General features: G+C 72.0%; 34 protein-coding genes (1 of these 34 only partly in view). 23 read left to right on the top strand and 11 right to left on the bottom strand.

Going from position 1 to position 44,335, the window contains the following annotated elements; translation table 11 throughout:
* The first annotated feature begins 190 nt into the window (after positions 1–190).
* On the top strand, positions 191–832 hold the full coding sequence (locus ACFVQ0_RS27380) for a superoxide dismutase (RefSeq protein WP_073739012.1): 642 nt from the start codon (positions 191–193) through the stop codon (positions 830–832).
* A gap of 132 nt (positions 833–964) precedes the next feature.
* Here ACFVQ0_RS27380 and ACFVQ0_RS27375 read toward each other — a convergent pair whose 3' ends face one another.
* Positions 965–1,633: an O-methyltransferase gene (locus tag ACFVQ0_RS27375; RefSeq protein ID WP_390091849.1), complete on the bottom strand. Its 669-nt coding sequence runs from the start codon at positions 1,631–1,633 to the stop codon at positions 965–967.
* A gap of 103 nt (positions 1,634–1,736) precedes the next feature.
* Here ACFVQ0_RS27375 and ACFVQ0_RS27370 point away from each other — a divergent pair, with 103 nt between their 5' ends.
* Complete coding sequence (locus tag ACFVQ0_RS27370) at positions 1,737–2,576, top strand: MOSC domain-containing protein (protein ID WP_390091848.1); 840 nt, start codon at positions 1,737–1,739, stop codon at positions 2,574–2,576.
* Between the two features lie 58 nt (positions 2,577–2,634).
* On the top strand, positions 2,635–3,177 hold the full coding sequence (locus ACFVQ0_RS27365) for an NUDIX hydrolase (protein WP_390091847.1): 543 nt from the start codon (positions 2,635–2,637) through the stop codon (positions 3,175–3,177).
* On the opposite strand, the gene ACFVQ0_RS27360 is transcribed toward ACFVQ0_RS27365, so the two are convergent.
* Together ACFVQ0_RS27360 and ACFVQ0_RS27355 are read right to left on the bottom strand one after the other, a co-directional pair.
* Complete coding sequence (locus ACFVQ0_RS27360) at positions 3,164–3,622, bottom strand: GNAT family N-acetyltransferase (RefSeq protein ID WP_390091846.1); 459 nt, start codon at positions 3,620–3,622, stop codon at positions 3,164–3,166. The genes ACFVQ0_RS27365 and ACFVQ0_RS27360 overlap by 14 nt on opposite strands.
* A gap of 90 nt (positions 3,623–3,712) precedes the next feature.
* Positions 3,713–4,363 carry a DsbA family protein gene (locus ACFVQ0_RS27355; RefSeq protein WP_390091845.1) on the bottom strand — a complete coding sequence of 217 codons (651 nt, stop codon included), beginning with the start codon at positions 4,361–4,363 and terminating at the stop codon, positions 3,713–3,715.
* A gap of 134 nt (positions 4,364–4,497) precedes the next feature.
* Here ACFVQ0_RS27355 and pepN (ACFVQ0_RS27350) point away from each other — a divergent pair, with 134 nt between their 5' ends.
* The 4 genes from pepN (ACFVQ0_RS27350) (at position 4,498) to ACFVQ0_RS27335 (ending at position 13,240) form a co-directional block, all read left to right on the top strand.
* Positions 4,498–7,095, top strand: coding sequence for an aminopeptidase N (gene pepN / locus ACFVQ0_RS27350; protein ID WP_390091844.1), 2,598 nt, complete (start codon positions 4,498–4,500; stop codon positions 7,093–7,095).
* A 351-nt stretch (positions 7,096–7,446) separates the two neighbouring features.
* Positions 7,447–8,514, top strand: coding sequence for a hypothetical protein (locus ACFVQ0_RS27345; RefSeq protein ID WP_390091843.1), 1,068 nt, complete (start codon positions 7,447–7,449; stop codon positions 8,512–8,514).
* A gap of 220 nt (positions 8,515–8,734) precedes the next feature.
* Complete coding sequence (locus ACFVQ0_RS27340; protein WP_390091842.1) at positions 8,735–12,046, top strand: S8 family serine peptidase; 3,312 nt, start codon at positions 8,735–8,737, stop codon at positions 12,044–12,046.
* Between the two features lie 165 nt (positions 12,047–12,211).
* On the top strand, positions 12,212–13,240 hold the full coding sequence (locus tag ACFVQ0_RS27335; protein ID WP_390091841.1) for an aspartate-semialdehyde dehydrogenase: 1,029 nt from the start codon (positions 12,212–12,214) through the stop codon (positions 13,238–13,240).
* Positions 13,241–13,295: 55 nt separating this feature from the next.
* Here ACFVQ0_RS27335 and ACFVQ0_RS27330 read toward each other — a convergent pair whose 3' ends face one another.
* Positions 13,296–13,817 (bottom strand): DUF1203 domain-containing protein, encoded by a 522-nt coding sequence (locus ACFVQ0_RS27330; protein WP_390091840.1) that lies wholly within the window; start codon positions 13,815–13,817, stop codon positions 13,296–13,298.
* Positions 13,818–13,931: 114 nt separating this feature from the next.
* Between ACFVQ0_RS27330 and pepN (ACFVQ0_RS27325) the strand changes: the two genes are divergently transcribed.
* Complete coding sequence (pepN, locus tag ACFVQ0_RS27325; RefSeq protein WP_390091839.1) at positions 13,932–16,508, top strand: aminopeptidase N; 2,577 nt, start codon at positions 13,932–13,934, stop codon at positions 16,506–16,508.
* Between the two features lie 82 nt (positions 16,509–16,590).
* Here the strand turns inward: pepN (ACFVQ0_RS27325) and alc are convergent, their stop codons facing one another.
* The 6 genes from alc to ACFVQ0_RS27295 form a co-directional block, all read right to left on the bottom strand.
* Positions 16,591–17,736: an allantoicase gene (gene alc / locus ACFVQ0_RS27320; RefSeq protein ID WP_390091838.1), complete on the bottom strand. Its 1,146-nt coding sequence runs from the start codon at positions 17,734–17,736 to the stop codon at positions 16,591–16,593.
* 64 nt (positions 17,737–17,800) lie between these two features.
* Positions 17,801–18,721 carry a LysR substrate-binding domain-containing protein gene (locus tag ACFVQ0_RS27315; protein WP_390091837.1) on the bottom strand — a complete coding sequence of 307 codons (921 nt, stop codon included), beginning with the start codon at positions 18,719–18,721 and terminating at the stop codon, positions 17,801–17,803.
* Positions 18,718–19,668, bottom strand: coding sequence for a DMT family transporter (locus tag ACFVQ0_RS27310; RefSeq protein WP_390091836.1), 951 nt, complete (start codon positions 19,666–19,668; stop codon positions 18,718–18,720). The genes ACFVQ0_RS27315 and ACFVQ0_RS27310 overlap by 4 nt, the downstream gene beginning before the upstream one ends.
* Before the next feature lie 193 nt (positions 19,669–19,861).
* The gene (locus ACFVQ0_RS27305; protein WP_073738998.1) at positions 19,862–20,077 is read right to left on the bottom strand and encodes a hypothetical protein; all 216 of its coding nucleotides are present in this window, start codon (positions 20,075–20,077) and stop codon (positions 19,862–19,864) included.
* Positions 20,078–20,172: 95 nt separating this feature from the next.
* Positions 20,173–22,317, bottom strand: coding sequence for a 4-alpha-glucanotransferase (gene malQ / locus ACFVQ0_RS27300; protein WP_390091835.1), 2,145 nt, complete (start codon positions 22,315–22,317; stop codon positions 20,173–20,175).
* The gene (locus ACFVQ0_RS27295) at positions 22,318–22,590 is read right to left on the bottom strand and encodes a hypothetical protein (RefSeq protein ID WP_390091834.1); all 273 of its coding nucleotides are present in this window, start codon (positions 22,588–22,590) and stop codon (positions 22,318–22,320) included.
* Positions 22,591–22,901: 311 nt separating this feature from the next.
* Here ACFVQ0_RS27295 and ACFVQ0_RS27290 point away from each other — a divergent pair, with 311 nt between their 5' ends.
* The 4 genes from ACFVQ0_RS27290 to ACFVQ0_RS27275 all read left to right on the top strand — a co-directional run bounded on the left by ACFVQ0_RS27290 (position 22,902) and on the right by ACFVQ0_RS27275 (position 28,635).
* Positions 22,902–25,901 carry a beta-N-acetylglucosaminidase domain-containing protein gene (locus tag ACFVQ0_RS27290; protein WP_390091833.1) on the top strand — a complete coding sequence of 1,000 codons (3,000 nt, stop codon included), beginning with the start codon at positions 22,902–22,904 and terminating at the stop codon, positions 25,899–25,901.
* A 109-nt stretch (positions 25,902–26,010) separates the two neighbouring features.
* Entirely contained in the window at positions 26,011–26,568 is a 558-nt protein-coding gene (locus tag ACFVQ0_RS27285; protein ID WP_390091832.1) for a PadR family transcriptional regulator, read from the top strand.
* Positions 26,565–27,302: an ABC transporter ATP-binding protein gene (locus ACFVQ0_RS27280; protein WP_390091831.1), complete on the top strand. Its 738-nt coding sequence runs from the start codon at positions 26,565–26,567 to the stop codon at positions 27,300–27,302. Before ACFVQ0_RS27285 ends, ACFVQ0_RS27280 begins: the two co-directional genes overlap by 4 nt.
* Positions 27,292–28,635, top strand: a complete 1,344-nt coding sequence (locus ACFVQ0_RS27275) for an FtsX-like permease family protein (protein ID WP_390091830.1) — start codon at positions 27,292–27,294, stop codon at positions 28,633–28,635. Before ACFVQ0_RS27280 ends, ACFVQ0_RS27275 begins: the two co-directional genes overlap by 11 nt.
* A 19-nt stretch (positions 28,636–28,654) precedes the next feature.
* Here the strand turns inward: ACFVQ0_RS27275 and ACFVQ0_RS27270 are convergent, their stop codons facing one another.
* Complete coding sequence (locus ACFVQ0_RS27270) at positions 28,655–29,191, bottom strand: HNH endonuclease (protein ID WP_073738992.1); 537 nt, start codon at positions 29,189–29,191, stop codon at positions 28,655–28,657.
* A gap of 355 nt (positions 29,192–29,546) precedes the next feature.
* Here ACFVQ0_RS27270 and ACFVQ0_RS27265 point away from each other — a divergent pair, with 355 nt between their 5' ends.
* The 11 genes from ACFVQ0_RS27265 to ACFVQ0_RS27215 all read left to right on the top strand — a co-directional run.
* A complete protein-coding gene (locus ACFVQ0_RS27265; RefSeq protein ID WP_390091829.1) occupies positions 29,547–30,614 on the top strand; it encodes a mechanosensitive ion channel family protein in 1,068 nt (355 codons plus the stop codon).
* Positions 30,615–30,839: 225 nt separating this feature from the next.
* Positions 30,840–32,063 carry an ROK family protein gene (locus tag ACFVQ0_RS27260; protein WP_390091828.1) on the top strand — a complete coding sequence of 408 codons (1,224 nt, stop codon included), beginning with the start codon at positions 30,840–30,842 and terminating at the stop codon, positions 32,061–32,063.
* A gap of 97 nt (positions 32,064–32,160) precedes the next feature.
* Complete coding sequence (locus ACFVQ0_RS27255) at positions 32,161–33,498, top strand: ABC transporter substrate-binding protein (protein WP_390091827.1); 1,338 nt, start codon at positions 32,161–32,163, stop codon at positions 33,496–33,498.
* Positions 33,499–33,508: 10 nt separating this feature from the next.
* Positions 33,509–34,450, top strand: a complete 942-nt coding sequence (locus ACFVQ0_RS27250) for a carbohydrate ABC transporter permease (protein WP_024492270.1) — start codon at positions 33,509–33,511, stop codon at positions 34,448–34,450.
* 1 nt (position 34,451) lies between these two features.
* On the top strand, positions 34,452–35,354 hold the full coding sequence (locus ACFVQ0_RS27245) for a carbohydrate ABC transporter permease (protein ID WP_327336881.1): 903 nt from the start codon (positions 34,452–34,454) through the stop codon (positions 35,352–35,354).
* 3 nt (positions 35,355–35,357) lie between these two features.
* On the top strand, positions 35,358–36,623 hold the full coding sequence (locus ACFVQ0_RS27240; RefSeq protein ID WP_390091826.1) for a 6-phospho-beta-glucosidase: 1,266 nt from the start codon (positions 35,358–35,360) through the stop codon (positions 36,621–36,623).
* Complete coding sequence (locus ACFVQ0_RS27235; RefSeq protein ID WP_390091825.1) at positions 36,614–37,588, top strand: N-acetylglucosamine kinase; 975 nt, start codon at positions 36,614–36,616, stop codon at positions 37,586–37,588. Before ACFVQ0_RS27240 ends, ACFVQ0_RS27235 begins: the two co-directional genes overlap by 10 nt.
* A gap of 351 nt (positions 37,589–37,939) precedes the next feature.
* Complete coding sequence (locus ACFVQ0_RS27230; RefSeq protein ID WP_390091824.1) at positions 37,940–39,355, top strand: hypothetical protein; 1,416 nt, start codon at positions 37,940–37,942, stop codon at positions 39,353–39,355.
* Between the two features lie 11 nt (positions 39,356–39,366).
* Positions 39,367–40,419: a glutamate ABC transporter substrate-binding protein gene (locus tag ACFVQ0_RS27225; protein ID WP_390091823.1), complete on the top strand. Its 1,053-nt coding sequence runs from the start codon at positions 39,367–39,369 to the stop codon at positions 40,417–40,419.
* Positions 40,420–40,485: 66 nt separating this feature from the next.
* Positions 40,486–41,817 (top strand): hypothetical protein, encoded by a 1,332-nt coding sequence (locus tag ACFVQ0_RS27220; RefSeq protein WP_390091822.1) that lies wholly within the window; start codon positions 40,486–40,488, stop codon positions 41,815–41,817.
* A 286-nt stretch (positions 41,818–42,103) separates the two neighbouring features.
* On the top strand, positions 42,104–44,335 hold the 5' portion of the coding sequence (locus ACFVQ0_RS27215) for a tetratricopeptide repeat protein (protein WP_390091821.1). Its footprint extends 525 nt past the window's final position; the window shows 2,232 of its 2,757 coding nt (coding positions 1–2,232); the start codon lies at positions 42,104–42,106; its stop codon lies off the right edge, out of view.

Below are 44,335 nucleotides of genomic sequence, written 5' to 3'. Positions count from 1 at the left end.
GGCGCGCGACAAGGAGGCCTGGGGAGCGATCAACGGGCTCCAGAAGAACCTCGCGTTCCACCTCTCGGGCCACATCCTGCACTCGATCTACTGGCCGAAGGGCTGATCCCCCCTCAGTCACTCCTGCTGTTAGCCTGCTCTTGCATATAGGTTGCAATAACAACAGGACAGCAGCTGGAGGGTTCGCACCATGGCCACGTACACGCTCCCGGAACTCCCTTACGACTACGCGGCGCTCGAACCGGTCATCAATCCGCAGATCATCGAGCTCCACCACGACAAGCACCACGCCGCGTACGTGAAGGGCGCGAACGACACCCTGGAGCAGCTGGAGGAGGCGCGCGACAAGGAGGCCTGGGGAGCGATCAACGGGCTCCAGAAGAACCTCGCGTTCCACCTCTCGGGCCACATCCTGCACTCGATCTACTGGCACAACATGACCGGCGACGGCGGCGGCGAGCCCCTCGCGGCGGACGGTGTCGGCGGCCTCGCGGACGCGATCACCGAGTCCTTCGGCTCCTTCGCGGGCTTCAAGTCCCAGCTGACGAAGGCCGCGGCCACCACGCAGGGCTCCGGCTGGGGCGTCCTCGCGTACGAGCCGGTCAGCGGCAAGCTGATCGTCGAGCAGGTCTACGACCACCAGGGCAACGTGGGCCAGGGCTCGGTCCCGGTCCTCGTCTTCGACGCCTGGGAGCACGCGTTCTACCTTCAGTACAAGAACCAGAAGGTCGACTTCATCGAGGCGATGTGGCGCGTCGTCAACTGGCAGGACGTGGCGAAGCGGTACGCGGCCGCCAAGGAGCGCGCGGACGTCCTGCTGCTCGCCCCCTGACCCCGGCACCCCCCGACGTCCTGCCTCGTGATCGTCTTCTCAACCTTCACCCGGCAGGCGGATGAACGAAGGGCCCCCGCGAGGACATGACTCGCGGGGGCCCTTCCATGTCCGCGCGGGCGCGGCCGGCGGCTACTCGGTGACCAGGGCCATCAGCAGCCCGTCGTACCCCTTGGTGCCGACGGTCTGGAGCGCGGTCGCGGTCAGCGTCGGCTCGGCCGCGACGAGTTCGGTGAACCGGCGCACGCCCCGCACCTTCGGGTCCTCGCTCCCGGCGTCGGCCACCTCTCCGTCGCGCACGACGTTGTCGGCGACGATCAGGCTGCCGGGCCGGGTCAGCCTCAGCGACCAGGCCAGGTAGTCGGGGTTGCTCGGCTTGTCGGCGTCGATGAACACGACGTCGAACGGCCCGTACCCCTGCTCCGCGAGGAGCGGCAGCGTGTCGAGGGCCGGGCCCACCCGGACCTCCACGACATCCGCCAGACCGGCGCGCTCGATGTTCCGGCGCGCCACCTCCGCGCACGCCGGATCGGCTTCGAGCGTGACGACGCGGCCGCCCTCGGGGAGCGCGCGCGCCAGCCAGATGGTGCTGTACCCGCCCAGGGTGCCGATCTCCAGCACCGTGCGCGCCCCCTGGAGCCGGGCCAGCAGGTTCAGCAGCTTGCCCTGGTTGGCCGCGACCTGGATCGCCGGCAGCCCGGCCTCCTCGCTGGCCTCGACGGCGGCGTCCAGCGCCTCGTCCGGGCCCAGCAGCAGAGCGTTGAAGTAGTCGTCGACCTCTGCCCACCGCGCCTGCGTCATGACGTGTTCCTCTCTCGACACCACTTAAGTTCCCAAAAGGAACTTACATCATGGAAGGTGAATGGAATGATGGTGGCCTCAGCGTTTCCCTGGAGAGGACGTCATGACGATCACCGTGCGAGAGCTGGTGCACTACCCGGTCAAGGGCTGCGCGGGGACCGCCACCGACTCCGTGCGGGTCGTCGGGACGGGCCTCGAACACGACCGGACCTTCATGGTGGTGGACGCGGAGGAGGGCGCCTTCCGCAGCCAGCGCACGCACCCGGCGATGGCCGCCATCAAGGTCACCGTCCTGCGGTCGGGGGCGGCGCTCGCGCTCTCCGCCGCAGGCGTCGAACCCCTGCTGCTGGAGGTCGACGTGGACGGCCCGCGCCGCGACGTCAGCATGTTCGACCACCCCCTCGGCGCGGCCGTCGACCAGGGCGACACGGTCGCGGACTGGTTCTCCGAGGTACTGGGAGCCAAGTCGCGCCTGGTCCGGGCGGCCCCCGGCTTCGACCGGGACGGCTGGGGCGAAACGCCCGGCAAGCTCAACTTCGCGGATGCGCACGCGGTCCTGGTCACCTCGACCGCCTCGTTGGACGACCTGAACGCCCGGATCGCCGCACGGGGCGACGCGGACGCCGTGCCGATGGACCGGTTCCGCCCCAACATCGTCCTGACCGGCAAGGACGAACCGCACTTCGAGGACCGGGTGCGCCGGATGACCCTGGGCTCCGTCGAACTCGCCCACTCGGTACGGGCGACGCGGTGCAGCGTCCCGCTCGTCGACCAGACCACCGGCCTGCGCAAGGGCCCGGAACCGGTCCGGACCCTGGCGACGTACCGGCGCGAGGCCCAGTACGGGAACCGGGTCAGCTTCGGCGTGAAGAACGCGGTGGTCTGCGAGGGCGTGGTCGGCGTGGGCGACGTGGTCACCGTCCACAGCCTGGTCACCCCGTAGGACCGGCGACCGACGGCGTGGAGGACGACAGTTCGCCGCCTGGGTAGTGTCCCGGCCCATGGCGATACGCAAGCGGCGCACGTCCCGGCTCCTGCTGACCGACGAGCGCGACCGGCTGCTGTTGCTGTGCGGCCGCGATCCGCGCCGCGCGGGGGCGCGTTGGTGGTTCACGGTCGGCGGCGGGGTGGAGGCCGGTGAGGACTACGTGGCGGCGGCGCTGCGTGAGATCCACGAGGAGACCGCGCTGGAGCCGGCCGGCGCCCGGCTGGGCCCGGTCGTCTGGACCCGGCGGATCCTGTTCGGGGTGGACGGCCGGCACTACGACCAGTACGAGGAGTACCGCCCGGTCCGGGTCACGGCCGCCGAGGTGTCGGCGATGCGGGTGGCGACCGACGAGGGCTCGTACGGCCATCACTGGTGGACCGTGGACGAGCTCAGCACCACTTCGGAGACCGTCCATCCGACGGGGATGGGCGGGCTGCTCCCCCCGGTGCTGACCGGCGCCGCGCTCTCCCGGCCGCCCGTGCACCTGGGCGACTTCGACGTGGACGAGCAGCGCGGCGGCGGGCCGGACGGCGCCCCCGGGGTCAGGGTGACGTGAGGGTGAACTCCAGCAGCGGCAGCTCGCGGCCCGGGATCGATCCGGAGGGGGTCGCGCCGATGCGGACCGCGCCCATGGCCCGGTAGAACGGCTCGGCGTTCGGGTCCGCGTCGATCGTGAAGCGGGCGAAGCCGAGCCTGCGGGCCTCCGTGACGACGTGCCCGAAGAGCAGCCGGCCCACTCCGCGTCCGACCGCGTCCGGCTCGGCGAACATCATGCCGAGCACTCCGGCGGGCGGCGCCCCTTCCAGGGTGGTGAAGCCGAGGACCCGGCCGTCCTCCTCCGCGACCGCGGTCCGGCGGGGGCCGATGCCGTCGGGTTCCATGGTGAGTTCGGCCCGGCAGGCGGCGAGGAACTCCGCGTCGTAACCCCAGTACGCCTTGGAGCGCAGGGCGAGTTCGGTCAGCTCGGCGGCCTCGGAGGGGTGTGCGGGCCGTACCTTCATCCGGGTCTCCGTCTCACTCGGTGGCATCTCGCCGGACTCGCTGGATCAGGGTGCGGGCCCCGTGGCGCACGGGGCCCGCACCCTCGCGGGTCAGGAGAAGTCGGGCCCGGCGGTCCGGGTCCGCTTGATCTCGTAGAAGCCGGGGATCGACGCGACGAGCAGCGTGCCGTCCCACAGCTTCGCCGCGTCCTCGCCCTTGGGGGCGGGGGTGACGACCGGGCCGAAGAAGGCGATCTGCTCGCCGTCCGCGCCGGGCACGGCGATGACGGGGGTGCCGACGTCCTGGCCGACCTTGTCGATGCCCTCCTGGTGGGAGGCGCGCAGCTCGGTGTCGTACGCGTCGGAGTCGGCGTACTCGACGAGCTCGGCCGGCAGGCCGACGTCTTCGAGCGCTCCCACGATCGCCTCGCGGGTGGGGCCCTCGCCCTGGTTGTGGAAGCGGGTGCCGAGCGCGGTGTAGAGCGGGCCGACGATGTCGTCGCCGTGCTTCTGCTGGGCGGCGATCACCACCCGGACCGGGCCCCAGGCCTTGTTCTCCAGGAGGTCGCGGTACTCCTCGGGCAGCTCGTCCAGCCGGGGCTCGTTGAGTACGGCCAGGCTCATCACGTGCCAGCGGACCTCGACGTCGCGGACCTTCTCCACCTCAAGCATCCAGCGGGAGGTCATCCAGGCCCAGGGGCAGAGCGGGTCGAACCAGAAATCGGCGGGGATCTTGCGGGTTGCCGTGCTGTTCTCAGACATGTCTCTCCTCAGGCGGACCGATCTCCATCTGTGCGCGAGAACACCGAGGGACGCTCCGGCCATTCCCGCATGCCCGGCCGGGAACCGGCATGGGAGGATCAAAGTATTCGAACGTGACACAAAGGAGTGTGCCCGTGCCCGGTGAAAACCTGTCCCGCGACGAGGCCCGCGAGCGGGCCGAGCTGCTGACCGTCGACGGTTACGACGTCGAGCTCGACGTCCGGTCCGCCCTCGGTGAGCCCGACGGGGACGGCGGCCCGGAGTCCGGTCCGCGGACGTTCCGCTCGGTGACCACGATCCGGTTCCGCGCGGCGCGCGGCGGTGCGTCGACCTTCGCGGACCTGATCGCGCCGTCCGTGACCTCGGTGACGCTGGACGGCACCGCGCTGGACCCGGCGGCCGTCTTCGACGGGACGCGGGTGGCGCTGGCGGATCTGGCGGAGGGCGAGCACGTCCTGGTGGTGGACGCGCAGTGCGCGTACAGCCGCACCGGTGAGGGCATGCACCGCTTCGTCGATCCGGAGGACGGCGAGGTCTACCTCTACACGCAGTACGAGCCGGCGGACGCGCGCCGCGTCTTCACCAACTTCGAGCAGCCCGATCTGAAGGCCCCCTACCGCTTCCGGGTGACGGCCCCGGAGGCGTGGACGGTCTGGAGCAACGGCGCGGAGGAGTCCCGCGAGGGCGGGGTGTGGACCTTCGCGGAGACCGAGCCGATCTCGACGTACATCACGGCGGTCGTGGCCGGTCCGTACCACTACGTGACCGACTCCTACAGCCGGACCTTCGAGGACGGCACGGAGCTGGAGATCCCGCTCGGCGCGCTGTGCCGCAAGGGGCTCGCCAAGCACTTCGACGCCGACGACGTCTTCCTGATCACCAAGCAGGGCCTGGACTTCTTCCACGACAACTTCGACTACCCGTACCCGTTCGGGAAGTACGACCAGGCGTTCGTGCCCGAGTACAACCTCGGCGCGATGGAGAACCCGGGCTGTGTCACGTTCCGCGAGGAGTACATCTTCCGCGGGAAGGTGACGAAGGCGGCGTACGAGGGCCGGGCCAACGTCATCCTGCACGAGATGGCGCACATGTGGTTCGGCGACCTCGTCACCATGCAGTGGTGGGACGACCTGTGGCTCAAGGAGTCGTTCGCCGACTTCATGGGCGTCTTCGCGATGGTGGAGTCGACCCGGTTCGAGGACGGCTGGATCACCTTCGCCAACAACCGCAAGTCCTGGGCCTACCGCGCCGACCAGCTGCCGTCCACCCACCCGATCACGGCCGACATCCGTGACCTGGAGGACGCCAAGCTCAACTTCGACGGCATCACCTACGCCAAGGGCGCCTCGGTCCTCAAGCAGCTGGTGGCGTACGTGGGGCGGGACGCGTTCCTGGAGGGCGCCCGGCGCTACTTCAAGAAGCACGCCTACGGCAACACCCAGCTGGGCGACCTGCTGTCTGTGCTGGCCGAGACGTCGGGCCGGGACATGACCGGCTGGTCGCGCTCCTGGCTCCAGACGGCGGGCGTCAACTCGCTGACCCCGCTGGTGACGTACGACGCCTCGGACCGGATCACCGAACTCGCGGTCCTCCAGGAGGCGGCCGAATCGCACCCGGAGCTGCGCCCGCACCGGGTCGCGGTCGGCCTGTACCGGCGCGACACCGAGGGCGGCCTGGTGCGCTACGCACGGGCCGAGGCGGACGTGGCGGGGCCGCGCACGGTGATCGCGGAGCTGGCCGGGGCCGAGCGGCCCGAGCTGATCCTGGTCAACGACGACGACCTGACGTACTGCAAGGTCCGCTTCGACGAGGTGTCGCTGACCACGCTGCGCTCGCACCTCGGTGACATCACGGACCCGCTCGCACGGGCGCTGTGCTGGTCCGCGCTGTGGAACATGACCCGGGACGGCCTGATGCCGGCCCGCGACTTCCTCTCCCTGGTGCTGGACTTCTCCGGCCGGGAGACGGACATCGGTGTGCTGCAGATGCTGCACGCCTGGACCCGGACCGCGCTGGTGCACTACGCGGCGCCGGACTGGCGCGAGGAGGGCGGCCGGGCGCTGGCCGAGGGCGCGCTGCGCGAGCTGCGGCTCGCGGCGCCGGGCAGCGAGCACCAGCTGGCCTGGGCCCGGTTCTTCGCGGCGGTCGCCGCCTCCGGCCCGGACTTCCAGCTGCTGTCGGGGCTGCTCGACGGCACCGCCCGGATCGACGGGCTCGACGTCGACCAGGAGCTGCGGTGGGCGTTCCTGTCCCCGCTGGCCTCGCACGGGCTGGCCGACGAGTCGGTGATCGGCGCCGAGCTGGCCCGCGACGACACCGCGTCCGGCAAGCGCCACCAGGTGCGCTGCCTGGCCTCGCGCCCTTCGGCCGCCGTCAAGGCACAGGCCTGGGCGGGCGTCGTGGAGTCGGACGCGCTGTCCAACGCGCTGGTCGAGGCGACGATCCTGGGCTTCGCGCAGTCCTCGCAGCGGGAGTTGCTGGCGCCGTACGCGAGCAGGTACTTCGAGGTCATCGAACGGGTGTGGGCCGAGCGGTCGATCCAGATCGGGATGGCCGTGGTGAAGGGCCTGTTCCCGGCGCTCCAGGGCGACGCCTCCACGCTGGCGGCGGCGGACGCGTGGCTCTCCGCGCACGCGGACGCGGCGCCCGCGCTGCGGCGGCTGGTGCTGGAGGCCCGCGACGACCTCGACCGGGGGCTGCGCGCGCAGGCGTGTGACGGCGGAGCCGCCTGAGGGGTGCGATGTCCGGCCCGTCCGGCGTGACGGCCTCGCCCAGGTGCCCGGCACCTCGGCGAGGGTTCCGTCCTCAAATCCGGACGGGCCGGGTTCCGCCGGGTGCGGGCCAATTGAGAGCAGCGGACTCATAATCCGTCGGCCGCGGGTTCGCCGGGTGCGGGCTGGACGCGGCGTGCGCGCCGGGCGCTCGGCGGCGGTGGTGCGCTCCCCCTGGAGGGGCCGCAATCCCAGGCGGGACGGGCCTTTTCGGCTGTCGAACGTCCGTACTTTAGGACGGCGTTGTCCTGGAATGTCGACGGACCTGTAACAGGGGTTACGGCCCCGGCGGCGCGCGGGATACCCCGGAGCATGACCCAGAACACCCCGCCCTCCCCCTGCCACCTCCGCACCACCTCCGATGTCCGGCAACGCGTACTGTCCGCGGCCCAGTTGAAGGCCCGGGGCATCTCCGCCGCGCAGGCCGCCGGACTGTGCCGGACCGGTGGTCCGTGGCAGCAGCCGCTGCCCGGTGTCTATGTGCTGCACCCGGGGCCGCTCAGCGGCCGGGAGCGGCTGCGGTCCGCCCTGCTGCACGCCGGACGCCCGCCGGTATCCGGCCGGCGGTCCGCGCCGGCGCGGACCGGTGGCACCGACCCCGCGTACGGCGAGGCGGTGGTCACCGGGCTCGCCGCGCTGTCGCTGCACGGGTTCACGGCCGCGCCGCCGGCCGTCTCGCTGGACCGGATCGACGTGCTGGTGCCCCGGGCCCGCCGGCTGCGCTCCGTGCGGTACGCGCATCTCGTGCGGACCCCGGAACTGCCGGACCCCGAGGTGCTGGAGGGGCTGCCGGTGGCGCCGGTGGCCCGTGCGCTGGCCGACGCCGTCGCCGGGATCGGCGACGCCTTCGTGGTGCGCCGGCTGCTCACGGAGGCGGTCCGCGACGGTCACTGCGAACCGGCCGTCGTCGTCGGTGAGCTGAACCGGGCCAAGGTCCTCGGCCGGCCCCAGGTGGTGAACGCGGTGGACTCACTGCTCGCGGAGGGCCGGGCGCTGGCGGAGGACCGGCTGTACGGCCTGGTGCGCGGGTACGGGCTGCCGGAGCCCCTGTGGAACGTGGACCTGCGGCTGCCCGGCGGTCCGCATCTGGGCGGGGTCGACGCCTACTGGCCCGAGGAGGCGGTCGCCCTCGAACTGGACACCAGAGCCCCCCGCTACGGCCGACTGGACGACGCACGCCGGCAGGAGGAGCACGAGGCGGAGTGGTCCGCGTACGCCGCCCGGCGCGAGCACCTGGAGCGGCTGGGGGTCACCGTCGTCCACCTCTCGCCCCGGAAGCTGCGCGAGGCCCCGGAACAGCAGGCGGTCGTGGTGCGGACAGCACTGATGGCGGCGGTCGCGCGGGAACCGGCCGCCTATGTGGTGATCCTTCCCCGGTGATCCGCCCAGCAATCTCCCAACGGCCGCCCCACAGCCGTCAATCGGCCCCCCGGTGGCCACGTATCCACCTTTTCGTCCCACCTGACGCTTCGGCACCAGTGGCGGGATTCCGCCATGTACACAACTCGCCCACCCCAAGTCTCCACAAACCCCTGTCATTTACGAAAGGGTGAGCGGTCATCCGGTACCGATTTCCGGACTCTCTCTTTCACATACAGGGATGCTGATGACCTCCGAATCCCCCGGTTACATACCCGGAGCGAGACGCGTGGCCCGAGTCGCGGCCGCCGCCGGTCTGGTGGCCGCACTGGCCGCCACCGGCGTCGCCCCCGTCTTCGCCGCCGACGACCCGGCCACCACCCCCGTCAAGGCCGCCACCGGCGACGCCTCCGCGGACAAGCTCGGCACGGCCGACGCCGATGTGCTCGCCAAGGCGCGGGCCAAGGGCGAGAAGAACATCACGATGATGGTCGCCACCGCACCCGGTGCGACCGAGCAGGTCAGCAAACAGCTGGGCGCCGTCAAGGGCTCCGTGCTGGGGCGTGCCTACGACAAGCTCGGCTACGTACGGGCGACCGTGCCGACCGCGAGCGCCGAGGCCACCATCAAGGCGGCCTCCAAGCTGACCTCCGTCCACGGCATCGATCTCAAGCAGGAGATCATGCTGGACGACCCGACCCCCGCGGCCGACCGGGCGACCGGCAGCAAGGCCAAGGCGAAGTCGACGGGCAGCTACGCGGCGCCGAACAAGAAGACCCCGGCGAAGAACCCGTACAACCCCTCGTTCGAGACGGGTGCGGTCGACTTCGTCAAGCAGAACCCGAAGGCCGACGGCCGCGGCATCACCATCGGTGTGCTGGACGCGGGCGTCGACCTCGGTCACCCCGCGCTCCAGAAGACCAGCACCGGCGAGCGCAAGATCACCGACTGGGTGACGGCCACCGACCCGGTCAGTGACGGCGACGGCACCTGGCTGCGGATGACGGACGCCGTGTCCGGCCCGACCTTCACCTACAAGGGCCGCACCTACTCCGCGCCCAAGGGCAAGTACCGGATCAGCCTGTTCGCGGAGGCCGCCACCAAGGGCGGCGACATGGCGGGCGACCTGAACCGCGACGGCGACACCACCGACGTGTGGGCCGTCCTGTACGACCCGGTCACCGGCACCACCCGGGTGGACCTGAACAACAACGCGGACTTCCGCGACGACACCGTCATGAAGCCGTACAAGGAGAAGCACCAGGTCTCCTACTTCGGCAAGGACAACCCGCGCACCGATGTCGTCGAGCGCATCCCGTTCGTCGTGGAGAACCGCAAGGGCGTCGTCTACAACGCGGCCGGTGACACCTCCGACTACGTCTCCATCGGGGTCATCGAGTCGGAGCACGGCACGCACGTCGCGGGCATCACCGCCGCGAACGGCCTGTTCGGCGGCAAGATGAACGGTGCCGCGCCCGGCGCGAAGATCGTCTCCTCGCGCGCCTGCACCTGGTCCGGCGGCTGCACCAACATCGCGCTCACCGAGGGCATGATCGACCTCGTCGTGAACCGCGGTGTCGATGTCGTCAACATGTCGATCGGCGGCCTGCCGCCGCTGAACGACGGCAACAACGCCCGCGCCGAGCTGTACAAGCGGCTCGTCGACATCTACGGCGTCCAGCTGGTCATCTCGGCCGGCAACGACGGTCCGGGCGTCAACACCATCGGTGACCCCGGCCTGGCCGACCACGTCATCTCGGTCGGCGCGTCGATCTCCAAGGAGACCTGGGCCGCCAACTACGGCTCGGGCGTCACCAAGAAGTACGACATGCTGCCGTTCTCCTCGCGCGGCCCGCGTGAGGACGGCGGCTTCACGCCGACGCTGACGGCGCCCGGCGCTTCGATCAACTCGACGCAGACCTGGCTGCCCGGATCCCCGGTCGCCGAGGCGGGCTACTCCCTCCCGGCCGGTTACTCCATGCTCCAGGGCACCTCGATGGCGTCGCCGCAGGCCGCCGGCGCCACCGCGCTGCTGCTGTCCGCCGCGAAGCAGAAGCACATCGAGCTGCCCCCGGCCGATCTGCGCACCGCGCTGACCAGCACCGCCACCGAGATCAAGGGAGTGCCCGCGCACGCCCAGGGTGCCGGTCTGATCAACATCATCGACGCCTGGAAGCAGATCAAGAAGCAGGGCGCCCCGGCGCACGAGTACGCGGTCAGGGCCCCGGTCGACACCGCGATCGACTTCGCGCTGAAGGACCCGGGCTTCGGCACCGGCCTGTACGACCGCGAGGGCGGCCTCAAGGCCGGTCAGACGAAGTCGTACGACGTCACGGTCACCCGCACCACGGGCCCGGACAAGAAGGTCGAGCACAAGCTGTCCTGGAAGTACAACGACGGCACCTTCTCGCTGGTCGGCTCCAAGAAGGTCTCGCTGCCGCTCGGCAAGCCGGTGACGGTCAAGGTCCAGGCGAAGCCGGGCAGCGCGGGCGTGCACAGCGCGATCCTCCAGGTCGACGACGCGAAGACCTCCGGCGTCGACCAGCAGATCCTGGCCACCGTCGTCGTCTCCAAGAAGCTGACGAAGCCGGGCTACGCGTACAAGGCGTCCGGCTCGGTGCAGCGCAACGGCACCACGTCGTACTTCGTGACCGTGCCGGAGGGCGCCAAGACCCTTGAGGTCGCGATGAGCGCCCTGCGCTCGGGCAGCCAGACCCGCTTCATCTCCATCCACCCGTACGGGGTCGCGGTGGAGGACAGCGGGACGCCGTTCTGCTACCCGAACTACGAGAACCCGGCCAACACCTGCCGCCCCGACGTGCGCTCGTACCCGGACCCGCAGGCCGGCGTCTGGGAGATCGAGGTCGAGGCGCGTCGTACCTCGCCGCTGCTGGACAACCCGTACAAGCTGGACGTCTCGCTGCTCGGCGCCTCCTTCGACCCGGCGGTGCAGACCATCCCCGAGGCGAAGATCGGCACCCCGGCCAAGGTGGACTGGACGGTCACCAACAACGCGGGCGCCCTGGAGGGCAAGCTCAAGGGCGGCTCGCTGGGCTCGGCCAAGGTCGACCGCCCGTCGATCTCCACGGGCGACGAGCGGACCACCACGGTCGCCATCGGTGAAGGTGTCGAGAAGCTCGACATCGCCATCGGGAACACCGCGGACGCCAACGCCGACCTCGACCTGTACGTCTACCGGGGCTCGGCCCAGGTGGGCGCCTCCACCACGGCCGGCTCGGAGGAGTCGGTCAGCCTGGTGAAGCCGGCCGCCGGCACGTACACGGTCGTCGTCGACGGCTACGACGTCCCGGCCGGCACCACCGAGTACGACTACCGCGACGTGTACTACTCGCCGTCGCTCGGCACCCTGTCCGTCGACGAGTCGAAGGCCGTCAACCTGGCCGCCGGCGCGTCGGCGCAGGTCAGCGCCGAGGTCGCGGTCGCCGGAGCGGCCCCCGAGGGCCGGCAGTTCTTCGGTGAGGTCCAGCTGGTGAACGCCCGGGGCACCGCGGCGGGCACCGGCAGCGTCGTGATCGAGAAGGTCACGCCGTAACCACATGTGATCCGTACGACGGTGGGGCGGGCGCTCAACGGGCGCCCGCCCCACCGTGCTGTGCGCACCCTGTCCGCTCCCCGGACAATGGATTGGACAAGGAAGCCGTGGACATACGCATCATGGAGCGGCAACCCTGCCGTTCGTACGCTTGAAGGAGTTCCTGTGAAGGTCGGAATCGTCGGCGCCACCGGTCAGGTCGGCACAGTCATGCGCAGGATCCTGGCCGAGCGGAAGTTCCCGGCCGACGAGCTGCGGCTGTTCGCCTCCGCGCGCTCCGCGGGCTCCACGATCGAGTGGCAGGGCCGGAACATCACCGTCGAGGACGCCTCCACCGCCGACTACACCGGCCTGGACATCGTGCTGTTCTCCGCCGGCGGCGCGACCTCCAAGGCGCTCGCCGAGAAGGTGGCCGCCCAGGGTGCCGTCGTGATCGACAACTCCTCCGCCTGGCGCAAGGACCCCCAGGTCCCGCTGGTCGTCTCCGAGGTCAACCCGCACGCCGTCGCGGACCGCCCCAAGGGCATCATCGCCAACCCGAACTGCACCACGATGGCCGCCATGCCGGTGCTGCGCCCGCTGCACGACGAGGCCGGTCTCGAAGCGCTGACCGTCGCCACGTACCAGGCGGTGTCCGGCTCCGGTCTGGCCGGTGTGGCCGAGCTGCACGGCCAGGTCTCCAAGGTCGTCGCGGAGGCCGAGAAGCTCACCCACGACGGCGGCGCCGTCGACTTCCCGGAGCCGGCCATCTACAAGCGTCCGATCGCCTTCAACGTGCTGCCGCTGGCCGGCGCGATCGTCGACGACGGCTCCTTCGAGACGGACGAGGAGCAGAAGCTCCGCAACGAGTCCCGCAAGATCCTGGAGATCCCCGAGCTCAAGGTGTCCGGCACCTGTGTCCGGGTCCCGGTCTTCTCGGGCCACTCGCTCCAGGTCAACGCCCGGTTCGCGCGTCCGATCGGCGTGGAGCGCGCGTACGAGCTGCTCGCGGCCGCCCCGGGCGTCGAGGTCTCGGAGATCCCCACCCCCCTTCAGGCCGCCGGGCAGGACGCGTCCTTCGTCGGGCGCATCCGGACCGACGAGACCGTGGAGCACGGCCTCGCGCTCTTCGTCTCCAACGACAACCTGCGCAAGGGCGCGGCGCTGAACGCGGTCCAGATCGCGGAGCTGGTCGCGGCGGAGCTGGCGGGCTGACCGCGTCCGGCCCCGCCGCGGGGGTTCGGGGGCGCTGCCTCCGGACCCCCGCTCCTCAGTCGCCGAAGGGGCTCGAAGCCGGGCGCCTCACCTCGAAGTGCCAGCAGCCGTACTCCACGGCCCGCACGTGCACCAGCGCCACCTCCGGGTCCGCGAACGCCTCCGCGAAGGCCTCGTCGAAGCCCCGCTCCTCGTCCGCCGGGATCTGGAGCAGCCGGCCGCCCACGATGTGCCCGTCCCCGTCGTAGCGCCGCACCGTGCGCAGCGCGCCCGCCCGTGAGAACGGATAGCCGGTGCGGCCGGGCGCCGGGCCCTCGCACTCCTCGGCGTGGATGAAGACGGGGCCCTGCTCGTCGTACGCCCCCGGCTTCGCCCAGGCCGCGGCCGCCCAGCGGCGCAGCGGGGCGTAGGAGACGAGGGCGATGCGCTCCCCCACCTCGTTGCCGCGCAGACAGCAGCGCAGCGGGCTGCCCGCGTCCGTGGCGGTGTACGGGACGCGGGAGCGTCCCGCGTCGTCGGTCTCCCGGAGCTGCTTGAGCGCGGCCTCTTCGATCGCGCGTGCCTCGTAACTGGTCATACCGAGAGAGTGGCCCGTGCGGCCGGGTACGGTCCGGCGGAAAACGGACATCGCCTTGGGCGCGGGTCACGTGGAAGGATGACCGGAAACATCACACATCAAGGAGATGACCGCGTGCCTGGCACGAATCTGACCCGCGAAGAGGCACAGGAGCGGGCGCGCCTGCTGACCGTGGACGCGTACGAGATCGATCTCGACCTCTCCGGGGCGCAGGAGGGTGGGACCTACCGGTCCGTCACCACCGTGCGCTTCGACTCGGCGGAGGCGGGGGCGCAGACCTTCATCGACCTGGTCGCCCCGGCCGTCCACGAGGTCGAGCTGAACGGCAAGCCCCTGGACGTCGCGGCCGTGTTCCGCGATTCGCGCATCACCCTGGCGCATCTGGCGGCGGGCTCCAACGAGCTGAAGGTCGTCGCCGACTGCTCGTACACGAACACCGGCGAGGGGCTGCACCGGTTCGTCGACCCGGTCGACCAGCAGGCCTACCTCTACACCCAGTTCGAGGTGCCGGACGCGCGCCGCGTCTTCGCGAGCTTCGAGCAGCCCGACCTGAAGGCGACCTTCCGGTTCACCGTGAAGGCTCCGTCCGGCTGGACCGTGATCTCCAACTCGCCGACGCCGGAACCCACGGACGACGTCTGGTCCTTCGAGCCGACGCCGCGCATCTCCACGTACATCACCGCGCTGATCGCCGGCCCGTACCACTCGGTGCACAGCAGCTACGAGAAGGACGGGCAGAGCGTCCCGCTCGGCATCTACTGCCGCCCGTCGCTCGCCGAGTACCTCGACGCGGACGCGATCTTCGACGTGACCCGGCTGGGCTTCGACTGGTTCCAGGAGAAGTTCGACTACGCGTACCCCTTCGCCAAGTACGACCAGCTGTTCGTCCCGGAGTTCAACGCGGGCGCGATGGAGAACGCGGGCGCGGTCACCATCCGCGACCAGTACGTGTTCCGCTCCAAGGTGACGGACGCGGCGTACGAGACGCGGGCCGAGACGATCCTGCACGAGCTGGCCCACATGTGGTTCGGCGACCTCGTGACCATGGAGTGGTGGAACGACCTGTGGCTCAACGAGTCGTTCGCCACCTACACCTCGATCGCCTGCCTGTCGCACGCCGAGGGCTCGCAGTGGCCGCACTCCTGGACCACGTTCGCCAACTCGATGAAGACCTGGGCGTACCGGCAGGACCAGCTGCCCTCGACGCACCCGATCATGGCCGACATCCGTGACCTGGACGACGTCCTGGTCAACTTCGACGGCATCACGTACGCCAAGGGCGCCTCGGTCCTGAAGCAGCTGGTGGCGTACGTCGGCATGGACGAGTTCTTCAAGGGTGTGCAGGCCTACTTCAAGGCGCACGCCTTCGGGAACACCCGGCTCTCCGACCTGCTGGGCGCGCTGGAGAAGACCTCGGGCCGCGATCTGAAGACCTGGTCGAAGGCGTGGCTGGAGACGGCCGGCATCAACATCCTGCGCCCGGAGATCGAGACGGACGCCGACGGCAACGTCACCTCGTTCGCCGTGCTCCAGGAGGCGCCCGCGCTGCCCGCCGGGGCGAAGGGCGAGCCGACGCTGCGGCCGCACCGGATCGCCATCGGCTGCTACGACCTCGACGAGTCCGGGAAGCTGGTCCGCACCGACCGGATCGAGCTGGACGTCGACGGCGAGCGCACCGCCGTGCCGTTCCCGGCCGACACCAGGCGCCCGGCCGTGGTGCTGCTCAACGACGACGACCTCTCGTACGCGAAGGTCCGGCTCGACGAGGAGTCGCTGCGGTTCGTCACCGAGCACCTGGGCGACTTCACCGAGTCGCTGCCGCGCGCCCTGTGCTGGGCCTCCGCCTGGGACATGACCCGGGACGGCGAGCTGGCCACCCGGGACTACCTGTCGCTCGTGCTGTCCGGGGTCGGCAAGGAGTCGGACATCGGCGTCGTCCAGTCGCTGCACCGCCAGGTGAAGATGGCGCTGGACCTGTACTCGGCGCCCCAGTGGCGCGAGGCGGGGCTGACGCAGTGGACGGAGGCGACGCTCGCGCACCTGCGCGCGGCGGAGCCGGGCAGTGACCACCAGCTGGCCTGGGCGCGTGCCTTCGCGGCCACGGCCCGCAACCCGCAGCAGCTCGATCTGCTCCAGTCGCTGCTCGACGGCACGGAGGTGATCGAGGGCCTGGCCGTCGACACCGAGCTGCGCTGGGCGTTCGTGCAGCGGCTGGCCGCGACGGGGCTGCTGGACGAGGACGAGATCGCCGCCGAGTACGAGCGCGACCGGACGGCGGCGGGCGAGCGCCACGCGGCGTCCGCGCGTGCGGCGCGTCCCTCCGAGGAGGCGAAGGCGGAGGCGTGGGCCTCGGTCGTCGAGTCCGACAAGCTGCCGAACTCCCTCCAGGAGGCGGTCATCGGCGGGTTCGTCCAGACCGACCAGCACGAGCTGCTGGCGCCGTACGCGGAGCGGTTCTTCGCGGCGGTGAAGGACGTCTGGGACTCGCGCAGCCACGAGATGGCCCAGCAGGTCGCCATCGGTCTGTACCCGGCGCTCCAGGTCTCGCAGGAGACCCTGGACGCCACGGACGCCTGGCTGGCCGCCGCGGAGCCGGGCGCGGCCCTGCGCCGGCTGATGTCGGAGTCCCGTTCCGGTGTGGAGCGGGCGCTGAAGGCCCGTGCGGCGGACGCGGCGGCGGCGACCGCCTGACCCTCACGGCACATGGAAACCGCCCGGCGGGCAGGCGCTGAAGCGCAGCCGTCCGCCGGGCGGGAGTCTTTACGGGCAGTCCTCAGGCACCCGACTCCTCGTAGCGGGCGGCCAGGGCCGCCGCGCCGGACTCGGTCAGCGAGCCGTGCAGGCGCATCCGGGCCACGCCGCCGTCGGGGAAGGCGTCCAGGCGGACGTGGGTGACCACGGCCTGGGCGCGGAGCGGGAAGCGGTGCAGGGTGTCGGGCTGGAGGCGGGTGCGGGGGATGATCTCGAACCACTCGCCCGTCTCGCCGTTGCGGCCCTGGAGGGCGATCCAGCCGGCCGCGTTCCCCTTGAGGTAGGCGGTGTCGATCTCGACCGCGCGGACGGCGCCCTGGGCGGGCAGCCGGAAGCGCACCCAGTCGTTGGTGTCGCGGACCCGGCGGCGGCGGTTCTCCCAGCCGTCGTCCATCTTGCGGGAGGTGCCGGGCAGGATGATCTGGGTCGGCGAGGAGTAGAAGCGGTCGGAGGCGTCCTCGTAGCTTCCGCCGTTCAGGACCGAGATCAGGTCGAAGGTGCCGAGCGCCGCGAGCCAGGACGGGTCGGGGACGACCTCGCCGTGCACCCGCAGCCGGGCGATGCCGCCGTCGGGGTGCTGGCAGAGGCGGATGTGGGTGTAGCGGCGGTCGCCAGTGATCTCGAAGCCGTTGGCGGCGTGGCCGCGTACGGGGGTCGGCGGGACGATCTCGTCCCATTTGACGTCGTCCGCGAGGAGGGCTTCGGGGCTGGGCGAGCCCGGTACCGATGTCGCCTGGACCGAGACGCGCTGCGGGTAGTTGCCGCGGAAGTGGGCGGTGTCGACGACGAGCCCGCGGATGATGCCGGGGGCTCCCAGGCGGATCAGGGCCCAGTCGTGTTCGTCGGGGGCGGGGAAGGGGTGGGCGGCGTCCGCGCCCCGGCGGCGGCGGGTCTCCCAGCCGTCCATGATCTTGCCCTTGTGGCCGAAGTGCTCGGGGTCGAAGACCGCGCGCTCCCTGAGCAGGAGGTTCTCGCGCTGGGCGAAGAACTCGTCGTTGGCGGCGATCACGCCCGCGCCGAGGCGCCGGTCCGCGAGGTCGACCAGCTCGGTGAAGGGGAGGTCCGTGGTGCGGTAGTCGGCGTACGGGTCGCCTCCGCCGTACGGGGCCGCGTCATTGGCGTGGGGGTCGTTGTCCAGGGCGGGGGTCTCGCTCGCGTCGAAGGTCATGTGCCCACTGTCGTACAGACTCATCGATCAGGTCCATCGAAAGTTTTCGCACATTCCGTTCAGCTCAGCTGAACGATGCCTCGCGGGCGGCGCCGACCTCCTTGAGCGCGGCCAGCACCCGGGCCACCGCGGGGCCGGTCTCGGCGCCCTGCCGCACCGCCGCCACCACATGGCGCCGGGGCAGGTCGGCGCCGAGCACCCGCAGCGCCACGCCCTTGCGGCGTTCCGCGGACGCCATCCGGGGGATCAGCGCGACACCCATGCCCGCCTCCACCATGGCCAGGATCGCGGTCCACCCGGAGGCGCTGTGGGCCTGCTCGGGGACGAACCCGGCGGCCTCGCACGCGGCGGTGGTGATCTCCGACCACGGACCGGAGCCGCCGAAGATCCACGGCTCAGCGGCGAGGTCGGCCAGCCGGAGCCCCGGAGCTCCGGCCAGCCGGTGCCCGACGGGGAGGGCGACGTCGAGCGGGTCCGCGAGCAGCGGCAGCAGGGCGAAGCGGGTGTCGCGCGCCGTCGGGGCGTGCGCGGCGAGCGAGAGCGCGAGGTCGACGTCACCGGCCGCGAGGAGCTCGTACGCCTCCGCGGCCTCCGCCTCCCGCACCCGCACCCCCGGTCCGGGCCGGCCGTCGGCGCCCAGCAGCTGGACCGCGGGGACGACGAGAGCGGGCACCGCGGTGGAGAACGCGCCGACCCGCACCTCTCCCGCCTCGCCCCGCAGGTAGCCGGTCAGCTCGGCCTCCGCGCGCTCCAGCTGGGCGAACACCACTTCGGCGTGGCGGAGTACGAGATGGGCGGCGTCGGTGAGCCTGACCCGCCTGCCCTGTGCCTCCAGCAGCTGCACGCCGAGCTGCTTGCCGAGGTTCGAGAGCTGCTGGGACACCGCGGAGGGGGTCATCATCAGCGCCTCCGCCGTCGCCGTGACGGTCCCGCGCTCGCTCAGCACCCGCAGGATCCGGAGCTTCTTGATGTCCCACTCGGTCATGTCCGCACATTAGCCGCCGGCCGGTCGCGGACCCGGCCCGCCCCCAGCGCCACTCCGCCGAGGATCAGGGCCAGGCAGAGGAGCCGGCCCGGCCCGGTGGGCTCGCCCAGCAGGACGAAGGAGAGCCCGGCCACGCAGACGGGCTGGAGGTAGTAGACGATCCCGGTACGCGTCGCGCCGATCAGCGCGACGGCCCGGTTCCAGGCGAAGAACGCGAGGGCCGAGGAGAACACCCCGACGTACAGCAGTGGTCCCACGGTGCCGACCGTCGGCTCGAACCCGCCCTGGACGGCGACGCTGACCGCGAAGGCGGGCGCCAGCATCAGCGCGCCCAGCACGAAGGTGGCGAGGAGGAAGGCCGGTTGGCCGATCTCCGGGGGGCGGCGGCGCAGCAGCGCGCTGTAGGAGGCGAAGCTGAGCATGGCGGCGAACATCCACAGGTCACCGGGGGCGAAGTGCGGGGAGAGGGAGCCGTTGCCGGTCAGCAGCAGAACTCCCGCGCAGGCGATGGCCATTCCGGCGATGCGGCGCCGGCCGAGCCGCCGGCCGCCGAGGCGTTCGTACACCGCCATGACCACCGGTGAGGCGGCCATGATCATGCCCATCTGGCCGGCCGAGGTGGACAGGCCCGCCTGGTTGACCAGGGTGTTGTAGACGGTGATCCCGAGCAGTGCGGCGAGGGTGACGAAGCCCAGGTGGCGGCGGATCAGGGTGCGTTGCCGCCAGGCCTCCCGCGCCGCGAGGGGCGCGACCGCCACGACGGCGACGATCCAGCGCCAGAAGGCGGCCTGGACGGGCGGGACGGTGTCGTGCAGGGCGCGCGCGGCGACGAAGCTGCCGGACCAGACGACCGTCGCGACGAGGGCGAGCAGGAGGCCCGTCCCCGAGGTCCGCCGGGCCGCCGCCGCTCGTACCGCTTTCGGGGGAACCTCTTTGACGTCGGTCACGGAGCCACCGTCACATCGGCCGAGCGTTCAGGTCCATCGAATACTTCCGATGATTTGCTGAAGCTGAGCTTAACGATGAGGGAGTGGGCGGCTCACTGACGCACGACAGGGCGTCCCGGCGCGCTCGCGCGCGTCGGGACGCCCTGGGACGTTATGGGTGCCGCGCGGGCCCTGCGTGCCGCGCGGCCGGGTGTCAGGCCTGCTGCTTCTTGGACTTGTCGAGGACCATGACCAGCCCGGCGATGACCCCGAACAGCACCAGGGGAGCCACGACGAACAGGCCGATCGTGTCGATCACGCTCAGGCCGGGACCCGGGTCGTCGCCGTCGTCGCGGGTGAGCGCGAGCGCGGGGGACGTCATGAGCAGCATCATCAGCGTCGTCCCGGCGGCAACCGCGCCGGCGCGCATAGCGTTCTTCTTGTCCACGGTGCAAACGTAGCGAACGGCTACGAGGGCCGCGCGCCCGGGGGTGCCGTAAGGGGCCTTCCGGGCTCCTGCGGGGGTCAGGCTCTGAAGACCTCCATCAGCGTGTGCAGCCTGGGCGAGGCGGCCAGCTCCTCCAGGGTGACCGGGCGGCCCTCGGCATCGGCGATGGGCAGCCGCCAGTTGGGGTACTCGTCCCAGGTGCCCGGCAGGTTCTGCGGGCGGCGGTCACCGATCGTGTCGGGTAGCCAGACCCCGGTCATCCGGGCCGGGGTGCGCAGCAGGAAGCGGTGGACGGCGCGGACGGCCGCCTCCTCGTCGCCACCGCCCTCGGGGAGCAGGCCGAGCCGGGAGAGCAGGCCGAGCCACTCCGCGGTGTCCGCGCCGTCCTCCGTGCGCTCCTGGTCGAGCGGGCGGGTGAGCAGGCCGAGGCGGTGGCGCAGCGTCACATGGTCGCCGGTCAGCCGGGCGGCGGTGGAGGGCAGATCGTGGGTGGTGGCGGTGGCCAGGCAGTCCTCGCGCCACTGCTCGGGGGCCAGCGGGCGGCCGGTGCCCGCCCAGTCCCGCTCGAACCAGAGGACGGAGGTGCCGAGGACGCCGCGCCGGGCGAGCGCCTCGCGGACGCCCGGTTCGACGGTGCCGAGGTCCTCCCCCACGACGACGGCGCCCGCCCGGTGGGCCTCCAGGACGAGGACGGCGAGCATCGCCTCCGCGTCCTGGCTGACATAGGTGCCCTCGGTCGGCGGACGCCCCTGCGGCACCCACCAGAGCCGGAACAGGCCCATCACGTGGTCGATGCGCAGGGCGCCGGCCCGGCCGAGGATCCCGCGCAGCAGACCCCGGAACGGGGCGTAGCCGGAGGCGGCCAGCGCGTCGGGGCGCCAGGGCGGCAGGCCCCAGTCCTGGCCGCGCGCGTTGAAGGCGTCCGGGGGCGCGCCGACGGACATGCCGTGCGCGAAGGCGTCCTGCTGGGCCCAGGTGTCGGCGCCGCCGGGGTGCACGCCGACCGCGAGGTCGTGGACGATCCCGACGGCCATCCCGGCGTCCCGGGCGGCGCGCTGGGCGTCGGCCAGCTGAGTGTCGGTCAGCCAGGCGAGCCGGCAGTGGAAGTCGACCCGGTCGAGCAGTTCGCCCCGGGCGCGGGCGGTCTCCCGGGAGCGGGGGTCGCGCAGCCCGGCCGGCCAGCTGTGCCAGTCGGAGCCGTGCACCTCGGCCAGGGCGCACCACAGCGCGTGGTCCTCCAGGGCCGGTCCCTGCCGGGCGAGGAAGTCGCAGTACTCGGTGCGACGGCCGGGCGTGAGGGGGACGGCCGCGAGGATGGTGAGGGCCTGCCGCTTGAGCTCCCAGACAGCGTCGCGGTCGATCAGGGCGCCCTTGCGCAGGACGCCGTCGCTGAGCTCCGCGGCCCGGCGGCGCAGCTCGTCGAGCGCGGCCCGGTCCGGGGCGTGCCCGTACTCCGGGACCGACTCGACGCGCAGGTGCACCGGGTCGGGGAAGCGCCGCGAGGACGGGCGGTAGGGGGACGGGTCGGTGGGGGTGCCCAGGACCGCCGCGTGCAGCGGGTTCACCTGGACGAAGGAGGCCCCGAGGCACCGTCCCGACCAGGACGCGAGGTCGGCGAGGTCACCGAGGTCGCCCATGCCCCAGGAGCGGGCCGAGAGCAGGGAGTAGAGCTGTACGAGGAAGCCGTGGCCGCTCGGCGGCGGCTGCGGGACGCGGGCCGGGGCGACGATCAGCGTGCAGGACTCGGCGGACCGCTCGGGCGCGCGGGCGGTCAGCCGGTGCACGCCGAGCGGGGGTTCGGCCCACCAGCGGGGCGCGGGCGCGCTGTTCCCCGCGCCGGTCACCTGGCCGGCCGCATGGCCGGACGCTCGGCCGGAAACGGCCGGGGCCGCGCCCCTGGAGGGCGTCCGCATCCGGGTCGGCCGGGCGGAGCCGGCCTCCTCCGGGCGGACGGTCAGCTCCGTGCCGGGAGGCAGCGCGGTCAGCGCCGGGGGCAGCGGCTCCCCGGTCCACACCACGAGCGTGGGCGGGAGCAGCCGGGAGCCGGCCGCGGCTTCGGCGGCGTCGAGCGCCTCCTGGACCGCCTCGGGCGTGGCGGCGTCGACACCGAGCGCGGCGAGCACCGCGACGACCGTGCCGTCGGGGACGGACACCGTGACATCGGCGGACGGGGAGTACGAGGTGGCGACGCCGTGCAGTGCGGCGAGCCGGGACAGGCCCATTCAGACTCCTGGGGACTCCATGCCCCAAGCGCTGCCGGAGGAAGCCGGCTCGCTGGTCAGCGGGGCGAGGACGGCGAGCGGGGGCTCGCTGGTCAGAGGCGTGGCGTCGGCGAGCGGGGGCTCGCTGGTCAGCGGTATTGCATCGGCCAGCGGGGCCTCGCTGGTCAGCGGCCCGGGGCCGGGGACGGTGGCGGGGCACGCGCTGATCATCGGGGCGGGTCCAGGCACCTGTTTGGTCAGGGCGGAGAGCAGGAGCTGCGCGGCAGCGGGCATGGTGGCCTCCTGGCCGTGGAGAGCAGGACACAGCAGACCTACCCAGCGGACGCGTCCGCAGACGTAGGCGTTACGACAACGAGTTCAACGTGCTCTGGGTCACAATCCGTTCCCCGGAGGCGGATTCCCCGTAAGACGTCCGTCGTTTTCGGCCATTCGGCGCCATCTTTCGCGTGACGCCGCGTCAGTCAGGCCCGCCCCGCCCCATCCGCCACAACGGGCATTTGCACCACAACGACCACGCACATTGACACCCTCGCGCGCGGGTGGTGGGCTCGGAGCCCACCAGTGGGAGCGAGGGGAGAACGGGCATGCGGCTCAGGCGCAGGAAGCAGGCCGCGGCGGTCGCCGTGGCCGTGCTCGGCGGGCTCCTCTCCACCGGAGCCCCGGCCGCCTTCGCCGCCCCCGCGCCGCCCGGAACGCCCGTCGCCAGTACCCCCGACCGCACGGACGACGGCGCGCTGCCCACCGTGTGGCCCCGGCCGCAGAGCATCAAGGCCTCCGGCTCCTCGGTCCCGCTGTCCGGCGAGGTCACCCTGGTGGCCGACGCGCAGGCCGACCCGTACGCCGTCACCGCGCTCCGCGAGGTGCTGCGCGACGCGGGCGTGCGGACCGTCCACGAATCCCTGCCGGGGCGCGGCCCCGTCATCCGGTTCGGCGGCGACGGAGCCCTGGGCGCGCTGCGCACCCTGCGCGCCCCGGAGCGCGGCGATCTGCCCGCCGGCGGCTACCGGATCGCGGTCGGCCGCGTCGCGGGCCGGGACACCGTCGCCGTGGACGGCCTGGGCGAGGACGGGCTGTTCCACGCGGTGCAGACCCTGCGTCAGCTGATCCGGGGCGGCAGCGTCGCCGGGGTCACCGTCCGGGACTGGCCCTCCAGTGCCGTGCGCGGGATGACCGAGGGTTTCTACGGGCAGCCGTGGACCCAGGCGGAACGCCTCTCCCAACTCGGCTTCATGGGGCGCACGAAGCAGAACCGGTACCTGTACGCGGCGGGCGACGACCCCTACCGGCAGGCCCGCTGGCGCGACCCGTACCCGGCGGACCGGCGCGCCGACTTCCGCGCGCTCGCGGAGCGGGCCGCCGCCGAACACGTGACGCTCGGCTGGGCCGTGGCGCCCGGTCAGTCGATGTGCCTGTCCTCCGAGCGCGACGTGAAGGCGCTGACGAAGAAGATCGACGCGATGTGGGCCCTGGGGGTACGGGCCTTCCAGGTGCAGTTCCAGGACGTCAGCTACAGCGAATGGCACTGCTCCGCCGACGCCGAGGCCTTCGGTGACGGACCGAGGGCGGCGGCCAGGGCGCAGGCCCGCGTGGTGAGCGCGGTGGCCCAGCACCTCGCGGAGCGCCATCCGGACGCGCAGCCGCTGTCGATGATGCCGACGGAGTTCTACCAGGACGGGGCGACCGACTACCGCACCGAACTCGCCAAGGAGCTGGACGACCGGGTGCAGGTCGCCTGGACCGGGGTCGGCGTGGTGCCGAAGACCATCACCGGCGGCGAACTGGCCGGTGCGCGCGACACGTTCCGCCATCCGCTGGTCACGATGGACAACTATCCGGTCAACGACTACGCGCAGGACCGGATCTTCCTCGGTCCCTACACCGGCCGCGACCCGGCGGTCGCCATCGGTTCCGCCGCGCTGCTGGCCAACGCGATGGAGCAGCCGTCCGCCTCCCGGATCCCGCTGTTCACCGCCGCCGACTTCGCCTGGAACCCGAAGGGGTACCAGCCGCAGGAGTCCTGGCAGGCGGCCATCGAGGACCTCGCGGGCACCGACCCCGGCAGCCGGGACGCGCTGCGCGCCCTGGCCGGGAACAGCGCGGCCTCCGTGCTGGGCGGCGACGAATCGGCGTACCTGAAGCCGTTGCTCGCCGCGTTCTGGAAGACCCATGGCGGGACGGACACCGGGGCACGCGACAAGGCGGCGGCCCGGCTGCGTTCCGCGTTCACCGTGATGCGGGAGACCCCGCAGCGGCTGGCCGGGCTCGCCGACGGGCGGCTCGACGGCGAAGTGCGGCCGTGGACCGAGCAGCTGTCCCGGTACGGCAGGGCGGGCGAGCTGGCCGTCGATCTGCTCCAGGCCCAGGCGCGCGGTGACGGGGCGGCCGCCTGGCAGGCGTCGCTGGCCCTGGAGCCGGTGAGCAGGTCCGTGAAGGGGAGCGGCGCGACGGTCGGCAAGGGGGTGCTCGGCCCGTTCCTGGACCAGGCCCGCAAGGAGGCCGACGCCTGGACCGGGGCGGACCGCGACAACGGCACGGTGACCGAGGCGCAGGGCAGCTACACGGTGCGCCTGGACCGGGCCCGTCCGCTGGCGGCCGTCACCGCGACCGCCGTGCCGGGCGGCGGCGCCACCCCGGCGGACGCGACGGTCCAGGCCCATGTGCCCGGCGAGGGCTGGCACAGCCTCGGCGCGCTCTCGTCGAGCGGCTGGACCCAGACCGGCGGCCAGGGCCTGCGGGCCGACGCGGTACGGATCAGCTGGCCGACCGCCACCCCGTCGGTCACCGGCGCGCCGCCGCTGATCATCCCGCCGCTCGCGGGCGCGGCCCCGTCCGCCGGAACGGCGCCCCGGGTGCGCTCGCTGGTGCCGTGGTTCGGCGACGAACCGGCGGCCCGGCTCGACCTCGCGCACGGCGCGACGGACGCGGAGATCGGCGGCAAGCCGCAGCGCGTCGAGGCACGGCTCTCGCCCGGCCGCCCGGCCGAGGTGAAGGGCGCGCTCACCGCGAAGGCGCCCAAGGGCATCAAGGTCCGGCTGCCCAAGCAGACGACCGTCCAGCGCGGTTCCCGTACGGACGTGCCCGTGGAGATCACCGTGCCCGCGGACACCCCGGCGGGCGAGTACGAGGTGCCGTTCACCTTCGGCGCGGAGGAGACCACCCTGACCGTCCGGGCCTTCCCCCGCACCGCGGGCCCCGATCTGCTGCGCACGGCCACCGCCTCCTCCTCCGGCGACGAGACGGCGGACTTCCCCGCGTCCGCCGCGTCGGACGGCGACCCGGAGACCCGCTGGTCCTCCCCCGCGGAGGACGGCGCCTGGTGGCAGGCCGAACTGCCCACCCCGGTCCGGCTCGGGCAGGTCGTGCTGGACTGGCAGGACGCGTACGCCTCCCGCTACCGCGTCCAGGTCTCCGCCGACGGCCGCACCTGGCGCACCGCGGCCACCGTCCGCGAGGGCAGGGGCGGCCACGAGTCGGTCCGGATGGACGCGAAGGACACCCGGTTCATCAGGATCCAGGGCGACGGGCGGGCCACCGAGTACGGCTACTCGCTCTGGTCGGTCCAGGCGTACGCCGTAGCGGAGTAGCGGCGGCAACACCCCCTGAACCGAGCGGCGTTCTCTCCGCTCACCATGTTCCGGGGTTTTCGCGCCGCACTATTCACTCAGTACATATACCGAGTATATAGTCGCCGTCATGAGCATCCGTCACGTCCTCCTCGGGCTGCTTGCCGGGGGGTCCAACCATGGGTACGAGCTGAAACGGCGGTACGACGAACTCTTCCCGCAGGCCCGCCCGCTGGCGTACGGCCAGGTCTACACAACCCTGCAACGCCTGGTGCGGGACGGCCTGGCCTCGGTCGAGGGGACCGATTCCGACGGCGGTCCCGAGCGCACCCTCTACCGGTCCACGGACGAAGGCGCGCGCGAACTCGCCCACTGGGCCGGCGAGACGGCGCCGCCCGCGCCCTTCGTGACGAACGAGATCTTCGCCAAGGTCGTGACCTCGATCCTCGTCGCGGCGGCCGCCGGCGGTGACCGCACCACGGACGCGGCCGCCTACCTCCAGGCCCAGCGCGCCGCGCACATGGCGCGGATGCACGAACTGACCCAGCTCAAGACCACGCCCGGGGCCGGCCTCAGCACGGTCCTCTCGGCCGACTACGCCCTGAACCATCTGGACGCCGACGTCCGGTGGATGGCCACCACGGCGAACCGCCTCACCACCCTGACCACGGAGGTCCAGCCGACATGAGCACCAGAGCCGACCGGCCCACGGCGTCGGCGCCACTGATCACCGCCACCGGACTGACGAAACGGTACGGCCGGACCGAGGCGCTGCGTGGCGCCTCCGTCGAACTCCACGCCGGCGAGATCCTCGCCGTCACCGGAGCCAGCGGCAGCGGGAAGTCCACGCTGCTGCACTGCCTCGCGGGCATCGTCCGCCCCGACGAGGGCACCGTCGGCTACGGAGACGAGCAGCTCGGCCCGGCCTCGGAAGCGCGCCTGAGCGAGCTGCGGCGGACCGACTTCGGCGTGGTGTTCCAGTTCGGGCAGCTGATCCCCGAGCTGACCGCGCTCGACAACGTGGCGCTGCCCCTCCTGCTCGCGGGAACGGGCCGCGCGAAGGCGCGGCGGACCGCGGACTCCTGGCTGGAGCGCTTCGGCGTACGCGGGCAGGCCGAGCTGCGGCCCGGCGAGCTCAGCGGCGGCCAGAGCCAGCGGGTCGCGCTGGCACGGGCCCTGATCACCGGGCCGAAGGCCGTCTTCGCGGACGAGCCGACCGGCGCCCTGGACTCCCTCGCCGGCGAACAGGTGATGACCGCTCTGGTGCACGCCGCCCGCGAGTCCGGCACCGCCGTGCTGCTCATCACGCACGACGCGCAGATCGCCGCGTACGCGGACCGGGAGGTGTGGCTGCGCGACGGGGCCGTGCACTCGGGCGCGACCCGGTTCACCGTCCAGGAGGCGGCCCGCCATGAGGACTGACGCACGCATCGCCTGGACCCTGGTCCTCGGTTCCGACCGCCGTGAGTGGTGGCGGATCGCGCTCACCTCGGTGGGCGCGCTGCTCGCCACCGGCCTGGCCCTCGCGGCGGTCACGGTGTCCTCGGTCTCGGGGCAGGCGTCCATCGCGTTCGGACACGGTCTGCTGAACCAGCCCGGCCAGCGCACGGGCGTGGTGGCCACCCTGGTGCTCCTGCTCGTCCCGGTCTTCGGCTTCCTGGGCCAGTGCGCCCGGATCGGCGCCGTCCACCGGGACCGGCGGACGGCCGCGCTGCGGCTCGCCGGGGCGTCACCCCGGCAGGTGCGGCGCATCGCCGCTCTGGAGTCCGGTCCGGCCTGCCTGGTGGGCGCGGTCGTCGGCGCCGCCGTGTTCGCCGCCGTCCTCGCCGGCTCCGGCCGTACGCCGCCGCCCTTGGCCTGGGCGGGTTATGTGGTGGTCGTGCTCGGCGTTCCGGTGGCCGCCGCGCTGGTCAGCGGGTTCGCGCTGCGCAAGGTGATCGCCGAACCGCTGGGCCGGCTGCGCCGGCCAGGGCAGGAGCCCGACCGGCGGACGGCGCTCGCGCTCCTGCTTCCGGGGATCGTGCTCGCCTCGGCGGCGCTCGTCCTGTTCCTCTCGGACAGCCGTTCCGGCGTCAGCCCGCTTCCGCCGCTGGTGGTCTCCCTGGTGCTGCTCTCGTCCGGGGGCGCGCTCTGGGCGGCCGGGGCCTCGGCCGCCTTCATGGGCCGCCGTCTGACGGCCGGTGCGCGGAGCCCCGCCGTGCTGATCGCCGCAGGGCGGCTGAGCCAGGATCCGTGGGCCGCCGCGCGCACGCACGCCGCGCTGCTGCTGGTGACCGTCGTCGGCACGGGCTTCGTGGGAGTACGGGAGGTCCTACTCGCCGTCCTGCGCGAGCGGGGCGGCTACACGCCGGTGGACCTGGACTTCTACACCACCGGCCTCGACCTCACCGGGGCGGCCGTCCTGGTGGCCCTGTTCGTCGGCCTGTGCGGTCTGGCCGTGGGCGCGGCGGAGTCCCTCGCCACCCGTCGCCGGGGGCTCGCCGCGCAGGCCGCGGCCGGGGTGCCGCGAGCGGTGCTGGCCAAGGCGCTGCTGCTGGAGACCGCGCTCCCGCTGGCCCCGGCGACGCTGCTGGCGGGCATCGGCGGCATGACGGTGCACCTCGCGTACGCCTCCTTCGTCACCCCGGGCAGCTTCCCCTCGATGCTCCCGCTCCTGGTGCCCGTGGCGGTGTACGCCGCCAGCCTGCTGGCCGCCGCGACGTCCCTGCCGCTGCTGGGGCGCATGGCGCGCCCAGCGGAGCTGCGGTTCACCTGAGGGCTGTCCGGTGGCCGGCTCAGGCGGAGATTCCGTCGATCCGGGCCATCGCGTCGTCCGCTCCGAACGGCTGCAGATAGGGCAGCCAGCGGGGGTCGCGGTGGCCCGTGCCGATGATCCGCCAGGCGAGTCCGGTCGGCGGGGCGGGCGGCTGGTGGAGCCGCCAGCCCAGCTCGGGCAGGTGGCGGTCGGCCTTGACGTGGTTGCAGCGGCGGCAGGCCGCCACCACGTTCTCCCAGGCGTGCTGCCCGCCCCGGCTGCGCGGGATGACGTGGTCGACGCTGGTCGCGGCGGCGCCGCAGTACATGCAGCGCCCGCCGTCCCTGGCGAAGAGCGCCCGGCGGGTCAGCGGGACGGGGCCCCGGTAGGGGACGCGCACGAACCGCTTCAGGCGGACGACGCTGGGGGCCGGAACGGCACGGGTGGCACTGTGCATGAGGGCCCCGGACTCCTCAAGGCAGATGGCCTTGTTCTCCAGGACGAGGACGAGCGCGCGGCGGAGCGGTACGACGCCGAGCGGCTCGTACGACGCGTTGAGAACCAGGACATGCGGCACGGTTGATGCCTCCTTGTACGCCGGCGGCGCGTGGCTCGCGCCGGGACGATCCGATCTCAGTCTCTCCTCAGCCCTGGTCAAAGCGCCACCACGTCCGGGTAACGGGCCGGAAGGATTTTTCTTCCGCCCGTACCGTCCCCGTGGCGCGCAGGCACCGGAGCAGGCGCTTCCGGGGCCCTGCCGCCGGCCGTAGGACCCGGTGTGCGATCGGCCACACGAGGCGCCGCCGGGCGGGTCCCTTAGCTCCTCCATATCCCCGGGTGAGACGCGTCTCTCCCCCGGATCACGGCAACGGAGCACGCCCGATGCCCCGTTAGTGTGGTTGGTCAGCGCTCGCCCAACTGGAGGTTTCGCCGTGTCCCTGTCCGCCCTGTTGGCCGCAGCCCAGTCACCCGAGCCGGGTGGCTCGCTGGACGAAGCCGCCAAGCAGGCAGGCAACGCCGCGGGCTGGGTGGAGCAGAACTGGTCCACCTGGCTGAACACCGGTCTGCGGATCGTGCTCATCGCCGCCATCGCGATCGTGTTGCGCATCGCGGTCCGCCGTGCCCTGACCAAGCTCATCGAGCGCATGAACCGCAGCGCCCAGGCGGTGGAGGGCACCGCGCTGGGCGGTCTGCTGGTCAACGCGGAGCGCCGCCGCCAGCGCTCGGAGGCGATCGGCTCGGTACTCCGTTCGGTGGCCTCGTTCCTGATCCTCGGCACCGCCGCCCTGATGATCCTGGGCGCGTTCCAGATCAACCTGGCCCCGCTGCTGGCCTCCGCCGGGGTCGCCGGGGTGGCACTCGGCTTCGGCGCCCGCAACCTGGTCACCGACTTCCTCTCCGGCGTCTTCATGATCCTGGAGGACCAGTACGGCGTCGGCGACACCATCGACGCGGGCGTCGCCTCCGGAGAGGTCATCGAGGTCGGCCTGCGGGTCACCAAGCTGCGCGGCGAGAACGGTGCGATCTGGTACGTCCGCAACGGCGAGGTGAAGCGGATCGGCAACCTCAGCCAGGGCTGGTCCACCGCGGGCGTCGATGTGCAGGTGCGCCCCACCGAGGACCTGGACCAGGTCCGTACGGTGATCACGGAGGCCGCCCAGCTGATGGCCAAGGACGACCCGTGGACCGAGCGCCTGTGGGGTCCGGTGGAGATCCTGGGCCTGGACACGGTGCTGCTGGACTCGATGACGGTCCGGGTGACCGCCAAGACGATGCCGGGCCAGGCCGTGGGCGTGGAGCGCGAGCTGCGCTGGCGGATCAAGCGCGCCTTCGACGAGGCGGGCATCCGGATGATCGGCGGCATCCCGGCCCAGCCCGACGAGGCCGCGGCGGCCGACCCGACGGCCGGTATGGCCGCCCCGTCCGCGTACGCCTCTGCCACCTCGCCGCAGTCCCTGGCGGCGACCCCGATAGTCCAGCCCCCGAACATCTCGAAGTAGCACGGCCGCCGGATTCCGGCCAACTCGATTCGACCGGCGCCCTGTTGGGAATCCATCCCGACAGGGCGCCGACGCGTGCCGGGCCGTCGGCAGCACCGGCCGGGCCCGCCCAGGTAACGCTTTGGTTGCCACAGCGGCGCAGACCATTGACGCCCAGGTGACGTGCGTCCTACGGTCCTCTCACCGAATAGGAAACTTTCCTAACAGAGGGCAGGTGCAGTGATCATGGCCGGAACCACGCCGGGTACCCCCCGCGTTCTGCGGGCCATGAACGACCGGGCCGCCCTCGATCTGCTGCTGGAGCACGGGCCCCTCTCGCGGACCAGGATCGGGAAGCTGACGGGCCTGTCCAAGCCCACCGCCTCCCAGCTGCTGGCCCGGCTGGAGGCGGCCGGTCTGGTCGTCGCCACCGGGACCGCGGCCGGGCGGCCGGGGCCCAACGCACAGCTGTACACCGTCAACGCCGCCGCCGCCCACGTGGCCGGGCTCGACGTGAACGCCCAGCGGATCCTCGCCGCCGTCGCCGATGTGACGGGTGAGACGGTCGGGGAGTTCGAGCTGCGGACCCCGGGGCGGCGCGCCGACAGCGTGGTGCGGCAGGTGGCGGACGCGCTGGACGGCGCGGTCAAGGACGCCGGGCTGACCCGTTCCGACGTGCACCGGCTCGTCATCGGCACCCCGGGCGCCTTCGACCCGGGCACGGGCCGGCTGCGCTACGCCTCGCACCTGCCGGGCTGGCACTCCCCCACCCTGCTGGACGAGCTGGCCGCCTTCCTGCCGATGCCCGTGGAGTACGAGAACGACGTGAACCTCGTCGCGGTGGCCGAACAACGGCTCGGCGCGGCCCGGGGTCACGACGACTTCGTCCTGCTGTGGAACGAGGAGGGCCTCGGCGCCGCCCTCGTCATCAACGACCGGCTGCACCGAGGCTTCACCGGCGGCGCCGGTGAGGTCGGGTTCCTGCCGGTGCCGGGCGCTCCGCTGGTCCGGCAGGTCACCAAGGCCAACTCGGGCGGCTTCCAGGAGCTGGCCGGCGCCCAGGTGCTCGCCAGGCTCGCCCGGGAGCTGGGCATCGACGACGACGCGGTCCGCGGGCCCGGCACCCACCACGAGATCGCGGCCACGCTGGTGGGCCGGGCGGCCGAGGCCGTGGAACGGGACGGGAGCGAGCCGCACGGCCGGCTGCTCGACCGCTACGCCACCGGTCTGGCGACCGGCCTCGCCTCCATGCTCGCCGTTCTCGACCCCGAGGTCGTCGTGCTCTCGGGTGAGCTGATCTCGCGCGGCGGGGAACCGCTGCGCGGCCGGGTGGCGGCCGAACTGGCCGAGCTCGCGGCGTCCCGGCCCCGGCTGATCGCCGGCGAGGTGACGCACCGGCCCGTCCTGCGCGGCGCGCTGGAGAGCGCACTCGCCACCACCCGCGACGAAGTGTTCGACACCTCGCGCTGAACCCCCCTCGGCCCCTCTTCACCATCCCCTTTGCCACACCCCTGATGTACCCCGCCTTCCCCTTCCCCGTCCCAACCCTTCATCGGGAGACACCACCATGTCCGGAAACCGCCGGAAGCCGGCCGTCGCACTCGCCGCGACCGCCGCGATAGCCCTGTTCGCCTCCGCCTGTACCGGGCAGAGCAACTCCGGTGCCAGTGATGACGCGTCCAAGGAGACGACCATCAACTTCTGGCACGGCTGGAGTGCCCCGAACGAGGTCAAGGGAATTCAGGACACGGTCGACGCCTTCGAGAAGGCGCACCCCAACATCCACGTGAAGATCGTCGGCAACATGACCGACGACAAGATCAACCAGGCGCTCCGCGCGGGCGGTTCCAAGGCCCCGGACGTCGTGTCGTCGTTCACCACCAACAACGTCGGCAAGTTCTGCAAGTCGAAGGCGTTCGTCGACCTCAACCCGTTCCTGAAGAAGGACGGGATCGACGCGGCCGCGACCTTCCCGAAGGCGATGAACGAGTACACCCAGTACGACGGCGTGCGCTGCACGGTGCCGCTGCTCGGTGACGCGTACGGCCTCTACTACAACAAGGACGCGTTCAAGGACGCCGGGATCACCGCTCCGCCCAAGACCTGGTCCGAGCTGGCCGCCGACGCGAAGAAGCTGACGAAGCCGAAGGGCGACTCGTACGAGCAGCTCGGCTTCATGCCGAACTACCACGGCTACGAGACCACCACCGAGCACTACCTCGGCAGCTGGGACCCGGAGTACTTCGACGCGGACGGCAAGTCGAACATCGCCAAGGACCCGTCCTTCGCCGCCATGCTCACCAGCCAGAAGAAGCTGGTCGACTCGCTGGGCGGCTACCAGAAGCTGGAGAAGTTCCGTACCGGCTTCGGTGACGAGTGGGGCGCCAAGCACCCCTTCCACACCGGCCAGGTGGCCATGCAGCTGGACGGCGAATGGCGTCTGGGCATGGCGGAGGAGACCAAGCCGAAGTTCGAGATCGGGGTGGCCCCGATGCCCGTCGCGGACGACCAGGCCGACACGTACGGCAAGGGCTACCTGACCGGGACCATCGCCGGTATCGCGTCCACCTCGACCAAGCAGAACGCCGCCTGGGAGCTGGTGAAGTACATGACCACCGACACCGACGCGGTGGTGAACTTCGCCAACGCCATCCACAACGTGCCCTCCACGCTGGCCGCGCTGAAGTCGCCGAAGCTGAAGTACGACCCGCGCTTCAAGACCTTCCTGGACATCGCCGCCGACCCGAAGTCCACCACCACCCCGCCCTCGGTGAACGGCGGCGCGTTCCTGACGTCCCTGCAGAACCTCGGCTTCGACGTCGAGAAGGGCAAGCAGACGGACATCAAGGCGGGTCTGGAAAAGACCGCCAAGGAGATCGACGCCGCGATCGACCAGGCGAAGTAGAGCCGGCGCGATGAGCACGTACACACTCCGTTCGAAGCGCCGCCGGTCCGCGCTCCGGACGGCGGCCTTCATGTCGCCGTGGCTGATCGGGTTCTGCGTCTTCTTCGCCTACCCGCTGATCTCCACGCTCTATTTCTCCTTCACCAGCTACGACGGCTTCTCCGCACCGGAGTTCAGCGGGCTGAAGAACTGGTCGTTCGTCTTCAACGACTACCCGCTGTTCTGGCCGGCGCTGCGCAACACGCTCTGGCTGGTCCTGGTCATGGTGACCTGCCGGGTGGTCTTCGGCCTCGGCATCGGCATGCTGATCACCAAGATCAAGACGGGTACCGGGGTCTTCCGGACGCTGTTCTACCTGCCCTACCTGGCTCCTCCGGTCGCCGCGACGCTCGGCTTCGTCTTCCTCCTCAACCCGGGGACCGGGCCGGTCAACTCGATCCTGGGCGAGCTCGGGCTGCCGACGCCCGGCTGGTTCACCGACGCCACCTGGTCCAAGCCCGCGCTGACCGCGCTGGCGGTCTGGGGGGTGGGCGACCTGATGGTGATCTTCATGGCGGCGCTCCTGGACGTCCCCAAGGAGCAGTACGAGGCGGCCGAGCTGGACGGGGCGTCCTCGTACCAGCGGTTCCGCTTCGTCACTCTGCCGAACATCTCGCCGATCATCATGTTCGCCGTGGTCACCGGCATCATCCAGACGATGCAGTACTACACCCAGCCACTCGTGGCCGGGAAGGTCGCCTCCGGCGTGATGGGCGGCTCCGGGCAGCAGTTCGAACCGGGCTATCCCGACAAGTCGACACTGACGCTTCCGCAGCTCGTCTACAACCTCGGTTTCCAGCGCTTCGACTACGGCTCCGCCTGTGTGGTCGCGCTCGTTCTCTTCGTCCTCGCCATGGCGTTCACCGCACTGCTGATGCGGCGCCGCAGCGGACTGATCCAGGCAGGTGAGTGACATGGCGCAGGTTCTCGACACCCCGAAGGCCGGCGGACCGGTGAGTGACCCCGTCACCCCGGCCGAGCGGGTGGCGCGCCGCAAGGCGCTGCTGCACTGGATCGGCGTGCACTCGCTCGGCGTCGCGGCCGCGCTCTTCTTCGTGCTGCCGTTCGTCTTCCTGCTCCTCACCTCGCTGATGAGCGACCAGCAGGCACTCACCCGTGACCTGTGGCCGCACCCCTTCGAGTGGAGCAACTACAAGGAGGTGTTCAACACCCCGGGCTTCCTGACCTGGTGGAAGAACACCCTGCTGTACGCGGGTCTCGGCACCGTCCTCACGGTGGTGTCCTCGCTGCCCGTGGCGTACGCGCTCGCCAAGTTCCGCTTCCGCGGCCGGCATCTGTCCCTGATGCTCGTCATCTCGATGATGATGCTGCCGCCGCAGGTCGTCGTGATCCCGATGTACCTGTTCTGGGCCAAGCAGCTGGACATGTCCGGCACGCTCTGGCCGCTGATCATCCCGATGGCGTTCGGAGACGCGTTCTCCATCTTCCTGCTGCGGCAGTTCCTGCTGACCATTCCGAACGAGTACCTGGACGCGGCGAAGGTCGACGGCTGCGGTGAGTTCCGCACCCTGCTGCGCGTCGTGATCCCGATGGCCAAGCCCGGTATCGCCGCCGTCGCCCTCTTCCAGTTCTTCTACGCCTGGAACGACTACTTCGGACCGCAGATCTACGCCTCGGAGAACCCCGGGGCCTGGACCCTGAGTTATGGACTGGAGTCCTTCAAGGGCGCACACCACACCGACTGGAACCTGACCATGGCCGCGACCGTTCTGGTCATGGCCCCTGTGATCGTCGTCTTCTTCTTCGCACAGAAGGCCTTTGTCGAAGGCGTCACACTGACCGGAGTAAAGGGCTGATTCATGAAGCTCGCAGTAGTGGGTGGCGGGTCCACCTACACACCTGAACTGATCGACGGATTCGCACGGCTGCGGGACACCCTGCCGGTCGAGGAGCTGGTGCTCGTCGACCCGGCGGCCGACCGGCTCGAACTCGTCGGGGGCCTCGCGCGGCGGATCTTCGCCAAGCAGGGCCACCCCGGCCGGATCGTCACCACCACCGACATCGACGCGGGGGTGGCCGACGCCGACGCGGTGCTGCTCCAGCTCCGGGTGGGCGGCCAGGCCGCCCGTGCCAAGGACGAGGCGTGGCCGCTGGAGTGCGGCTGCGTCGGCCAGGAGACCACCGGCGCCGGCGGCCTCGCCAAGGCCATGCGTACCGTCCCGGTCGTCCTGGACATCGCGGAGCGGGTCCGGCGCACCAACCCGAACGCGTGGATCATCGACTTCACCAACCCCGTCGGCATCGTGACCCGGGCGCTGCTCCAGGCCGGTCACAAGGCGGTCGGCCTGTGCAACGTGGCGATCGGCTTCCAGCGCAAGTTCGCCCGGCTGCTCGACGTGACCCCGGGCCAGGTGCACCTCGACCACGTCGGGCTGAACCACCTGACCTGGGAGACCGGGGTGCGCCTCGGCGGCCCCGGGGGCGAGAACGTGCTGCCCCGGCTGATCGCGGAGCACGGCGACGCGATCGCGGACGACCTGCACATGCCGAGGGCGATCGTGGACCGCCTGGGCGTCGTCCCCTCGTACTACCTGCGCTACTTCTACGCGCACGACGAGGTCGTGCGGGAGCTGGGCACCAAGCCCTCGCGGGCCGTCGAGGTCGCCGCGATGGAGAAGGAACTGCTCGCCATGTACGGCGACCCGACGCTGGACGAGAAGCCCGCGCTGCTCGCCAAGCGCGGCGGCGCCTTCTACTCGGAGGCGGCCGTGGACCTGGCCGCCTCGCTGCTGGGCGGCGGCGGCTCCACCCACCAGGTGGTCAACACCCGCAACAACGGGACGCTGCCGTTCCTCCCCGACGACGCGGTGATCGAGGTGCAGGCCTCGGTGGACCGAACGGGTGCGGTGCCGCTCGCCGTCGCGCCGCTCGACCCGCTCTACGCAGGGCTGATCGGCAATGTGACGGCGTACGAGGACCTCGCGCTGGAGGCCGCGCTGCGCGGGGGCCGCGACCGGGTGTTCAAGGCCCTGCTCGCGCACCCCCTGATCGGCCAGTTCGAGTACGCGGAAGCGCTCACGGACAAGCTGATCGCGCACAACCGGGAGCACCTCCCGTGGGCGTGAACGGTTCGGTCCTCGCGATCGACGCGGGGAACAGCAAGACCGATGTGGCACTGATCGGTGCGGACGGCACGGTGCTGTCCACGGCCCGCGGCGGCGGTTTCCAGCCGCCCGTGGTCGGCATCGGCACGGCCGTGGACGCGCTCGGCTCCGCGGTGGAGCGGGCGCTGGCCTCGGCCGGCGTGGGGGCGGAGAGCGTCGCCCATGTGTCGGCCTGCCTCGCCAACGCCGATCTGCCGGTCGAGGAGGAGCAGCTGACCGAGGCGCTGGGCGCGCGGGGCTGGGGCCGCACGGTGGAGGTGCGCAACGACACCTTCGCGATCCTGCGGGCCGGGGTCGACGAGCCGCGCGGCGTGGCGGTGGTGTGCGGCGCGGGGATCAACTGCGTCGGCATGGTGCCGGACGGGCGCACCGCGCGCTTCCCCGCCATCGGCCGGATATCCGGTGACTGGGGCGGGGGTTCGGGGCTGGCGGAGGAGGCGCTCTGGTTCGCCTCGCGGGCGGAGGACGGCCGGGGTGAGCCGACCGAGCTGGCCCGGACGCTGCCCGGTCACTTCGGGCTCGGCTCGATGTACGCGCTGATAGAGGCGCTGCATCTGGGCCGGATCGCGTTCGAGCGGCGGCACGAGCTGACGCCGGTGCTCTTCGCGACCTGCGCGGCCGGTGACCCGGTGGCGCGCGGCCTGGTGGACCGGCTGGCGGAGGAGGTCGTGGCGATGGCCTCGGTCGCCCTGGGCCGGCTCGGTCTGCTGGACGAGCGGGCCCCGGTGGTGCTGGGCGGCAGCGTGCTGGCCGCGCGCCATCCGCTGCTGGACGACCGGATCTGCGAACTCCTCGCGGTGCGGGCCCCCAAGGCGGTGGTCCGGGTGGTCGCGGAGTCCCCGGTGCTGGGCGCGGGGCTGCTGGGGCTGGACCACACGGGTGCGGCGCCCGAGGTGCACGAGAGGCTGCGGTCGCAGTACGCCTGACGTGGTGTGACCCCGGAGGCCGGCAGGGGCGTCCCGTAGCATTCGTGCTTCGGGGCGCCCCTTCCGCAAGGGAACCGATCAGCCGCCCCGAACGTGTTCTTTATTGGGGAGACCGGTACGACTTCGGGGGATTGCGCCGTCGATCGTCTTGATCGGCGGCGTCGGCCTTGATCGAATGCTGTTGGGTGCGATTGTCCGCGGGTGGCCGCGGGTTGCCGCGTTCATGGACCGGTGCGGGATCCGGGCGTTCGCTGTGTGGACGCCGTTCCCTGCGGCCATACTTCTGGCCGGGTACCAGTCCCCCGATCGGCCGGGGGGCGGGCCGCCGTCAGTGACCGAGGGGGAGGTCAAGTGACACACCCGCCGAATGTGCGGCCCGCGCCGCCGCAACGCGCGCCGGAACGGGCGCCCGCGCCGGTTCCCGCAGCCGTGCCGCCGCAGCGTGGTGGCCGCGCGGTGGTCACGGAGCGGCTGCGCGCCGCCGCGACGACCGAACCGGGCCGGCTCCAGATCATCGGGGCGGTACTGGCGCTGCTCGTCGTCGCGTTCGGGGCCGTGACGGCGTTCGAGGTCTCCGGCCGGGCGGCCTCCGCCGACGACGTGGTGACACGCAGTCAGCCGCTCAGCGCGGACGCCGCCGCCATCTACCGCTCGCTGGCCGACGCCGACGCGGCCGCGGCGAGCGGATTCCTGGCCGGGCCGCAGGAGCCGAGCAAGGTCCACGACAAGTACGTGGCGGACATCGACGAGGCCTCCCAACTGCTGGTGAAGGCCGCGGCCAGCACGGACTCCTCGACGAAGTCCGGCCACGAGATCACCACCCTCAACAAGGAACTCCCGCGCTACACAGGGCTGATCGAGCGGGCCCGCGCGAGCAACCGGCAGGGGCTGCCGCTGGGCGGCGCCTATCTCCGGTACGCGAACCAGAAGATGGCCAAGGACATGCTGCCGGCCGCCGAGCGGCTGTACGCGGCGGAGACCGGCCGGCTCGGCCAGGACTACGACTCCGCGCGTACCTGGCCGTTCTTCTCGCTCTCCATCGGTGTGATCGCGCTGATCGTGCTGCTCTGGGCGCAGCGGCGCAACTTCCACCGGACGAACCGGGTGCTCAACCACGGCCTGCTGGCCGCGACCGCGGCTTCGCTGGTGGTCCTGATGTGGCTGGCGGTGGGGCATTCGGTGGCCCGCTCCGATCTGTCCGACGCCAACACCCGGGGGCAGCAGTCCCTCGACGTGCTCAACCGGGCGCGCATCGACTCGCTGAAGGCGCGCGCCAACGAGACCCTCACCGTGGTCGCCCGGGGCGCGGTGCTCACCGCGGACGGGAAGAACGACAAGTACGAGACCGACTACGGCACCGGCATGAAGGCGCTCGTCGCGGAGCTGGACAAGGCCGCGAAGCTCGCCGAGGACACCCACGACACCGTGGGCAGCGAACCGGTGGCGAAGGCCATCACGGGGGTCACCGAGTGGCAGAGCCGCCACCGGACCGCCCGCAAGACCGACGACAGCGGCGACTACGACACCGCGCTGACCCAGATCATCGGCACGGCGGACTCGACCAAGGGCTCGACCGGTGAGTCGTTCAACCGCGTGGACGACGCGCTGAAGAAGGCGCTCGCCCATGAGCAGGAAGAGTTCACCCAGGCCGCGCGGGACGGGCGCGGCGCGCTGGGCGGGCTGCCGATAGGCGCGGCGGCCCTCGCCGTGCTGGGCGCGGTCGCCGCGATCGTCGGGGTCAACCGCAGGCTCTCGGAGTTCCGGTGACAGGGGGAGCGATGACAGGGAAGGACGAGCCCAGGACCGGGCCCGCGGGCCCGCTGCGCAGGCTGCGCGGCTGGGGCGGTGTGACCGCCATGGCCGTGGCCTGCGCGATGACGGCGGCACTGACCCTGCTGCCGCTCTCCCACAGCGGCGGCGACGCCTTCGACGAGGGGGTCTCGGGACCGGGCACGGCACGGGCCGTGCAGGCGCGGGCCGACGACTGCACCGATCCGGACGCCAGCCTGCCGCCGTCCGTCGCCGGCGGCGCCACCATCGATCGCATCAAGGCGCGCGGAAAGCTGATCGCGGGCGTCGACCAGAACAGCTTCCAGTGGGGGTACCGCAACCCGGAGTCCCGGAATCTCGAAGGCTTCGACATCGATCTGGTGCGGGCCATCGCCAAGGACATCCTGGGCGACCCCGGCGACGTGATCTTCCGGGCGATCCCCACCAACCAGCGCATCGCCGCCCTGGAGAACGACAAGGTCGACGTCGTCGTCCGGACGATGACGATCAACTGCGCCCGGCTGGACCAGGTCTCGTTCTCCACCGCCTACTTCCAGGCCGGGCAGCAGGTCCTCGCGCCCAAGGAGTCCACGATCACCGGGTACAACTCCTCGCTGGCCGGCAAGCGGGTCTGTACCGCGGAGGGGTCCACGGCGTACGAGGCCCTGGAGAAGCAGTCGTTCGGCTCGGTGTTCAAGGACAAGCACGACGGCACCGACGCCGACGAGGACCTGCTCACCGTCCCCAACCAGCTGGACTGCCTGGTGCGGCTCCAGATGGGCGAGGTCGACGCGATCGTCACGGACAACGCCCTGGCGGCCGGCCAGGCCGCCCAGGACCCGGCCGTGGAGCTCAAGGGCGACAAGCCCTTCACCACCGAGTACTACGGCGTGGCCACGAAGAAGGGCGCGGACGACCTGGTGGCCCGGGTCAACCAGGTGCTGGTCGACTACCGGGCCGGCGGCAAGAACAGCCCGTGGATGCGGTCCTACCGCAACTGGCTGCAGGACGGTCTGCCCGGAATCACGGCACCGCCGGTGCCCAAGTACCGCAGCAACTAGGGCCTGGTCCTCGGATCAGGCGGAACCTGCCGGGCCCGTCCGGCAGGGAGAGCGGAGAGGTGATCGATGGGCGTCGCGGGCCCCTTCCCCAGCTACGCGGCCCGGCCCCCCGGCCCGGTCATGGACCGGGACGAGGCGGACCGTGCGCTGGCCCGGCTCGGCGCGGAGCACGAGGCGATCGAGACCTCGCTGCTCGCCCTCCAGGACCATGCCGGACGCCGGCTTCTGGAGGGCGCGGAGCTGACCGGTGTCACCAGGGAGCGCTGGAGCGTCACCGAGCAGTCGATCACGCTGCTGTGGAGCTATTTCGACGCCTACGCGGGGGTGCTGCACCAGGCCCGTGAGGTGCGGGCCCGGCGGCGCCACCCGAACCGGGACGATCTGACGGCCCTGACCGGACTGCTGCGCGGCGACGGTGTCACGGTGGCGCACGGAGCCGCCCGGCCCGATCCGTCGATCACCGGCCCGGCCCGGCTCTCCGAGCGGTTCACGCTGGCGGAGCTGGTCAACCGGATGAACGAGCTGTACGCCCGCTCGCTGGACATGGTCGTCGCCTCCGACTCCGTCTGGTCGGCGATGCCCGCCCGGATAGATCTGCTCGCCGCCGAACTGCGCCGTACCAGCTCGCTGGCGCACTCGGTCGGGGTACGGCCGGGTGAGCACCCGTCGGGGGACGATCTGGAGTCGATCACCCAGGAGCTGGCCACGCTGCGGGTGCAGGTGATCTCCGATCCGCTGGCGTTCTGGCTGCCGGGGCCCGGCAGTTCGGCGCCCGGCGGCGGACGGCCCGACACCACGCGCTACGACCGGGCGGCCCGTGCGCTGGAGGAGGTGCGGCGGGAGATCGAGGCGGTGCTCGCGGTCCGGCAGGACGCCGAGCAGCGGCTGGTCCAGCTGCGCGACGTGCTCTCCCGGGCCGACCGCACGCTGGCCGAGGCCCGCTCGGCGCGCGGCGAGGTGCTGGCCAAGATCGCCGCGTCCGAGGTGCCCGCGGTCAACGGCCCGCCCACCGCGCTCCAGGAGCGGCTCGCCGCCGCCTCCGAGTACCGCAGGCATGCCCAGTGGCACCGGCTCTCGCCGCTCCTGGAGACCCTGGAGCGGCAGGCGGAGGAGGAGTTGCTGCGGGCCAGGGAGCAGCTGACCGCGGTCACCGCCCCGCTGGCCGTGCGGGCGGAGCTGCGCGGCCGGCTGGACGCGTACAAGGCGAAGGTGGCCCGGCACGGCCTGGCGGAGGACCCGGTGCTGATCGAGCGGTACGACGCGGCGCGCCGGATGCTGTGGAGCGCGCCCTGCGATCTGCGGGTCGCCGGCCTGGCGGTGCAGCGTTACCAGGACGCGGCGCTGGAACTGATGGGGCAGCGGCGCGCGTCGGGACCAGAAGACCGGTGGGGCCGGTGAGGCCGCTGGGCCGTGTCCGCAAAGTCACGTCGTTCGCCCGGAGGGCGGGCCCGGCGGCGTCTGGTGCGTGCTCTCGGCGTGCCGGGCGCAGGCCCTTGTATTGGACGTACTCGGGTCTTCGCCCGGTGCGGCGAGAGTGCGTGCCAGGCGTCGCCGGGCAGGCGAGACTTTGCGGACACGGCCTAGTGCCCGAGGGGCATCCGCCGGGCCGGACGGGCCGTGGCGGGACGGGCGGTATCGGATCGACGTGGCCGCTGCGGCGGCGGGGCGAACAGGGGGAATGACCATGAGTACGCAGTGCCAGCGCCCCGCGTGCGAGGGCAGTTACGAGGACATGGGCGGCGGTGAGCTGTACTGCGACACCTGCGGTCTGGCTCCGGTCGTCTCCCCGACGGGGATGGTGAGCTCACCGCCCACCGGGATCGCGGGCGGCGGGCGGGGCAGTTCGAGCTCCTCCGCGCGCACCGGTTCGCGGGCGTCGTCGCGGGCGTCCTCGCGTTCGTCGACGTCGCGCCGGTCGGTGTCCGGGCGGCTCTCGCGCGCGGTCTCGGCGAGCGGGTCCGCGCGTTCGGTATCGGTGCGCTCCTCCGGTTCCTCGACCGGTGTCTCCGGGCGGAACCGGCTGGGTGCCGGGCTGGTGCTCGTACCGGATGTGCCGCGTCCCGATCCGCGGACCGCCGTGATGGAGAACCCGGAGGTGCCGGAGCGCAAGCGGTTCTGTTCGCGTTCCGACTGCGGGGCGCCGGTGGGCCGGGCCAGGGGCTCGCAGCCGGGGCGTACGGAGGGGTTCTGCACCAAGTGCGGCCACCCGTACTCGTTCACGCCCAAGCTCCGGGACGGCGATGTCGTGCACGGCCAGTACGAGGTCGCGGGCTGTCTGGCGCACGGCGGGCTCGGCTGGGTCTACCTCGCGGTGGACCGGGCGGTCTCCGACCGCTGGGTGGTGCTCAAGGGCCTGCTCGACACCGGTGACCAGGACGCCATGGCGGCGGCCATTTCCGAGCGCCGGTTCCTCGCGGAGATCGAGCACTCCAACATCGTCCGCATCTACAACTTCGTCGAGCACCTCGACCAGCGCACCGGTTCGCTGGACGGCTACATAGTGATGGAGTACGTGGGCGGCAAGGCGCTCAAGGAGATCGCCAACGAGCGGCGCACCCCGGCCGGGAAGCGGGATCCGCTGCCGGTCGAGCAGGCCTGCGCGTTCGGCATCGAGGCGCTGGAGGCGCTGGGCCACCTGCACAGCCGCAACCTCCTGTACTGCGACTTCAAGGTCGACAACGCGATCCAGACCGAGGACCAGCTGAAGCTGATCGACATGGGCGCGGTCCGCCGGATGGACGACGACGAGTCGGCCATCTACGGCACGGTGGGGTACCAGGCGCCGGAGGTCGCGGAGGTCGGCCCGTCGGTCGCCTCCGACCTGTACACGGTCGCGCGGACGCTCGCCGTGCTCACCTTCGACTTCCAGGGCTACACGAACGTCTTCGTGGACTCGCTGCCGGACCCGGACAACATCGAGGTGTTCCGGTCCTACGAGTCGTTCTACCGGCTGCTGGTCCGGGCCACGGACCCCGATCCGGCCCGGCGGTTCGCCTCCGCCTCCGAGATGGCGGAGCAGCTGATGGGCGTGTTGCGGGAGGTGGTGTCGCTCCAGACGGGGCGTCCGCGTCCGGCGCTGTCGACGCTGTTCGGCGCGGAGATGAGGGTCACCGACACGGAGCTGTTCAGCCGTATGACGGGCGAGGTGTCCCGCCTCGGGGCGCGGAGTGCGGCGACGCGCGGTTCCGGGCGCTTCGGCCGGCGCAAGGGTGCCGGGGCGCTCCCGCCGGCCCCTGCCGCGCCGACCGCGGCCCCGGTGGCGCCGCCGGGCGGTGTCCCGGGCGCGCTGCCCGCAGGACCGCCGCCCGGGTACGCGGCGGGCGCCGGTCCGGTGTCCTCGCCCGCCACCCATGTCAGCGGCGCCGGACACGGTGTCGCGCCCGCCCACCCGCAGCCGGCGGCCGCCGTTCCGGCCCCCAGGTCCCCGGCCGCGAACACCGGGACCGGACCGGGGGCGTTCGGCCCGTACGGCACGGACGGGCCCCGGCTGGCCGGGCTCGATGTGCGGGGCACGTCGCTGGCGCTGCCGGTCCCCCGGGTCGACGCGAACGACCCCAACGCGGGTTTCCTCGCCGGGATGATGGCGTCGGCGCCCGCCGAACTGATCGCCGCGCTTCAGGCCGTACCGGCCGCCTCGCTGGAGACCAGGCTGCGCGAGCTGCGCGCCTCCCTGGAGATGAACGACCTGGGGGCCGCGCAGGAGACGCTGGCCACCCTTGAGCTGAAGCACTCGGACGACTGGCGGGTGGTCTGGTACCGGGGCATCACCTCGCTGGTGACCGGTGACAACGAGAACGCGGCGCTGTCCTTCGACGCGGTCTACGACGCGTTTCCCGGGGAGCCGGCGCCGAAGCTGGCCCTGGGTGTGTGCGCGGAGGTGCTGGGCCAGCTGGACAACGCCGCCGAGTACTACCGG

This window comes from Streptomyces sp. NPDC057900 (genome assembly GCF_042887885.1).
GTDB lineage: Bacteria > Actinomycetota > Actinomycetes > Streptomycetales > Streptomycetaceae > Streptomyces.
Note: the sequence above shows the minus strand (reverse complement) of the source record. Positions and strands in the feature narration are given on the sequence as shown.

What these genes read in the sequence shown, in the direction of transcription:
- ACFVQ0_RS27380 (WP_073739012.1), top strand. Translation starts at nt 191, where the DNA reads ATGGCCACGTACACGCTCCCGGAACTCCCTTACGACTACGCGGCGCTC.
- ACFVQ0_RS27375 (WP_390091849.1), bottom strand. Translation starts at nt 1,633, where the DNA reads ATGACGCAGGCGCGGTGGGCAGAGGTCGACGACTACTTCAACGCTCTG.
- ACFVQ0_RS27370 (WP_390091848.1), top strand. Translation starts at nt 1,737, where the DNA reads ATGACGATCACCGTGCGAGAGCTGGTGCACTACCCGGTCAAGGGCTGC.
- ACFVQ0_RS27365 (WP_390091847.1), top strand. Translation starts at nt 2,635, where the DNA reads ATGGCGATACGCAAGCGGCGCACGTCCCGGCTCCTGCTGACCGACGAG.
- ACFVQ0_RS27360 (WP_390091846.1), bottom strand. Translation starts at nt 3,622, where the DNA reads ATGAAGGTACGGCCCGCACACCCCTCCGAGGCCGCCGAGCTGACCGAA.
- ACFVQ0_RS27355 (WP_390091845.1), bottom strand. Translation starts at nt 4,363, where the DNA reads ATGTCTGAGAACAGCACGGCAACCCGCAAGATCCCCGCCGATTTCTGG.
- ACFVQ0_RS27345 (WP_390091843.1), top strand. Translation starts at nt 7,447, where the DNA reads ATGACCCAGAACACCCCGCCCTCCCCCTGCCACCTCCGCACCACCTCC.
- ACFVQ0_RS27340 (WP_390091842.1), top strand. Translation starts at nt 8,735, where the DNA reads ATGCTGATGACCTCCGAATCCCCCGGTTACATACCCGGAGCGAGACGC.
- ACFVQ0_RS27330 (WP_390091840.1), bottom strand. Translation starts at nt 13,817, where the DNA reads ATGACCAGTTACGAGGCACGCGCGATCGAAGAGGCCGCGCTCAAGCAG.
- alc (WP_390091838.1), bottom strand. Translation starts at nt 17,736, where the DNA reads ATGACCTTCGACGCGAGCGAGACCCCCGCCCTGGACAACGACCCCCAC.
- ACFVQ0_RS27315 (WP_390091837.1), bottom strand. Translation starts at nt 18,721, where the DNA reads ATGACCGAGTGGGACATCAAGAAGCTCCGGATCCTGCGGGTGCTGAGC.
- ACFVQ0_RS27305 (WP_073738998.1), bottom strand. Translation starts at nt 20,077, where the DNA reads ATGCGCGCCGGCGCGGTTGCCGCCGGGACGACGCTGATGATGCTGCTC.
- malQ (WP_390091835.1), bottom strand. Translation starts at nt 22,317, where the DNA reads ATGGGCCTGTCCCGGCTCGCCGCACTGCACGGCGTCGCCACCTCGTAC.
- ACFVQ0_RS27295 (WP_390091834.1), bottom strand. Translation starts at nt 22,590, where the DNA reads ATGCCCGCTGCCGCGCAGCTCCTGCTCTCCGCCCTGACCAAACAGGTG.
- ACFVQ0_RS27290 (WP_390091833.1), top strand. Translation starts at nt 22,902, where the DNA reads ATGCGGCTCAGGCGCAGGAAGCAGGCCGCGGCGGTCGCCGTGGCCGTG.
- ACFVQ0_RS27285 (WP_390091832.1), top strand. Translation starts at nt 26,011, where the DNA reads ATGAGCATCCGTCACGTCCTCCTCGGGCTGCTTGCCGGGGGGTCCAAC.
- ACFVQ0_RS27280 (WP_390091831.1), top strand. Translation starts at nt 26,565, where the DNA reads ATGAGCACCAGAGCCGACCGGCCCACGGCGTCGGCGCCACTGATCACC.
- ACFVQ0_RS27275 (WP_390091830.1), top strand. Translation starts at nt 27,292, where the DNA reads ATGAGGACTGACGCACGCATCGCCTGGACCCTGGTCCTCGGTTCCGAC.
- ACFVQ0_RS27260 (WP_390091828.1), top strand. Translation starts at nt 30,840, where the DNA reads ATGGCCGGAACCACGCCGGGTACCCCCCGCGTTCTGCGGGCCATGAAC.
- ACFVQ0_RS27255 (WP_390091827.1), top strand. Translation starts at nt 32,161, where the DNA reads ATGTCCGGAAACCGCCGGAAGCCGGCCGTCGCACTCGCCGCGACCGCC.
- ACFVQ0_RS27250 (WP_024492270.1), top strand. Translation starts at nt 33,509, where the DNA reads ATGAGCACGTACACACTCCGTTCGAAGCGCCGCCGGTCCGCGCTCCGG.
- ACFVQ0_RS27245 (WP_327336881.1), top strand. Translation starts at nt 34,452, where the DNA reads ATGGCGCAGGTTCTCGACACCCCGAAGGCCGGCGGACCGGTGAGTGAC.
- ACFVQ0_RS27240 (WP_390091826.1), top strand. Translation starts at nt 35,358, where the DNA reads ATGAAGCTCGCAGTAGTGGGTGGCGGGTCCACCTACACACCTGAACTG.
- ACFVQ0_RS27225 (WP_390091823.1), top strand. Translation starts at nt 39,367, where the DNA reads ATGACAGGGAAGGACGAGCCCAGGACCGGGCCCGCGGGCCCGCTGCGC.
- ACFVQ0_RS27220 (WP_390091822.1), top strand. Translation starts at nt 40,486, where the DNA reads ATGGGCGTCGCGGGCCCCTTCCCCAGCTACGCGGCCCGGCCCCCCGGC.